Consider the following 57671-nt stretch of genomic DNA (forward strand, 5'->3'; position numbering starts at 1 on the left):
GCGCGAGCGTGTGGCTGGACAGCAGGACCGTTGTGCCCGCTGCCTTCGCCTCGCGGATGTGCTCGGCGAACACCGACTCCATCAGCGGGTCGAGTCCCGCGGTGGGCTCGTCGAGGACCAGCAGCTCCACATCGGACGCCAGGGCCGCGATGATGGCGACCTTCTGCCTGTTGCCTTTGGAGTAGGTGCGGCCCTTCTTGCCGGGGTCGAGGTCGAAACGCTCGCAGAGCTCGTCACGCCTGCGCCGGTCGAAGCCGCCCCGCAGGCGTGCGAACAGGTCGATCGCCTCACCCCCGGTGAGGTTCGGCCACAGGCTCACGTCGCCGGGCACGTAGGCGAGCCTGCGGTGTAGTGCGACCGCGTCGCGCCAGGGGTCGCCGCCGAGCACGGACACCCGGCCCGCGTCGGCCTTGAGCAGTCCGAGCAGGACCCGGATCGTCGTCGACTTCCCGGCGCCGTTGGGCCCGAGAAAGCCGTGCACCTCTCCGGTGTGCACGGTCATGGTGAGCTTGTCGAGCGCTCTGGTCTGGCCGAAGGTCTTGTCGAGTTCGTGTACCGATACGGCGGGTTGGGTCTCCGCGTTCGTCGGTCCAGGCATGGCACGTTCCTCGTCGGTCGGTGTGCACGGGTGGACGGTCACGGGTGCCGGCGCGATGCGCGCCGGGCGTGGACCGGTGGGTGGTCGGGTGAGGGGTCCGGGTGGCTCCGGGTGGCTCCGGATGGCTCCGGATGGCATTGTCGCGCGGGCCGCGACCGGGCTGCCCATCCGTCGTGTCCGGCAGCGGCCCGGGCGCGCTAGCCGGCGGCCGGAGGGTCGGTGTGGGCCGTGCGCGCGCCCGTGGCTGTGGACAGGCGAGCACGCCGGGACAGCGGCGTGCGATGCCGGGGCGTCGGTGGCAACGTCATACGCCCGAAGGTACAGGTATTTCACAAGTTTGTGAATAGCTAGTACGTAGTGAATGCCGTGGCCGGTACCTGCTGCCCGGTCAGCCCCCGCACAGGCCCGCGAGCAGGAACTCCCGCAGCCCGTCCAGGTCGGTGTCCATGGCGATGTCCACCGCCCGGGTCTGCGCCGTCCCGGCGGGATGCGGACCGCCACGGCGGCGGTCGATGATGGTGGCTCCCCGGGACGGCCCGAACGAGCAGTCCACGTCGAGGGGGTAGCTGACACCGTCGAGGATGCCGGGGCGCAGGGCTTCGGCGACGGCGACGGCGTCGTGCAGCACGATGCCGTCCCAGCCGAGCGCCGCGCGGTAATGCTCGAGGTAGTCGGGTACGAGCGCGCACAGTGCCGCTCCTCGCGGGCCGGACCCGCGCAGCGTGTCGAGCCAGCCGGTACCGACGGCGCAGCGGTAGGTGAGATCGAGGGGGACCAGCACGCACGGCACCGACTCGCCGACCAGCACCCTGCGGGCCGCTTCCGGGTCGCTCCAGATGTTGAACTCGGCCGCCGCCGTGCTGTTGCCCCCGTGCACGGCGCCTCCCATCACGACGAGGCGCTCGATCTTCGTGGCGAGCTCGGGGTAGGAGGCCAGCAGCAGCGCGATGTTGGTCAGCGGGCCGATGGGCACGATCGTCACGGGCTCGTCGGCCTCGTCGAGCAGGCGGGCCATCAGGTCGACCGCGCCCGCGGTGCGCGCCGCCCGGGTGCTGTTCGGCAGGGCGGCCGAACGTCCGGACAGCCCGTCCGAACCGTGTGCGTGGTGCGCCCTGTGCGGCTGCGGGTGCACCAGCGGGCGGTCCGCGCCGGCGGCGACCGGAACGTCCTCGCGCTCGCACAGTGCGAGCACCCGGCGCGCGTTGGCCGTGGTCGCCGGCAGTGCCACGTTGCCGAACACGGTGGTCACCGCGAGCAGCTCCGCACCCGGGTCGAGCGCGGCCAGCGTGATGGCGAAGGCGTCGTCGACGCCGGGATCGGTGTCGATGATGAGTCGGGTCACGCCTGCAGAGTCTGTCGCCAACCGCGCCGCTGCCGCGAGCGGGGGCGCGTCCCGATCGCCCTCGCCGGGGACCGGTGGCGGTTGGCCGCTGGCGTAGGCTGCACGGATATGACGGCGATGTGGAGCTCGCCCGCCATCGACCGGTTCCACGCGTGGCGGCGCACACGGAAGGACCCGCGCCAGGCGAGGTTTCTCACCCGGCAGTCGGTGCGGTGGGTGCTGCGCAACCGCGCGTACACGCCCTGGTACCTGGTCCGCTACATCCGGCTGCTGCGCTTCCGCCTCGCCAACCCGCACATCATCCTGCGCGGCATGGTCTTCCTCGGCAAGGACGTGGAGATCCACGCCAGGGCCGGTTACGGGCAGCTGGAGATCGGCCGCTGGGTACACATCGGCGACGGCAATGCCGTGCGGTGCCACGAGGGCTCCCTGCGGATCGGGGACAAGGTGGTCTTCGGCAGGCAGAACGTGGTCAACGGTTACCTCGACATCGAGATCGGCGAGGCCGCACTCATCGCCGACTGGGTATACATCTGCGACTTCGATCATGTGATCAGCGATATCCACGAACCGATCAAGGACCAGGGCATCGTCAAGGCCCCTGTCCGGATCGGACCGGAGACGTGGGTCGGCACCAAGGTCTCGGTGCTGCGCGAGACCCGGGTCGGCAGGGGGTGCGTGCTCGGCGCGCACGCGGTCGTGCGGGGGGACATCGAGGACTACGGCATCGCCGTGGGCTCGCCTGCTCGCGTGGTGCGCAACCGGGTCGACGACTACGAGGCCGACCGCGCTCGCCGAGAAGCCGTCGCCGACATGGCACGCAAGGCCAACGAGGCGCTCCAGCAGAGCCTGGGTGAGCCGGACCGTTGACCGGTGTACCGGTCGCGGCGGGCGCGTCAGAACCAGGTCCCGCGGCGTAGGTCGTCCTCGGTACTGACCAGGATCTGTTCCGAGCGGTCGATGAAGCGTTCCAGGTCGTGCGGCAGGAGTCGCCTGCGGCCGACGTAGTAGAGCACGGTTCCTGCGGGGACCTCCTCGTACCAGGAGGGGCTGACCTGCAGGTCGGTGCCGCGGCGAATGGCAAGCACCGTCGCGGCGTTCCACCGGCCGAGCGCCTGCTGGAACTCGCCGAACGTCCGGCCGGGCAGGCTGTCCGGCACGGTCACCGAGTAGGTGTTGCGGTCGCTGTGCCGCATCAGCTCGCCGTAGACCTGCGACATGCCGGGGTCGTGCAGTTCCTCGCTGAGCACGTCCACCGCGTACCACTGGATGCACGACGCGTTGCCCGCGATCCGCGCGATGGTCTGCGCGTGGTCCATCTCGTGCAGGCTCACCACGATGTGCACGTCCGGGTTGGCGTGACTGACCGCCACGGTGACCTTGAGCGCCTCGTTGTCGTCACGCGCATCGACCAGCACGGATCGCGCAGCCGGTACGGCCGCGCGGCGCAGGACCTCGTCGTCGGTGAGGTCGCCCCGGATGAAGTGCACGTCCTCGCGGTCGGGCAGCGGGTGCTGCTGTAGCCGGTCCGGCCAGTCACAGATCGCCACCTCGCGCGGTTCGTCGGCGATGAGCCGGTCCACCAGCCTCTCGGTGCGGCCCGCCGAGTAGCCGAGGATGATGATGTGCCCGGAGAGCTTGAGCTCGCCCCGCCCTTGCATGCGGATCCCTCTCGCCTTCGTGATCGTCGCGGCGATGCTGGTGAACAGCGTGGTGATGGTCACGATGCCGCCGACGATCACGTACACGCCCACCAGCTGCCCGAGTGGTGTGGACGGGTGGAAGTCCTGCTGGCCGGAGGATGCCGGTGTGACGGTCGTGGCGAACCACCACCAGTAGGCATCCCCGTCGGTGATACGCGCGCCCGCCGGTTCGGCCACGGCCATCAGCAACCAGCCCGTGACGAACACGAAGGCGAAGATCTCGAGCGGCAATGCCCAGCTCGCCTTGCGTTTGACGTGCCGGAAGGCGCGCGACAGGTACGGCAGCACGCCTCAAGGCTAACCCGGCAAGCCTGATGTACCGGAAGTTCGCGCACATCTCACCCGACGGCCGGTGCGAATCGGTGCGAACCGGTGCCGACCGGTGCCTGCCGGTGCCCGCCGGTCAGTCGGCCTTCGGCACGGCGGGGTAGGGCACGAAGGTGCTGGTGTTCTCGTCGACGGTGAGCTGCTTGCCGATCGTGGGGAAGGCGCGCTGCGGGCAGGCTTGCCGCTCGCACACCTTGCAGCCCATCCCGATCGGGGTGGCGGCGGTACCGTCGTCGAGGTCGAGCCCTGTCGAGTACACGAGCCTGCGCGCGTGCCGCAGCTCGCAGCCGAGACCGACGCTGAAGATCTTGCCGGGCGTGCCGTACCCACCGATGTTGCGGTAGACGGTGCGCGCGATCCAGAAGTAGCGCTTGCCGTCCGGCATCTCGGCAACCTGCGTCAGGATCTTGCCCGGCGAGGCGAACGCCTCGTAGACGGTCCACAGCGGGCACGACCCGCCGACGCGGGAGAAGTGGAACCCGGCAGCGGACTGCCGCTTCGACATGTTGCCCGCGCGGTCGACGCGCACGAACGAGAAGGGGATGCCGCGCTTCTTGGGACGCTGCAGGGTGGACAGGCGGTGGCAGACGGTTTCGAACCCGACGCCGAAGTGGTCACACAGCCGTTCGATGTCGTAGCGGTAGCTCTCCGCGCGGGAGTGGAACTCGGTATAGGGCAGAACCAGCGCGCCGGCGAAGTAGTTCGCAAGACCCACGCGAGCGAGTGAGCGGGCGGCCGAACCGGAGAACGCCCAGGAGTCGGCGAGCTCGTTGATCAGCTCGGCGTGCTCGAGGAGGGCGATCTGCGAGGCCATCCGGAACGCCTGCTGGCCGACACGCATGCTCGGGGCCATGCGGAGCACCCGGGTGTCCGGCTCGTACCGGTGCTGCTCGCCGCGGGACTCGTCGATGCCCTCGGAGGTCGAGTGCACGCCGTAGGACTCGGCGAGGGTGTCGCGCAGCGCGTTGCGCAGGTCGCCACCGCGCACCAGACCGAGCTCGACCGCGAGACGCTCGGCCCGCTCGTCCAGCTCGGCGACGTAGTTCTCCCGCTCGTAGAAGAAGTCGCGCACTTCCTCGTGGGGCAGCGGCGCCGCTGCGCTGCCGTGCTGACCCCGCCCGTCTTCGGTGACAAGGGCCGCGGTGTTCTCCACCGCGTCGCGGTACCGCCTGTGCAGCTTGACAAGGGACTCGGCCACCGACGGGAGGTTGGTCGCCAGGTCGTTGATCTCGCTGTCGGACACCGATGCGCCGACCGACTCGTCCAGCAGGGCCTCGCGCACGTCGGCGACGAGCCGCCCGGTGTCGTTGCTGGCGAAGAACTCCGCGTCCACCCCGAAGGCCTCGGTCAGCCGCAGGAGCACCGGCACGGTCAGCGGGCGCGCGTTGTGCTCGATCTGGTTGAGGTAGCTCGGTGAGATCTCCAACACTCTGGCCAGGTCGGCCTGGCTCATGCTGCGGTCCTCACGCAGGTGCCGGAGCTTCGCGCCGGCGAACGTTTTCTCCATGGACCCACTCCCTGGCCGCGGATTGTTCGGAGCCGGCCCGCGCGTCGCCGTGAATCAGCCGGACGCCGAGCCAATACCTTTGCATCCTTCGCAAGATGGTAGACCTGCTTTACAGAAATTTGCAAATTCACTCACTGGCGTTGTTTTCGCTGGGCATGCCAAGGTCTCTACAGACAGCGAGAAATCGCAACGTTTGCAAAGGCTCTGCCTGAGAGGGTCTCGCACCCGAGGGCGCGCGGACGGCCGCACGTTCGACGGTGCACGACCCGACTCGTGGATCAGACACAAGGACTCTGGAGAACGGATGACCGAGAAGAGCAAGACACCGGAGCAGGCCGCAGCGGAGCTCGCCGCCGACTGGGAGAACAACCCGCGGTGGAAGGGCATCACGCGCCCCTACAGCGCGGCTGACGTGGTCAAGCTGCGCGGCAGTGTGGTCGAGGAGAACACGTACGCACGCCGTGGCGCGGAGAAGCTCTGGGACCTGCTCAACAACGAGGACTACATTCACGCCCTCGGCGCCCTGACCGGGAACCAGGCGGTGCAGCAGGTGCGGGCCGGGCTCCAGGCGATCTACCTGTCCGGTTGGCAGGTCGCGGGCGATGCCAACCTGGCAGGCCAGACCTACCCGGACCAGAGCCTGTACCCGGCGAACTCGGTCCCGGCGGTGGTGCGCAGGATCAACAACGCCCTCGCCCGCGCCGACCAGATCACCTGGGCCGAGGGCGACACCAGCATCGACTGGTTCGCGCCGATCGTGGCCGACGCCGAGGCGGGCTTCGGCGGCCCGCTCAATGCCTTCGAGCTGATGAAGGGCATGATCTCCGCCGGTGCCGCGGGTGTGCACTGGGAGGACCAGCTCGCCTCCGAGAAGAAGTGCGGTCATCTCGGTGGCAAGGTGCTCGTCCCGACCAAGCAGCACGAGCGCACGCTCAACGCCGCGCGGCTCGCCGCGGACATCGCCGGCGTTCCCTCGCTGATCATCGCGCGGACCGATGCGCAGGCGGCTACCCTGCTGACCAGCGACATCGACGAGCGCGACCAGAAGCACGTGACCGGTGAGCGCACCTCGGAGGGCTTCTACCGGGTGCAGAACGGCCTGCAGCCGTGCATCGACCGCGGGCTGGCCTACGCGCCGTACTCCGACCTGCTGTGGATGGAGACGTCGGAGCCCGACCTCGATGTCGCGCGCCGGTTCGCCGAGGCGATCAAGGACAAGTACCCGGACCAGATGCTCGCCTACAACTGCTCCCCGTCGTTCAACTGGCGCAAGAACCTGGACGACTCGACCATCGCGAAGTTCCAGCGCGAGCTCGCCCACATGGGATACAAGTTCCAGTTCATCACGCTGGCGGGCTTCCACGCGCTGAACTACTCGATGTTCGACCTTGCCAAGGGCTACGCCACCGAGGACATGACGGCCTACGTCGACCTGCAGGAGCGCGAGTTCGCCGCCGAGGAGCGCGGCTACACGGCGACCAAGCATCAGCGTGAGGTCGGCACCGGCTGGTTCGACCAGGTGAGCACGGTGCTGAACCCGGAGAGCTCCACCACGGCGCTGACCGGGTCCACAGAGGAAGCGCAGTTCTGATCGAGTAACCCCGCGGCGCGTGGGTGGGTGTGGTCAGTGGCCACACCCACCCACGCGCCCGCACCGCACGTTGCCCAGCTGTTCAGGAGGAGAGCATGGCTACCAGCTTGAGCTACCGGACCACGGTGTCGGCACCGGTCTCGCAGGACGGGTCCCGGTTCGAGGAGATCCTGACCCCGGAAGCGCTCGAGTTCGTAGCGCGGCTGGACAACGAGTTCGCCGCCAGGCGCCGCGAGCTCCTCGACGAGCGCAGGCGCAGGCGCGAACGGCTGAACCTGGGTGAGGAGCGGCTGGATTTCCTGCCGGAGACGGCCCACATCCGTGCCGACGACAGCTGGCGGGTGGCCGGCGTGGCACCGGGACTGCGCGATCGGCGGGTGGAGATCACCGGCCCGACCGACCGCAAGATGACCGTCAACGCCCTGAACTCGGGGGCGCAGGTCTGGCTGGCCGACTTCGAGGACGCGAACTCGCCGACCTGGGAGAACATGCTCTCCGGGCAGGTCAACCTGTACGATGCGATCGGCGGCGACATCGACTTCAGCACGGAGGGGGGCAAGCGCTACCGCATCGGCGACGACCCCGCCACCATCGTGGTGCGGCCGCGTGGCTGGCACCTGGTGGAGAAGCACGTGCGCATCGACGGCCGCCCCATCTCGGCAAGCCTGTTCGACTTCGGGCTGTACTTCTTCCACAACGCCGAGCGCCTGCTGCGTTCCGGTAGCGGCCCGTACTTCTACCTGCCGAAGCTGGAGAACCACAAGGAAGCCCGGCTGTGGAACGACGTCTTCCTGCTCGCCCAGGACCTGCTCGGCATCGAGCGCGGCACGATCCGTGCCACGGTGCTCATCGAGACGATCACGGCGGCCTTCGAGATGGACGAGATCCTCTACGAGCTGCGCGAGCACGCTGCCGGGCTGAACGCCGGCCGGTGGGACTACATCTTCAGCGTCGTGAAGAACTTCAGCAGGCTGGGCGCGGACTTCGTGCTGCCCGACCGTGCCGATGTCACCATGACGGTTCCCTTCATGCGCTCCTACACCGAGCTGCTCGTGCGGACGTGCCACCGGCGCGGCGCGCACGCGATCGGTGGGATGGCGGCGTTCATCCCCAGCAAGGACGCCGGGACCAACGAGGCCGCGTTCGCGAAGGTGCGCGAGGACAAGGAGCGCGAGGCCGGTGACGGCTTCGACGGGTCCTGGGTGGCGCATCCCGGCCTCGTCCCGGTGTGCCGGGAGGTCTTCGACGCGCACCTCGGCCGGAGTCCACATCAGATCGACCGGACGCGGCAGGACGTGTCGGTCGACCGCGACGACCTGTTGAACGTGGCAGGTTCGGGCGGCGACGTCACAGAGGACGGCCTGCGTGCCAACATCAACGTCGCGCTGCGCTATGTCGACTCGTGGTTGCGCGGCACGGGAGCCGCGGCGATCCACGACCTGATGGAGGACGCGGCGACGGCCGAGATCGCACGGTGCCAGGTGTGGCAATGGATCCACAACGGAACCAAGCTCGCCGACGGCACGGTCATCGACAGGACGTTCGTCGGCGAGCTGCTCGACGAGGAGCTGGCGACGATCCGGGCGGCAGGTACCGGTGACGCGGACCGGCTGGCCGAGGCCAGGGAGATCTTTGTCGAAACCGCGCTCGGCGATACTCTGCCCAACTTCTTCACCACCAGCGCCTACGCGCGGTACCTGGCGGTGGCGCCTGCGGCGTGACCGCCGGTGCCCCGCGGGGTAGCGTCCGAGAAGGTTTCCTTCCCCTCGCGTCGGTTCTCACCCGCTGCCGGCGTGAGGGGAAGGGTTGCACTGTGGTTGTCCCGCGCCGCCGCGGGCGTCATGGCTACGGTGCTTGTCCCGCGCCGCCGCGGGCGTCATGGCTACGGTGGTTGTCCCGCGCCGCCGCGGGCGTCATGACGGCGGTAGTGTGGCCGCGCCGCCGGTGTCGAGGGAGAAGGCGTTGCCTGTGGCGATCTTCGGCCGCCCCAGTGACAGGGGGCCCGCGGGGCTGGTGCGCCGGTAGACCGTCGCGGTCCGGGCGGCGATCCGGTGCCAGTCGAAGTCCGCTGCCAGGCGCGCCTGGGCCGCCTCGGCCCGCCTCGCTGCGGCCTCGGCATCGGCGAGAAGGGTGCACACCCCTGCGATGAGCGCGTCGATGTCACCGGGGGAGAAGGCCAGCCCGGTCTCTCCGTCGATCACCACCTCGCCGAGACCACCCGCTGTGGATGCGACGAGGGGGAGCTTGGCGGCCGCGGCCTCGAGCGCCACGATGCCGAAAGGCTCGTACCGGCTCGGCAGTACCGCGGCGTCGGCTGCCGCGAGCAGCGCGCGCAGCTCGTGATCGGGCAGGTGCCCGACGAACTCGACCACGTGCTCGAGCCCGAGCTCGCTCGCTTGCTCGATCAGCGCGCCGTGCTGCCTTCCCGTGCCCGCGACGACGAGACGGGTTCCCGGGTGCTCGACGCGGATGCCGTGCAGCGCGGCAAGCAGGTCGTGCACGCCCTTCTCCCACTCCAGGCGTCCGAAGAACAGCAGAAGCGGCTCGCCTGCGGGGCTGTACCGCGCACGCGTGCGGCGAACGTCGGTCTCGGGCACCGTCCAGCCGCGTTCCTCGATGCCATTGTTGATCACGTGGATCCGCTCGGGGGTGAGGTCGAACAGGTGCGCGACCTCCGCGCGCATGGCCTCCGAGCAGGTGATGAGCGCGTCGGAACGGTTCGCCAGCCACCATTCGACGGAATGCACCTGCCGGTTGAGCGGATGGGACAGCCACCCGGAGTGCCGCCCGGCCTCGGTGGCGTGCACGGTGCCGACCAGCGGGACGCGGGCGCTCTCGGCCAGTGCGACGGCCGGGTGCGTGACCAGCCAGTCGTGCGCGTGCACCACATCCGGACGCCACGAGCGGAGCAGCTCGGCGCCTGCGCGGAGCATCGCGTGCCCCATGGCCAGCGTCCAGCTCACCAGATCCCGCTCGAACGTGACGTGCATCGGGTCCTCGGCGACCCGGACCACCCGAACTCCCTCACTGACGTACTCGGTGGTGGGGTGGGTCGCCGCGTCGGTGCCCGCCTCGTGCCGGCAGAGCACGACGACGTCGTGGCCTGAGTGGGCGAGATGCCTGGCGAGAGCATGGACATGGCGTGCCAGCCCGCCGACCACGACCGGCGGGTACTCCCAGGAGACCATGAGCACGCGCATCGTGGCCGATCCTCCCACCCGGCAGGCGTAGGCCCCGTGTGGCCCTGCCGGGGTCGGCCTGCTCAGCCCGTCACAGTGCCCGCGCGTCGAGCCGCCCGAACGGGTAGTCGCGGGCGTGGAAGCGGGCCGCGCGGTCGGCGGCGCTCGCTGCCTCACCCGAGCCAACCAGCTCGGCGAGCTCGTCGAACCGGGCGATGTGCGCGTGCGCGCGCTCGCGCGCGTAGCCGGCTGCCGAGTCCTTGGTAACCATGAACGCCCAGTCGCTCGCCAGCGCGAGCAGCGCCTCCCGCAGGAGCTGGTCGCGGGCCGCGTCCCGGTACTCGTCGCGGTGGCGGTCCACAGTAGCCAGCAGATCCCGCTGCAGCCGCGCGTTGGCGTCGACCATGTCGGCAACCTGGGCGCCGTCCCAGACTCGCCAGTCCTTGCCGGATCCCCAGGAGGACGCGGGAAGCTCGACCGGGCCACCGACGTGTCCCGCCTCCGCCGCGCCACGTAGCGACGTCACCCGCACGCCGGCTTCCGGGAGAGCGCGCAGCACGCCTTCCAGCCATCGTGGACCCTCGTGCCACCAGTGCCCGTAGAGCTCGGTGTCGTAGGCTGCGACCACCAGTGCCCGGCCGCCGTCCCGGTGACGCAGCGCGCGGAGCCGGGCGAGCACGGTGGTAACGAAGTCGTCGACGTCGTGGCGCAGCCGCCGGGCGGCCCGATCCGGGTCGTACGGCGCCTTGTCGTGCGGTGGCACGTTCTTGCCCGTGACTCTGGACGGTTTGATCCCGACGGCGTGCTCCCAGGTGTGAAAGTCGCGGTAATCCGCGTGCCCCGGATAGCCCGACTTCGGCGACCACACCCGGTAGGTGACGTCGAGATCCCTGCCGAAGCAGACGACGCCGGAGTCCGCGACGGTCCGCGCTCTCGCCGTGTCGCCGCGCAGCGCGGGACCGTCCACAAGGAACCGCTCGACACCGGCCGCGGCGTAGTCGCGTTCCATCCCCGGTGTGTACCCGCATTCGGGAGCCCAGACGCCGCTCGGTCGGGTCCCGGTACGCAGCGCCGCGTCCGCGAGACCTTCGCGCAGGGCGAAGGAGCGCACACGCCGGTCCAGCAGCGGCTGGAAGGGGTGGGTCAGCGGACCCCCGAGCAACTCGAGCACGCCCGAGTCGGCGAGCCCTCGCAGGATCGGCGAGAACCCGTGCCGCCAGCGGGACTCGAACTCCGCGACCGTGGCCGAGGCGGTGGTGTACTCGTCGGCGGCGAGACGGCGGAGCAGCGGGTCGCTGCCCCGCCACAGGTCGGCAGCGTGCTGGGCCCGCAGCTGCCAGTGACCGAGCCAGTCGTGGAAGCCGCGCAACGCGTACGGGTCGTCCAGCTGAGCGGCGAGCACCGGCGTGACGCCGAGGGTGAGCACGTCCTGCTTGCCTTCCTCGGCGAACCTGCGCAGCAGGTCCATCACCGGCATGTACGAGTGCGCCCACGCCTGGTAGAGCCATTCCTCCCCGACCGGCCATGCCCCGTGCCGGGGCAGCCATGGCAGGTGGCTGTGCAGCACGAGGCAGAACGTGCCCTCCTCGGACCGCGCTGTCACGGGCGCACCGCGGCCGCGACGAGATCGAGGCTGGCGGCGAGGTCGTGTTCACCGATGTCGAAGCCGTCCGCGGTGACGGCCGCGATGTCGGCGAGCAGGTCGGCCGGCCACTGGGCCTGGCCGGGTAGGCTGCCCATCACCACGTCCAGCTGCGCGGAGATGATCCCCCCGTACCGCTCGTCCAGCGCGCGCACCTGCGCGCCGTGGTGCAGGCCGTGGAGCAGCTCGATACCGAACCCGGCATCGGCGAGCAACGCGGCCAGCTCCCCAGGGGCCAGCTCCCTGGTGTGGAACGGGTTGAGCGGCACATCGGAGGCCGGGGTGAAGGTCAACCGGTTGGGCGTCGTCACAAGCAGCGTGCCGCCTGGGCGGAGCACGCGGTGGCACTCGGCGAGGAACCCGTGCTGGTCGGCCAAGTGCTCGATCACCTGGAAGGTGGCGACCACGTCGATCGTGGCGGTGCCGACCGGAAGGGAGGCCAGGTCCCCGAGCAGCACGTCGACCTCCGCGTAACGGCCGGCGGCATGCGTGACCGTGGCAGCGTCGTAGTCCATGGCGACGACACGGCGGGCACGGCTCGCGATGAGGCCCGCACCGTAGCCTTCGCCGCACCCGGCCTCCAGCACCGTGGCGTCCGCGCAGTAGGGCAGCAGGGCCTGGTACGCCGCCTCGTGGCGGCGGAACCAGTAGTTCTCCTCGGTGATGCCGGGCACGGTGCGCTCGCCGGTCAGGTGCAGTGCCTCGGCGCGACCGTGCGGCACCGCTGGCTGGGACGTCACGGTACGAACCCTAACGGGACAGGGTTCGCGACGTGCATCCCGTCCGGGGCGCACCCACCGCCTCGGACGGATCGCGACTGCCACGAGGCGCCCGGTAGTGCGGGTCGATGACGCCGCCGACGTGCCGGAGGCGATGCGGTCGTGGGCCGCATCCCCCACGGCGGCGGGTGAGACCGGGGGGATTTTCCCGATGTGCGTGCCGGGCACACGCGGCACGGTCGCTGGAAGGCAGCCATCTCTCGGGCACCGCGAAGGAGAGCACGATGACACGCGACCAGTTCCCCCAGACCGGCAGGGATACTCCGTACCCGCCGAACGACCCCGACACCGAGCGGCCGGACGGCCCGATACCCCTACCGGAGGGACCCGACCGGCCGCCGCCACCGGACCCCCCGCCACCGGTATTCGGTCGGACCGGGCGGCCGGAGCAGGCCAGCACCGACCCCTTCCTGACGATCGACGGAATCGACGGTGAAGCGGTCGACACCGCACATGCGAGCACGTCGGCATCCGATGCCTTCACTCACGCGATATCCGAGAACGTCGCCGACGAGATCGACACGGTGGAGGACGAGCACTCGCTGATCAACTTCGACATGGATGGCTGACGCGCACCTTCCCTACGCCGGGATCCACAACGGTCCGATCCGCTACACGCCGTTCCCGGCCGCAGGTCGAGAAGGCGGCCCGGGGCCGTTCGTGGACTGCCCCAACGGGGACTCGTGCGGTAGGGGGAACGTCCCGATGCGCGAGCCGGATGCGGGTTCGCACGGTTAGGTCATGCCCGAAACGATCGGCCCACAAGCGTAAGGAGAACCGCCATGGCCACCGATGCCAGGAACCAGCCGAGCAGCTCGCACGCCGGCCCCCGGCAGGAACATTCCGGCCGCCGCTGGGAAGCGGGACGCGCCGCAGCGCTGGTCGTGCTGCTGCTCGTCACAGCCCTGGTCGCTCTCGGCGCGCAGGCGAGCGCGTACCGGGTACCCGATGACCGGGAGGGAACCGCGGGATCCCCGTCGGCCAGGGGAACGGGACATCTCGCGTACGCGCAGAAGGGCCGCCAGTGGCATGCTGTCGTCAACGGCAGGGACGGCGGTACCGATCCCGGCAGCGACACCGTATACCGGGAAGATATCGCCCCCGGCGGGATGACAGGGGACACGAGCGACATCACCGACCCGTCGACGGTCCTGCCCGAGCCGCCGGATGACGTCCCGCAGCCCGACCCGGACGCAGGCGACGACGACCCCGGTAGCTACTCGGGTGGGTTCGGTGGCGAGACGGTCATCACCGCTGCCCGCCGCGGGAACCTACCCGAGACGGCGCCACTGGACTCGTTCAACATCGTCTACGGACTCGCGATCGCGTGGAACTCCGCCCGAGCCGATGTGCAGCAGCGGGCCGCGCGCCTCGTCGAGCAGCAGTCGGGCGGCAAGCTCTACGATGTGGACATCGACCTCGCCACCGCCGGCGTGTCGAGCTCGCTGGACCTGACGGTCAGCCCGGCGTCGAAGACGGTCTCGCTGTTCTACTTCGTGCCGGGACATCGTGTCACCGCGAAGGCGGACGTCGATCACGTCAGCAACCCGGATGTCACGGTCGACTTCGATCTGGGACTCGTCGTCAGCCTCAGCACGGAGGGCCCGCAGGACGAGCGGCTGCGCCTCGAGTCGGCCGAGGCGCGCGTGATGCATCCCGACGTCAGCGCCAGCGGCGACTGGGACTACAAGGTCGGCAGGTTCATCAACGACGTCACCCGGTGGGTGAAGACGTGGGGTCAGGCACGCAGCATCGAAGCGATCGTGACCTCGCGGTTGACCGGGCACTCCGAGGACGTGGGGTCGTCGTTCGGCGCTCCGATCGCCGCGGCCAACGACGCCATCCGCGAGGTGGTCTCCGACCGCGGTAGCGCCGTGGCCGGCATGACCCCGTACTACGACCACGAGCAGCACCGGTTGGTGCTGCGGCTGGACGCGCCGACACTCGCGCCGGACCGGCGGGCACGGGTGGGGTGAGGCCTCCACGGCGCCGTGCCCGGATCGATCGGTCCGAAGGTATCCCGGTCACAGGCGCGAGGGGTAGTCTGACGTCACCGATTACCGGCAGGTCCACTCCCGCGCCTGTGAGGATCCTCCGTATGTTCGAGCAGGGCCGCGACTGTCCGCACGGGGCCGGGGCCGGGGCCGTCGTCGTCGGCGTTGACGGTTCCGGGCGCACGCACCGGCTCGGTCAGATCGCCGCGGCCACGGCACGGCCGGTGACCCGTGTGGGAGACCTCGCCGAGCCGGCGGCCGACCTGGCGGCGCGCCTGGACGAGGTACGCGCGGAAGGCGGGGTCGTGATGGTCGACGACGCCGACCGGCAGCCGTCCGCTGTCCTGCAGGCGCTCGCCCGCGCATCACGGCGGGGCGTCTCGATGATGCTCTCCCGGCGTCCCACGATCGCCACCCCCGAACTGGCCGAACTGGACGAGGCGGTGGCCGCGGGGGGAACGGTGCAGACCCTGGAGCCGCTCGACAACGAGGGGGTTGCCGCCGTCGTCTCGGCCGTCACCGGCACGCCGACCGCGCCGGAGCAGGTCTTCGAGCTTCGCGAGGAGACCGGGGGGCGACCCGCTGTGGTGGCTGCTGTGGCGTCGGTGCCTGGGGGCACCGTCGCGCCCGCGCTGGTCGCCCGGGTTCAGCAGCGCCTGGCGATGCTCGAGCGGCAGGAGGCATATCTCGCACGGGTCCTGTCACTGCGGCTCGATCTGATCGACGACGTGCTCGGCCGGGTGGCCGGGATCGACCAGGCGGGACTCGCCGCGGCGATGCGCGCGCTGCGCGACTCCGGCCTGCTCGTGTCCGGGAGCGACAGGATGATCCCCGCGGTCGCGCGGGCCGTCCTTGCGGAACTGCCACCCGCCGGGCGCCGCTCACTGCACGACGCGGTGGCCAGGGTGCTCATCGCGACCGACCCCGAACCGATCGCCGCGGCCGAGCAGCTCCGCGCGGGGCGCGTACGCAGCCCGGTCGCCGCCGGCGTGTATGCCGCCGCCGCGGAGAGGTCACGCTTCGCGGACCCGCTCGCAGCGACCGGCTGGTACGACCTCGCGATCGAGTCCGGGGCCGACCCGGCGGCCGTGGCTGTGGGACGGGCGGAGGCCACTGCCCTGCTCGGCAGGCCGGTGGACACAGACTGGGTGGCACTGCCGCAGGACGATGCCGAGCGAGCCGCTCTGGTGACCGGTGCGGTGGCCGCGCATCGTGGATGGCCCGGTCGCGCGGCCGAGTCGCTCATCGACGGGGGTCCCTGCGGCCGGGTGATGGCCGTTCCGGCGCTGGTAGCCACCGGGCGGATCGGGCAGGCACGGGCCGCGGCCGCGAACCACGCGCCGTCGAGTCACCAGCGACTGGCGGAGGCGGCGCTGGCCGCGCGCGACCCCTGCGCGGCGTTGCCGGCGTTCATCGAGGCTGCCGAGACGGCCGAGCACGCGCAACCCGCTGTGGTGCTGCCGGACACCCCGCACGCGCTCGGTGCGCTGGTAGCCGTCACCGCAGGCGACGCAGCCACCGCCGAGTACCTTCTCGAGCGCGCCCTCGAGACCGGTGTCGGCGGGCCGGTCGCGGTCGACAGGCACCGTGCCCTGCTGGCGTGGGTGCGTATGCGCACCGGCCGGTACGACACGGCCGACGCCGAGCTGCACCGGCTGGCCGGTACGCGGCCTGCCGGCCGGGAACGGTTGCTCGTAGCGGCGTTGTCGGCGGGCATCGCGCGCCGGTCGGGCGACATGGCGCGGCTGCGCGAGGCGTGGGCCGCCGCCGAACCGGTCCTGGCACGCATGACCGTCGATGTCTTCCACACCGAGGTTCTCGAGGAGCTGCTCGTCGCCGCGACCCGGCTGCGGGAACACCACAGGGTGAGCCCGGTGCTCCGGATACTCGACGACATCCTCGACCGGTTGGATCGGCCGGGGCCCTGGGTGGCCGCGGTCGGATGGGTTCGCGTGACCGTGGCCGTCTCCGGCGAGGACGCGGACTCGGTCGCGGCCGCGGCCCGCCAGGTCGGCTCGACGGCAGCGGAGGGCCCGCGGCAACAGGCGCAGCGTGCGGCTGCCGAGGAGTGGGAGCGGGTCCTCACCGGCGCGATCGATCCGCAGCGGGTGCTGGCGACGGCGGACGGGCTCGCAGTGGCGCAGCTGCCGTGGGAAGCCTCGAGACTGGCGGGTCAGGCGGGGATCCGCGCGGCGGACCCGGCCACGGCGCGCAGGCTACTCGAACGTGCCCGGGAGCTGGCCGATTCGGGTGTGCCGGTAGCGCGGGGTGCGCGGGAGGAACAGCGCGGCGGGCTGTCCGGGCGCGAGATCGACGTCGCGCGGCTGGTTCTCGCCGGGCGTACGCACCGCGAGGTCGGAGCGCAGCTGTACCTGTCGCCGAAGACGGTCGAACATCACGTCGCGCGGATCCGGACCAAGCTCGGTGCCACCAGCCGGGTCGAGCTCGTTTCCGCGCTTCGCCGGATCCTGGCCGACGAGGAGCACTAGCCCCCAACGATTCCCCGTCAGGCAGGGGGATCGCCCCGATGTGGGCGGATGGTCCCGCGGCGCAGGATTGCCCTCAACGCCTCGGCATCAGGGCTCGGGGCCGACGTGAGGAGCAATCATGGCCACCACGGACGCGGGTATCACACCGGAGATGATCGAGAAGATCGAGGCCTTGTACCACAAGATATTCGGCAGCGAGGAGGCGACGGAGAACTTCCTCGCCGATCCGGAGGGTGCGTTCGCCGCGCACGACGTCGACCCCGCCGTGTTCGGTGGTGTCGACGTGGACCAGCTCGTGCACAGCTGCGCCTACCCGAGTGGCGGGGGCTCGGGTGCCGGCGGGGGCTCGGGTCCCGGGTACGGCGGTGGCGGTGGTGCAGGCGGCGCAGGCGGGTACGTACCGAGCGCGCAGTCGGTCCAGCAGGTCTCCCATGTGACGCAGAGCTATTACGCGGACCACTCCACGACGTACACCGACAACTCGACCGACGTCGACAACTCGGTGGATGTCGGCGTGGATGGCGATGTGTACGGCGACGTCGGCGTGGAGAACAACAACCTCAACCAGCTGGGTGACGACAACGTCGGCAATGCCGGCGACGGAGACGTCAATGTCGCAGGCGGTGAAGGCTCCCAGATCATCGACGGGGACAACTACGGCCAGGCCAGCACCGCAGACGGCACGGTGCAGGCAGGCGACGACGTCAACGCCCCGATCAACACCGGAGTCAACACCGGCATCATGGCCGACGGCGATGTCGACAACGCGGTCGTCGGCGACGGCAACACGGTCAACCAGGTCGACGGCGACGCCGGCGGCGCGGTCTTCGGGGACAACAGCGGCCTCGTCGGCGGGATCGACATCGACAGCGGCGGCGGTGCGGGCGGTAACGCGAGCGGCACCGGTGGCGACGCGTCCGGCGGATTCGGTGGCGAGGGTGGCGACGCGGGCGACACCACGAGCGGCGGCACGGGCGACGGCGGCACCAGCGGCACCGCCGTCGGCGGCATCGGCGGGTCCGGCGGCGACGCAGGCGCCACCGGCGGCACAGGCACCGGTGGCGACGCATCCGGTGGCGCGGGCGGCGAGGTGAACCTGAACCTCAATTTCGGTGGTGGCAGCCAGACGAGCGTTCAGGAATCCACTGTGGAGGACTCAGCGCTCGCGGGTGACGGTGACGCCGCGAACGTCTCGGACAACGACATCGACGAGGGTTCGGCTGCCGCGGCGGGCGGGGATGCTACCGGTGGCTTCGAGTCCACCGACGTCCAGACGTCCGAGGTGCATGCGAGCGACTCTGTCGTGGCGACCGGGCACGGGCCCGGCACCCTGGATCAGGGCGCGGAGCCGGGCCCTGACGAGATGCCGTCCATGTGAGAGCGGGGCACGGAGGGTTCCCCGTCGCGGGACGGGGAACCTCCATCGTCTTGCGGTCACGTGGCTCGCCGGTGCAGCGTGCCGTGCACGCGAGGAACCGCGACGGCAGTAGCAGCGGCGGCGATGACGGCGGCGGCGCGATTCCAGTGGGTTGCGCGGAAATTACGGAATCAGGGAATCGTTCCGCTGCGTCCGGTAATGAGGCACGATGATGACCGTGGCATCCGGTACCGCCGGCAACGATGCGGTGGCCAGGGCGGCTGCCCTGGTCGATCTCGGGCTGCGCGCGTGCGAGGCCTTCGAGCGGCCGGACCTGGCCGCGCGGCTGGAAAGGGTGCAGAGCGGGCTGGCCGACCCGGCCGTGCACGTCGTGGTGGTCGGCGAGTTCAAGCAGGGCAAAAGCTCCCTGGTCAACGCCCTGGTGGGTGCCAACGCGTGCCCGGTGGACGACGACGTCGCCACAGCCGTACCCACTTACGTGCGGCACGGTGAGCAGCCGAGTGCCGAGCTCATCGTCGAGGGCAGCCCGCCCCTCCGGCAACCTGTCGCTCTGCAGGAGCTGCGCAGGCGTGTCATCGAGCGTGACCCGGCCGGCGCCGCTTCCGGGGCCGACGAGGAGCTGGCGCTCGCGGGTGCCGAGGTGCGGCTGCCGCGCACGCTCCTCTCCTCCGGGCTGGTGCTGGTGGACACGCCCGGCGTCGGCGGGTTGGGGTCGGCGCACGCCGCTGCGAGTCTCGCGGCGGCCTCCATGGCCAGCGCGCTGATCTTCGTCACCGATGCCTCGCAGGAGCTCACCCGCAGCGAGCTGGACTTCCTCCACAAGGCACGAGACATGTGCGGCACGGTGGCCTGCGCGCTCACCAAGATCGATTTCTACCCGCACTGGCGCCGGATCAGGGACCTGGATGTCGAGCACCTCCGCGAGCACGGCGACGTGCCGTGCTTCCCGGTGTCGTCGCGGTTGCGTTCGGCCGCAGCGGAAGCGGGCGACACGGAGCTGAACACCGAGTCCGGCTACCCGGCCCTGGTGAGCTTCCTGACCGAGCACGTCGGTGCGTCGGCGGCGCACCGCGTGGCCGCCGACGCCGCCGCCGACGTCGCTGCCGTATGCACGCAGCTCGAAGCGCGGTTCGAGGCGGAGAGGGCGGCCCTGGCCGACCCGGCTGAGGCCCAGCGTGTGGTCTCCGAGCTGACGGCGGTCAAGGAGCGGATCGCGACCCTGAAGTCCACAGCGGCGAAGTGGAACCAGACCCTCAGCGACGGCGTCACCGACCTCAACTCGGATGTCGAACACGACCTGCGGCGCCGCATCCGCACCGTCATCGCCGAAGCCGACGACGTGATCGAGGAGTCCGATCCCGCCGACACGTGGACGGAGATGGAGGCCTGGCTGCGCTGTCGGGTCTCGCACGAGCTTCTCGCCAACTACGCCCTGCTGCGCGACCGCTCCACGGCGCTCGGCGAGGAGGTCGGCGAGCATTTCCGGGAGGCATCCGGTGATGTCCTCGACCGGATCGCGGTCCCTGACCCGGAGCTGCAGCTGGCCGGCGCGCGGGTGGAGCACAAGATCGAGCTGGCGAAGATGAAGGTCGGCAAGCAGGCGATGGTGGCGCTCAAGAGCGCCTACAGCGGCGCCATCATGTTCGTCATGCTCGGCACGCTGACCGGTGTCACGCTCGGCCCCATCGCGCTGGGGATCGGCCTGGTGATGGGGGGCAAGGGACTGCGGGAAGAGAAGAAGCGACAGCGCGCCAACCGGCAGAAACAGGCGCAGAACGCGGTACGCCGGTACTGCGACGAGGTCAGCTTCGTGATGGGAAAGGACTCGAAGGACACGCTGCGCACGATCCAGCGGCAGCTGCGCGACCACTACACGGGACTCGCCGAGGAGCTCGACAGGTCCAACGCGCAGGCACTGCAGCGCGCGTCCGATGCCGCGTCGCACACCCGGGACGAGCGGGACAGGCGGCTGGCGGACATCGATGCCGAGCTGGGCAGGCTGCGGCAGCTCCGCGAGCGTGCCATGGAGGTGGTCGGGTGATCGCGCCACCGCACGGGGAGACGCCGGGCCGGGGAGCACCGGCGACCCTGCTCGACGACGCCCGGGGCGCGCTGGACGCCGCGGTGCCGGTCTATGCGGGCACCGGGGATGCCGCCCGGCTGGCCGAGATCCGGCGCAGGCTGGACGAGCCGTTACGGGTCGCTGTCGCGGGCCGGGTCAAGGCAGGCAAGTCCACATTGCTCAACGCGCTCGCCGCGGAGCGGCTCGCGCCGACGGACGCGGGCGAGTGCACCCGGATCGTTACGTGGTACCGCGACGGCCACACCTACCGGGTGGTGGCGCACCCGGTCGACGGTGAGCCGCAGCAGTTGCGTTTCGACCGCGACGGTGGGGCGATCGAGGTGCACCTGGACGGTCTGGCCGCCGAGTCGGTAGCCAGCCTCGAGGTGACGTGGCCGTCCCAGGCACTGCGCGCTGCCACGCTGATCGACACGCCCGGCATCGGCTCGCTGTCCGAGCAGTCGGCTCGCCGCACCTGGGACCTGCTCACACCCACCGAGGACGAGACCCCGGCGGATGCGGTGCTGTACCTGTTGCGCCACCTGCACAGCAGCGACCTGGAGTTTCTCCGGGCGTTCCACGACACCGAGGTCAGCCAACCGAACCCGGTCAACGCCATCGGTATCCTCTCGCGTGCCGACGAGCTGGGCGTTGGCAGGCTCGACGCGATGGACTCGGCCCGCACGATCGCCGACCGGATGGCCACCGAGCAGAACGTGCGCCGCGTGGTGCAGACCGTGTTGCCCATCGCCGGTCTGCTTGCCGAGACGGCGGCGACCGTGACCGAGACCGAGGTCGCACAGCTGCGGCGGGTCGCCGCGGTACCGGTGCGGGAGGCGGACGAGCTGTTGCTGTCGGCCGACCGGTTCGCGCAGCGCATGCCCGAGCTCGGGCTGACATCGATCGAGCGGGAGTGGCTGCTGGACCGGTTCGGGCTGTTCGGCCTGCGGCTGGCGACCACGCTGTTGCGCCACCAGGCGGTCTCGACCGCCACCGAGCTCGCCGGACAGCTGGCTGAGCGTAGCGGCATCGGGCAGCTTCGCGAGGTGCTCACGTCGCTGTTCTTCGAGCGCAGGGACGTACTCAAGAGCCGCTCGGCGTTGCTGGCCCTGGACGCGCTGCTCCGCGTGCGGCCCAGGCCGGGCAGTGAGCGCGTCTCCGTGGAAGTGGAACGGGTCCTCGCCTCGGCCCACCCGTTCCAGGAGCTGCGGGTGCTCTCGGCGGTACGGGCGGGATGGGTCACCGGGCGCGGCGATGTGCTCGGCGAGCTGGAGCGGATCATCGGCGGGGAAGGCGGCGCCCTCCACCAGCGTCTCGAATGCCCGCCGGAGGCGGGGACGCAGGACCTGGCCACTGCCGCGTCCGAGGCACTGCAGCGCTGGCAGCGCCGCGCAGAGAACCCGATGACCCCCCACGAGCTCGCCGTCGCGGCGCGCGTCGCGGTCAGGACCTGCGAGGGGATGCTCGCCGAGCTGGGGTGGGGCCGATGAGCGCCGGGTGCGAACGGTCAGATACCGGCGTCGCCCTCCGCGCCGGCGTCCCCGCCCGCGCTCGAACCGTTCTCCGGCGTGTCGTCGAACGGGGTGACCACCGGGTCGTCGGCCGGGCCGGCGTCGTCGACGGCCGCGTCGCCGACCGTGGCGCTGCCCGAGGGCGTGCCCGGTTCGACGGTGTCACCGCTGGTGGTCTCCGCGTTCGTGGTCGCTCCCGACGCGGGATCGCCTGCGCCGAAGTCGAGGTCGTCGCTTCCGGTCCCGTCTTTTCCGGTTCCGAACGCGATGTCGGCGACCGGCCCGGCCGCCGGCGCGTCAGCGCCCTGCTCGGGTGCAGGCACGCTGGCCAGCAGGTCGAGCCCGTGTTCGGGAGCCGGCCGGGTGCCTGCGGCGTCGCCTGCGCCGGGCGCGGCGTGCGCGGTGACGAACGGCGCCAGGTGCTCGGCCACCTCGACAGGCGCGGTCTCGGCATAGCTGACGATCGCCTCGCTGAGCACGTCGTCCGGCAGATCGGAGTAGCCGGAATCGCGCAGCAGCGCCGCCACGTCGCGTTCCGCGGGATCCGCGTCGATCAGCTCGTCGAAAACGTCCCGGAGTGGGCGCACCGGTTCCATACATCCACTGTAGGTGCCCGTCCGGGGCTCCGCCTCGGGGAAATCCCCCTTCGCCGTCTCAGGAGTTGTGGCTGATGTACGTGCTTGGTGTTGATTTGGGGACGACGTTCACCGCGGCTGCGACGTGGCGGGACGGTCATGCGGAGGTGGCCTCGCTGGGGAGCCGGGCGGCTGTGATCCCGACGGTGGTGTTGTTGCGTGCGGACGAGACGGTGTTGACGGGGGAAGCGGCCAACCGCCGGGGTCTGTCGGAGCCGCAGCGGGTGGCCCGGGAGTTCAAGCGCAGGTTCGGGGACACGACGCCGGTGCTGCTGGGTGGGGTGCCGTATTCGGTCGAGGCGTTGATGGCGAAGCTGATGCGTTCGGTGGTCGAGGATGTGGCGGCGCGGGAGGGAGAGTGGCCGGAGCGTGTGTGCGTGTCGCATCCGGCGAACTGGGGGCCGTACAAGCGGGAGTTGCTGGATCAGATGGTGCGCCTGACCGGGGTGGGGGTGCCGGTGACGTTCACGGCGGAGCCGGTCGCGGCTGCGGTGTTCTACGCGCGGCAGCAGCGCGTGGAGCCTGGTGCGGTTGTGGCGGTCTATGACCTGGGTGGGGGCACGTTCGACGCGACGGTGCTGCGCAAAGGTGCGACGGGGTTCGAGATCCTGGGTGATCCGGAGGGTATCGAGCGGCTGGGTGGGATCGATTTCGATGCGGCGGTCTTCCACCACGTCGGACAGGCGTTGGGGGGCAAGGTGGAGGAGTTGGACGAGGAGGATCCGAGTGCGGTGGCCGCGGTGGCGCGGTTGAGGGAGGAGTGTGTGGCGGCCAAGGAGGCGTTGTCGTCGGATACGGACACCTCGGTCTCGGTGTTGTTGCCGAACATCTCTACGGAGGTGCGGCTCACGCGTGCCGAGTTGGAGGCGATGGTGCGGCCGACGCTGCTGAGCACGATCGAGGCGCTGCGCCGGGCGTTGGACAAGGCCGGGGTCGCTGCCGGGGATCTGCACTCGGTGCTGCTGGTCGGCGGGTCGTCGCGGATGCCGTTGGTGGCACAGCTGGTTGGTGCCGAGTTGGGTCGTCCGGTCGCGGTGGATGCTCACCCCAAGCACGCGGTCGCGCTGGGCGCGGCATGGCTGGCCGGTGACCAACGTCCCGACGCCCCGGTGCAGGGGGCGCCGGTGGGTGCGATACAGCGGGCGCCCGAGGAGGAGCCCACCGCGGAGCCCGGGTCGGGTGCGGCGGCCGGGACCGGGCCACCGACCGCCGGGGACCAGGCAGCCGTGCCGGCAGGCGAGCAGCCTCCCCCTGAGCCGCCCGCGCCGCCAGCGCCACCGGACGGCGGGCGGCGCAGGGGATCGGTACGTGGGCCGCTACTGGCGCTGGCGGGCGTCGCGGTCCTGCTGCTGACTGGCTGGGGCGTGTGGTGGGGGATCAACCAGGGCACGGAGGAGGGGGACGACCGGAACGCGGACAGTGGGGCCGTCGTGGCGGCGACCACCGAACCCGAGCTCCCCCCGGACGAGCGATGCACCGACACGGTCATGGCCAACGAGCGGTGGGTGTGCCTGACCGGAGCGGCCTTCCAGGGCGACGAGCTGGTGATCGACTACGACGCGGAGTGGGCGAGCAGCGTGCCCGACATCAGCACCGGGTTCCACCTGCACATCTGGGGTAGTGACGGTACCGATCCGCCCGGCTCGATCATGGGCACGCATGCCGGTGCGGATCGCGGCGACTGGGTGATCAAGGACGGGCAACCCGCCGTCCTCTCCGCCGCCGAGGTCGCCGAGGTCGTCGGAGACCGCGAGAAGGTATGCGCCCGCATCGCCGACGCGGACCACGCGCTGGTGCCGGATGACGACGGCGCGTTCGTGACCGGCAATTGCGTGCCGATCGAGCGGTGATGAAACGCGGGAGGTCCTGATGCCGGAGCGTGCCCGGTGCGAGGTCCGGGCACGATAGTGGGACAATAATTTGTACGATGGTCCAGATAGGTGGGCCTTCCAGGTGAATGCAGTCACCTCGGCGGGAACTCGCGGGGGAGTTGGGCTTAATCTACTGCGAAGTAGTTCAGTGCAGGACCGCATCGTGCCCGCGTCCCGGTGGGCAGCGGGTGGCCCGGCTGACCCGGAACAGTCGTAGATCGCCGCTCGCGACGCCGCTCGCGACGGACACCCGCACAACGGCAAACGGCAATATTGCCCGAGCACCAGTATCGGAGGTCGAAGAGGACCCATGACCAACATCGTTGTCCTGGTCAAGCAGGTGCCTGACACCTACTCGGAGCGCAAGCTGACCGAGACTGACCACACGCTGGATCGCGAGTCCGCAGACGCGGTACTCGACGAGATCAACGAGCGCGCCGTCGAGGAAGCCCTGAAGATCAAGGAAGCGGGCGAGGGCGAGGTCACCGTCCTGTGCGTGGGCCCGGACCGGGCGACGGACGCGATCCGCAAGGCCCTGTCCATGGGGGCGGACAAGGCCGTGCACGTCTCGGACGAGGCCTTGCACGGATCGGACCTGGTCGCGACATCCAGGGTGATCGCAGCGGCGATCGGCAAGCTGGACAGTGTCGATCTCGTCATCGCGGGTAACGAGGCCTCGGACGGCCGCGGCGGCGCCGTTCCTGCCGTCGTCGCCGAGCTGCTCGGGCTGCCGCAGCTGACGCACGCCCATCACCTCGCGGTGGAGGGCTCCACGGTGAAGGTCGACCGGGAGACCGCCGACGAGGGCATCACGCACCTGGAGGCGAACCTGCCCGCGCTGGTGAGTGTCACCGAGAAGATCAACGAGCCGCGCTACCCCTCCTTCAAGGGCATCATGGCGGCGAAGAAGAAGCCCGTCGAGACCTACACGGTCGCCGACCTCGGCATCGACGCGGGCGAGGTGGGTCTGACCAACGCCTGGTCCGCGGTACAGAGTGCGTCGCCGAAGCCGCCGCGTCAGGCCGGTGAGCGTGTCGAGGACGACGGCGAGGGCGGCACCAAGATCGCCGAGTACCTGGTCGGCCAGAAGCTCGTCTGAGAAACGCTCACCGTCAATACGCTTTCGGAGGAACCAACCCATGGCTGAAGTCCTGGTACTCGTCGATCAGGTGGACGGCGAGGTCAAGAAATCCACCTACGAGCTGCTCACCGCGGCCCGGACGCTGGGCGAGCCCGCGGCGGTCGTGGTGGGCGCACCCGGCACCGCGGGCAAGGTGAAGGAGTCGCTCGCCGCCTACGGCGCGGCCAAGGTCTACGTGGCCGAGTCCGATGACGCCACCACCTACCTGGCCACGCCGAAGGTCGACGCGCTGGCCACGCTCGCCGAGCAGGTTTCCCCTGCTGCGGTGCTGGTCTCGGCGACGTCCGAGGGCAAGGAAGTCTCCGGCAGGCTCGCCGCCCGGCTCGGCTCCGGCCTGCTCGGTGACGCCGTCGGCGTCAACGCCGACGGGACCGTCGAGCAGTCCGTCTTCGGCGGCGCGTTCAACGTGACGTCGAAGTCCGCGAAGGGCACCCCGGTCATCTCGGTGCGCCCGGGCAGCATCGACGCGGAGCAGGCATCCGGCGCCGCCGCGGAGGAAGCCGTCGAGCTGCCTGCCGTCGACCCGGCGAAGTCCGCGAAGATCAGCGGTTTCGAGCCGGTCGTCGGTGGCGACCGGCCCGACCTCACCGAGGCCTCGGTGGTCGTCTCCGGTGGTCGCGGTGTCGGGAGTGCGGACAAGTTCGACGTCGTCGAGCAGCTGGCCGACGCGCTCGGCGCGGCTGTCGGTGCCTCCCGTGCCGCGGTCGACTCCGGCTACTACCCGGCCCAGTTCCAGGTCGGCCAGACCGGTAAGACCGTCTCCCCGCAGCTCTACGTCGCTCTCGGGATCTCCGGCGCGATCCAGCACCGGGCGGGGATGCAGACGTCCAAGACGATCGTGGCCGTCAACAAGGACTCCGAAGCGCCGATCTTCGAGATCGCCGACTTCGGTGTCGTCGGCGACCTGTTCAACGTCGCGCCCCAGCTCACCGAAGCGGTGAACCAGCGCAAGGGCTGAGCACGCCGGGTATCCCTGTACCTGTCCCGGGGCGGTGTTCCCATGCGGAGCACCGCCCCGACGTGCGTTCGGGCCCGGCATGTCCACCAACCGGCGGCGAGCACTGTTCATCCACCGTGCACGGAGCTGTCATGCGGGAGCACTCCCGGCGCGGGCCCCTGGCGCGGTACACCTGGGGCATGGTTCGCTCGGAGCGGCTGGCAGAGACCGGTGGGCATGGCGCGTCGGCACTCGAGGTACCGATGGGTACCGCAGGCTACACGGTGCGTGTCGCCACGGCGGCCGGTGAGGTGGCCGCCGCGCAGCGGTTGCGGTACCGCGTGTTCGCCGAGGAGATGGGCGCCGAGCTCCCCGGCGCCGTCGCCGGTCGCGACCTCGACGAGTTCGACCGGTACTGCGATCACGTCGTGGTGCGACACGAGGCCACCGGCCGGACCGTCGGGTGCTACCGCGTGCTTCCTCCGGACGGGGCACGCGTGGCAGGCAGGCTCTACGCCGACGAGGAGTTCGACCTGACCTCGCTGGCCGGCCTGCGCCCGTACCTCGTGGAGGCAGGCCGCTCGTGCGTGGATCCCGGGCACCGCACCGGCACGGTGATCGGTCTGGCCTGGGCGGGTATCGCCCGCTACATGCTGACGCTCGGCCACCGGTACCTCGCGGGCTGTGCCTCGGTACCGCTGGCCGACGGCGGTGGTACGGCGGCAGGCGTGTGGGAGACCGCGCGACACCGGCACTACCCGCCCGAAACGTTGCGGGTGCGGCCACGGCAGCCGTGGACCGGCGCGGCACCGTGCCGGTCCACCCGGCCCGCCATCCCCCCGTTGCTGCACGGCTACCTGCGGCTCGGCGCATACGTGTGCGGTCCGCCGAGCTACGACCGCCGGTTCGACGTTGCGGACTTCTTCGTGCTGCTCGATCTGCAGCGGATGAACAGGCGGTACCTGAACCACTTCGCGGGACTCTGAGCCGTGCACGCCTGGATGCCGCGTTCCCCCTGCGGGGCGGGCTGCGTCGATCACCGGGTCCGGCGGGTAGCGCCCGTCGTGGCGGGAGCCCGGCTCGCGCACGCCTGCGCTGTGCTGCTGCTCGCCGTGCTCTGCGCACCCGCGTCGGCCCTGCTCGACCGGCACGCCTGGCTCGGCTTCCACCGCCGGTTCTGCACCGCCATGGCCAGGGCGCTCGGCGTGCGGATCGAGGTGCACGGTGAGACCGGCTTGCCTGAGCGGGGCGCCCTCGTTGCGACCAACCATGTCTCGTGGCTCGACGTGCTCGCGGTCAACGCGGTCCTGCCGACGCGCGGTGTCGCCAAGTCCGAGATCGCGGGTTGGTGGGTGATCGGCAGGCTCGTCGCAGGCGCGGGCACCATCTTCGTGGACCGTTCCGCGCTGTCGACCCTGCCGCGCACCGTGGCGGAGATGACAGCGGCCCTGCGGGAGGGCTGGCCGGTCAGCGTATTCGCCGAAGGCACGACACGGTGCGGGCGGCGGCCGGGTCGCTTCGTGACAGCGCCGTTCCAGGCGGCGATCGACAGCGGCGCCGCGGTGCGCCCGCTCGCGCTGCGCTACCGGGTGACAGGCACCGCCGAGACAACCTATCCCGCGATGGTCGGTGACGACTCCGTGGTGTCCTCGGCGCGGCGTATCGCCCGGCTCGCAGGCCTGGTCGTCGAGGTGCGCCTCGGTGAGGAGATCGCAGCAGGGCGCGTGGCCGATCGCCGGCAGCTCGCAGCGCATGCCGAGGCTGCGGTGCGCGGCGCGTGCGGACCAGGCCATGGCGGGAGACGACCAGCTGTCGCCGCGCGTGTAGGAGCGCTCTGCCGGGTGGATCGACCGCCCGGGTGGGGACAGCCGGCACGGTCGATTGGCGCCTCCGGCTATCCTGGAGAGGCGATGACCTATCTCGACCATGCGGCGACCACACCGATGGTGCCGGAAGCCGTCACGGCACTGACCGAGGCCCTGCCCCGCGTCGGCAACGCGTCCTCGCTGCATTCCTCCGGCCGCAGGGCCAGGCGGGTCGTCGAGGAGTCGCGGGAGAGCATCGCGGAGTGCCTCGGCGCGCAGCCGTCCGAGGTGATCCTCACCGGTGGCGGAACGGAGAGCGACAACCTCGCCGTCAAGGGCCTCTACTGGGGCCGCAACGCGCAGGACCCTGCGCGGGTGCGGGTGCTCGCCTCCGAGGTGGAGCATCACGCGGTGCTGGACTCCGTGCAGTGGCTCGCCGAGCACGCCGGTGCCGACGTCACCTGGCTCGGCGTGGATGCCTACGGGCGCGTCTCGCCGGAGACGGTGCGCCACGCGATCGAGGAGAACCCGGACGACGTGTCGTTCGTCACCGTGATGTGGGCGAACAACGAGGTGGGCACCGTCAACCCGATCGGTGAGATCGCGGCGGTCTGCGCCGAGTTCGACATCCCGTTGCACACCGATGCGGTGCAGGCCGTCGGCGAGCTCGACGTCGACTTCGCGGCCAGTGGCGCGGCCGCGCTGACGCTGAGCGGGCACAAGATCGGCGGTCCCTTCGGCATCGGGGCGTTGCTGCTCGGGCGGGACAGCCCGTGCGTTCCGTTGCTGCACGGCGGTGGCCAGGAGCGGGAGGTGCGCTCCGGCACCCTCGACGTGCCGAGCGCGGCAGCGCTGGCTGCCGCCGTGCACGCCGGTACGTCGCGCAGGGAGGAGCACGTGCGCGAGGTGCGCGCGTTACGGGACCGGCTCATCGCAGGCGTGCGCGAGCAGGTGCCCGATGCGGTGCTCAACGGCGCTCCCGTGGACCCATCCGACGGGACGGCTCCCGCACGGCTACCCGGAAACGTGCACCTCACCTTCCCGGGTTGCGAGGGCGACAGCTTGCTCATGCTGCTCGACGCGCGCGGTATCGAGTGCTCGACAGGGTCGGCGTGCACGGCCGGGGTCGCCCAGCCCTCACACGTGCTGCTCGCCATGGGTGCGGACGCGCTGTCGGCACGCGGGTCGCTTCGGTTCTCCCTCGGGCGTACCTCCACCGGTGCCGACGTCGACGCCGTGGTGGCCGAGATCGCCGGCGTGGTGCAGCGGGCACGCAGGGCGGGCGTAGCCGGCGCCCGTACCCTGGAAGGCGACGTTGGGCAGGGTGACGCTCCGGTACACGGCACGCGGCGCGAGGACGTGAGGGTGCGAACATGACGGCAGGACGACGGCAGACGGTGCTCGCCGCGATGAGCGGAGGTGTCGACTCCGCCGTCGCGGCCGCGCGTGCGGTCGATCAGGGCCACGAGGTGGTGGGAGTGCACCTCGCGCTTTCCGCCAAGCCGGGCACACTGCGCAGCGGTGCGCGCGGCTGCTGCACGGTCGAGGACGCAGGCGACGCGCGGCGGGTGGCCGACCTGCTGGGGATCCCGTTCTACGTGTGGGACTTCTCCGAGCGTTTCGCCGAGGACGTGATCGACACGTTCGTCAACGAGTACGCGGCGGGCCGGACCCCGAACCCCTGTGTCACCTGCAACGAGAAGATCAAGTTCGCGGCGCTGCTCGACAAGGCGATGGCGCTCGGCTTCGACGCGGTGTCCACGGGGCACTACGCCCGCCTGTCGTTCGTCGACGGTGTCCCGGAGCTGCGCCGCAGTGCCGACCTCGACAAGGACCAGTCCTACGTGCTGGCATCGCTCACCCCGGATCAGCTGCGTCACTCGATGTTCCCTCTCGGGGACTCGCGCAAGTCCGAGGTGCGGGCCGAGGCGGACCGGCGCGGGCTCGTCGTGGCGGCCAAGCCGGACAGTCACGACATCTGCTTCATCCCGAACGGGGACACGCAGGGGTTCCTGGAGTCGCGGATCGGTGCGAACCCCGGAACGCTCGTGGACGACCGCACCGGGGGCGTGCTCGGCGAGCACTCCGGTGTGCACCAGTTCACCGTCGGCCAGCGCAAGGGCCTCGGTATCGAAGCACCGGCACCGGACGGCAGGCCCCGGTACGTTCTGGACATCGAGCCCGTCTCGGCTACCGTGACCGTCGGCTCGGCAGACCGCCTCGGCGTCACCGAGATCGACGCCGACGGTGCGGTGTGGCCGAGTGAGCGGGAGCTGGTTGGGCCGACGGAGTGCGTCGTACAGGTGCGCGCGCACGGTGGGACCGCACCGGCAGTCGCGGAGTCGGCAGCAGGCAGGATCCGGGTACGCCTCGACACGGAGCTGCACGGTGTAGCACCCGGTCAGACGCTGGTGCTTTACCAGCCCGAGCAGCACGGCGACCTGGTGCTCGGCAGCGGGAAGATCGCCGAGACCAGGGCCTAGTACCCGGCGTCCGGGGCGTCCCCCTCGGCGCCGCGCCGATCCCGGCGCGCAGGACCAACCAGACACGACCCACGCTGGAGCGGCCGAACATGCAGGACTTCCCGTGGCCGGTCGGGGCCGCAACCGCGCTCGGCCCCATGCCCGGCTCCGATATCACCACCTCCGCGGAGCTCGTGCTCGGTGAGCTACCCGAGTTCCCGCACGTTCCCGACCTGCCCGAGCGCGGTGTGGGCGCCGACCCGATCGGCCGGACGGCGGCGCTGCTCACCGATCTCGCCGTCGAGGTGGCGCCGACGGGCTACCGCGTCGCCGCGCGCCCCGGCCGTCACCACAAGCGTGGCGTCGACCTGGTGCACAGGGACATGGACGGTCTCGAGCACGCCGCCGAGCGGGACGGCACGCGTGACGGGCTGCTGAAGACCCAGGTGGCGGGCCCGTGGACGCTGACGGCGAGTATCGAGCTCGCCCGCGGGCACCGCGTGCTGACCGACCACGGCGCGCTGCGCGACTTCACGGGTGCGCTGGTCGACGGTGTGGGAAAACACGTCACGGAGCTGGCGCAGCGTACTGGCAGGCGTGTGGTCGTGCAGCTGGACGAGCCATTGCTGCCGGAGGTTCTGGCGGGGTCGCTTTCCACTCCATCGGGGTACGGGACCGTTCCGTCGGTGCCGGAACCGGAGGTGAAGGCCGTACTGGCGCCGGTCGTCGAGCAGCTGGAGCATGCCACCGGTTCACCCGTCGTGTTGCGATGCGGCGTACCGCGGCCACCGGTGGGCGTGCTACGCGGGACGGGAGCGCAGGTGCTGTCCCTGGACGCGACACAGCTGGCCGGGGCGCCGGGGCGGCTGCTCGACGAGATCGGCGAGGCGTGGGAGGAGGGCACCGTGCTCCTGCTCGGTCTGGTACCGGACACTGCCCCCGCCGAGCGGGTCGACCTGCGGGGTCTGGCCGAGCCTGCGCTGTGGCTGGTCGACCGCCTCGGCTTCAACCGCTCGATCCTGGCCGAGCGCGCCGTGCCCACGCCGGTGCGGGGGCTCGCCGACGCCGACGAGTCATGGGTGCGTCGCGCGCTCTCGTTGACAAGGGACCTGGGTAAGGCCTTCGTCGAGCCACCTCAGGGGTGGTGACCGTCGCGGTGAGCCGTGCCGGGTCCGGCCTGCGACCCGACTTGCGCACACCGGCCCCGGTGCCGCCTGCGAGCGCGTACCGTCATCGATGATGCGATGGTTCCGACGTAGGCAGCGAAGCACACCCACCGACCCCGCCGACACGGAGGTCGTCGACCCGCGTACCCCGTGGCCGCAGCCGGACGGGCCGGAGGCCCCGGACGTCGCTGCGCGCGAGTTCTGGCGCCACTGGGCCGAGCTGCTCCCCGAGATCAGCGCCGCGCTCGGCGAGGGCAAGGTTCAGCGTGTCGAACACAGGTTGTGTGAGCTGGTCGCGGCGCTGCACCCGGACCTGCAGTTCTCCATCGAGCGCGGAGTCCACGCCGTCTACGCCCTCGTGCTGTCCAGCCGCGAGGATCCGGCGGTGCGACCCTACACCGACGCGTGGATCGCGGCGGCCCCGCAGCCCGACGCGATGTGGGAGTACCACGACTCGGTGCCTGCCGTCCCCGACCCGAGCGAGGTCACGATCAACGTCGGCGAGGTCCGCGTGGCGCTCGCCGACGTCCGCGTCGCCGCGCACGTCGATGCCGACGCCGTGGACGTCTCGGTACACCATCCCCTGCTCGGCGAGCTCGACGGGAGCCGGCGCGAGACGATGACGTTCCTGCCGCTGGAGGCGACGCTCGGTGAGCGCCTCGCGGCGCGGTGGTTGCGCAGGGTGGAAGTGGCCGTCTCCGAGCCGGCGAACGCCATGACGCTGCTCGAGTTCCGCACGCTCGTGACCGGACTCGGCGACACCGGTGGGCCACACGGAGACGGTGTCGGTGTGGCGGACTAACCTCGGTTGATGTGAGCGTGCAACAGCAGCGAGACGGGCGGGGCGGGACCGGGTCGGTCCCGGAGGACGTGCGGCGGCGCCACACGGAGCTGGCCGAGGAGATCGATCATCACCGGTTCCGGTACTACGTGCACGACGCGCCGGCGATCAGCGACGGTGAGTTCGACGCGTTGTTCGCCGAGCTGGAGGAGCTCGAACAGCAGTACCCGGATCTGGTCACGGCGGACTCACCGACCCAGAACGTCGGCGGGACGTTCTCCACCGAGTTCACCGCCTATGACCATCTGGAACGCATGCTCAGCCTGGACAACGCGTTCGACCTCGAGGAGCTGACGGCCTGGGTGGAGCGGTTGCACCGGGAGCTGGGCGACGAGGCGGGGTCCGCGCTGAGGTACCTGTGCGAGCTCAAGATCGACGGGCTCGCGGTGAACCTGCTGTACGAGCGGGGCAGGCTGGTGCGTGCCCTGACGCGCGGGGACGGCCGTACCGGTGAGGACGTCACGTTGAACATCCGCACGCTTGACGACGTTCCGGACTCGCTCACCGCGCGGGACGGGTTCGACGTTCCCGAGCAGGTCGAGGTCCGGGGTGAGGTCTTCTTCCGGGTCGAGGAGTTCTCCGAGCTCAACGCCGGGCTCGTCGCCGAGGGCAAGGCACCGTTCGCCAACCCGCGCAACGCTGCCGCGGGCTCGTTGCGCCAGAAGGATCCCCGGGTGACAAGCCGCCGCCCGCTGCGGATGATCTGTCACGGGCTGGGCAGGCGTGTCGGTTTCGAGCCACGGAACCAGTCGGAGGCTTACCAGGCGCTGGCGGCTTGGGGGCTTCCGGTGTCGACACATTCCACGGTGGTGCGGTCGCTCGAGGAGCTCACCGAGCACATCCGGTACTGGGACGAGCACCGGCACGACGCCGAGCACGAGATCGACGGCGTGGTCGTCAAGGTGGACGACGTGTCGCTACAGCGCAGGCTGGGCACGACAGCACGCGCCCCCCGGTGGGCGATCGCCTACAAGTACCCCCCGGAGGAAGCGACGACGACACTGCACGACATCGATGTCAACGTGGGCCGGACCGGGCGGGTGACGCCGTTCGCGGTGATGGAGCCGGTGACGGTCGCGGGCTCGACGGTGTCCATGGCGACGCTGCACAACGCGGGTGAGGTCCGGCGCAAGGGCGTGCTGATCGGCGACCGGGTGGTCATCCGCAAAGCGGGAGACGTCATCCCGGAGGTACTCGGCCCCATCGTCGACGTGCGCACCGGGGGCGAGCGCGAGTTCGTGATGCCGACCGAGTGTCCGGAATGCGGCACGAGACTGCGCCACGAGAAGGAGGGTGACGCGGACATCCGGTGCCCGAACTCGAGGTCGTGCCCGGCACAGCTGCGGGAACGGCTGTTCCATGTCGCCGGGCGGGGAGCGTTCGACATCGAGGTACTGGGATATGAGTCGGCCACCGCTCTGCTGGAGTCGGGTGTGGTCACCGACGAGGGCGACCTGTTCATGCTCGACGAGGACAAGCTGTCCGAGGTGGAGCTGTTCCGCACCAAGTCGGGGGAGCTGTCGGCCAACGGCAAGAAGCTGCTGGCGAACCTCGAGTCGGCCAAGGACTGTCCTCTCTGGAAGGTTCTCGTTGCCTTGTCGATCCGGCACGTCGGCCCGACAGCGGCGCAGGCGCTCGCGCGCGAGTTCTCCTCCATGGAGGCTATCGAGGAGGCGAGCGAGGAAGCCCTCTCCGAGATCGACGGTGTCGGTCCGGCGATCGCCACGGCGGTGCGCGAGTGGTTCTCCGTGGACTGGCACCGCGAGGTCGTCCGGAAGTGGCGGGAAGCGGGCGTACGCATGTCGGAAGAACGCGACGAGTCGATCGAGCGCAACCTGGAAGGGCTGTCGATCGTGGTGACCGGATCGCTGGACTCGTTCACCCGGGAGGAGGCCAAGGAGGCCATCATGGTCCGTGGCGGCAAGGCAGCGGGCTCGGTGTCGAAGAAGACGGCCTTCCTTGTGGCAGGGGACGCGCCGGGGTCCAAGCACGACAAGGCCGTCCAGCTCGGGGTTCCGGTACTGGACGAGGACGGGTTTCGGGTACTGCTCGAGCGCGGACCGGAGGCCGCGCGGTCCGCGGTGGGTGCTGGTGACGATGAGTGACGTCGGCGTCCGCCCGGTACGGCCCGGGGAGCTCGCCAGGGTCGGTGAGATCACCGTGGCCGCCTATCGCGCCTCCGGTCTCCTGCACGGCGACAGTGACTACGAACACCAGCTTCGGGACGCGGCGCGGCGGGCCGAGCTGGCGGAGTTGCTCGCCGCGGTGGACGGCGACGACGTGGTGCTCGGCTCGGTGACCGTCGCGCGGTACGGCAGCTGGTTCGCACAGGTGGCCGTGCCGGGTGAGCTGGAGTTCCGCATGCTGGCAATCGACCCACAGCACCGCGGGCGCGGTATCGGCGAGCTACTGACGCAGGCCGTGTGCGACCGTGCCGCCGACCTTGGTTGTCACCGTGTGGTGATGTGTGTCGACCGCAGTAACGCGCCTGCCCTACGGCTGTACGAGCGCATGGGGTTCCGGCGGCTACCCGAGCGCGACTGGGCCCCGGTACCCGCCGTGCAGCTGCTCGCCCTCGGCCGTGAGGTGCCTCGCTGACCCACCCCGAGCGCCGGTCCGGCCGCTAGCCTTCGAGTACCACGGCCACGATGCCGGCGAGATGTGCGAGGCGGGCGACCTCGGCGGCGCGGAACATGGGGCCGCCGGGCCGGCCGACCAGGAGTGCGCGGTCCGGTTTGCCGAGGGGGGTGGCGGCCAACTCGGTACCCAGCTCCCGCCAGGTCGGGGGAACCCACTGCTCCTCGGCGTCGAGGATCGTGGCGCGTTCCAACGGCAACCACGGCAGGCCCTGGAGCGGGGTCTCGGGAGCCGCGGTGGACGCGGCCAGCCGCTCGACACCCCCGTTCTGCCACAGGACCAGCGCCCATCCGGAGCGAACGATCCGGGGGACCCCCTCGGCGAGGATCTCCAGACCGGTCCGGGGCGAGGCCGCGATCTCCTCGACCAGCTCCAGCTCCCGGTGGGTGTCGAGCACCCCCGCGTACGGTCGCACCGCGTCGACCTCGACGCCGTCGACGCTCTCCGCGGCCGTGATGAGTGCGTCGGGAAGGCTGCCGGCGGGCAGCTCCACGACCATGTCGTCGACGGCGATTCCCGATGAGCGTTCAACCACGTCGACACTGAGGATGTCCGCGCCGACCATACCGAGCGCCGAGGCCACCGATCCCAGGCTTCCAGGGCTATCCGGGATCTGCACCCGGATCAGGAAGGACAACGCGAACCTCTTCTCCTCTGCTTACCCCAGCCTTGCCGTGGGGCGATGGGCTGGTAGGACATTGTCTCAGACGTACGCTCCCGTCGGGATCCGCCATCTCCGGTAATGCGGTCGTGCGCTCGCCGGTGCGCGTCACGTAGAGTTATGCCCCGGCTCGCCTGCGGTTACCTCGCGGGGTGCGCGGTGCGCGCCGGGACGTCCCGCTCGCGATGCGCGCGACGTATCCGGATGACCGGGCACTAGACTGCGAGGCGCTCCGGGTTGGCGAACGCACCGACCGGTGAGCACGACACCCGACCGACAGTACGTAGACCCCCGGGGGTTGCCCTCGTGTCCCAGATTTCCCGTGACGAGCTCGCCCATCTGGCCAAGCTCGCCAGGCTCGGCGTGAGCGAGGCCGAGCTGGACACCTTCGTCGGCCAGCTCGACGTGATCCTCGACTCGGTGGCCAAGGTCGGCGAGGTGGCCGGCGACGATATCCCGCCGATGTCGCACGCGGCGAACCTGACGAACGTCTTCCGATCCGACGAGATCCGTCCAGGCCTGAGCCAGCAGGAGGCCCTTTCCGGCGCGCCGGCATCGGAGGACGGGCGGTTCTGTGTGCCGCGGATCCTCGGGGAGGAACAGTGATGGACCCGACCACGCGTACGGCGGCCGAGCTGGCCGCCGGCATCCACTCCGGCGAGCTCAGCTCGGTTGAGGTCACCCGCTCCCACCTGGAACGCATCGCCAAGGTCGACTCGGAGATCAACGCGTTCCTGCACGTCGAGACCGAGGGCGCGCTGGCGACCGCGGAGAAGGTGGACGCCGATATCGCGGCAGGCCGCCGGCCGGCCTCCCCGCTGGCAGGCGTGCCCCTCGGGCTCAAGGACGTGCTCACCACCAAGGGCATCCCTACGACCTGCGGGTCGCGCACGTTGGAGGGGTGGATCCCCCCGTACGACGCGACGGTGACGCGCAAGCTTCGCGAGGCCGACGTGGTGGTGCTCGGCAAGACCAACATGGACGAGTTCGCGATGGGGTCCTCCACGGAGAACTCGGCCTACGGCCCGACAAGGAACCCGTGGGACACCACGCGTGTGCCCGGTGGCTCCAGTGGCGGTTCTGCCGCCGCACTCGCGGCGTTCCAGGCTCCGGTGACGGTCGGAACCGACACGGGAGGCTCGGTCCGTCAGCCGGGTGCGTTGACCGGGACGGTCGGGGTGAAGCCGACCTACGGTGGCGTCTCCCGGTACGGCCTCGTGGCGTTCTCCTCCTCCCTCGACCAGGCGGGACCGTGCGCGCGGACCGTGCTCGACGCCGCGCTGCTGCACGAGGTGATCGGCGGGCACGACCCGATGGACTCGACCTCGCTGAACGCTCCTGTCCCTCCCGTGGTCGAGGCCGCTCGCCGGGGCGCTTCCGGAGACCTCAGAGGTCTTCGCGTGGGTGTGGTCACCGAGCTCGGTGGGGAGGGCTACCAGCCGGGCGTGCTGCGGTCGTTCGCCGCTGCCGTCGACACGCTGCGCGAGCTGGGAGCCGAGGTCGCCGAGGTCTCGTGCCCGAACTTCGAGTACGCGCTGTCGGCGTACTACCTGATCGCGCCGAGCGAGTGCTCGTCCAATCTCGCCCGCTTCGACGCGATGCGCTACGGGCTGCGCGTCGCCGACGACGGCACCAACGGCGCCGACGATGTGATGTCGCTGAGCAGGGAGGCGGGCTTCGGCGCCGAGGTGAAGCGGCGCATCATCATCGGCACGTACGCGCTGTCCGCCGGTTACTACGACGCGTACTACGGTTCGGCCCAGAAGGTGCGTTCGCTCGTCACAAGGGACTTCGACGCCGCGTACGACCAGGTGGACGTGCTGGTGTCACCGACGGCGCCGACGACGGCGTTCCGGGTCGGGGAGCGAGTGGACGATCCGATGTCGATGTATCGCGCTGACCTGTGCACGATTCCTACGAACCTCGCCGGCACCGCCGCCATGAGCGTGCCGAGCGGACTGTCCGACGAGGACGGACTTCCCGTCGGACTGCAGATAATGGCGCCAGCGCTCGCCGACGACCGGATGTACGAGGTGGGTGCGGCGTACGAGCGCGCACGCGACGCGGCTGCGGGCGGCGCGCTGGCCGACCGGATCCCGGAGCTGTGAGGCAGTCGTGACGACGAAGACGGAGACGATGGACTACGACGAGGTTCTCGAGCGATTCGACCCGGTGCTTGGCCTCGAGGTACATGTCGAGCTGTCCACGCGGACGAAGATGTTCTGCGGCTGCCCGAACGCCTTCGGCGGGGAGCCCAACACACACGTGTGCCCCACCTGTCTCGGGCTGCCGGGTGCGCTGCCTGTGGTCAACGGCAGTGCGGTGGAGTCGGCGATCCGGATCGGTCTGGGACTCAACTGCGAGATCGCCGGGTGGTGCCGGTTCGCGCGGAAGAACTACTTCTACCCGGACATGCCCAAGAACTTCCAGACGTCGCAGTACGACGAGCCGATCGCCTTCGACGGGTACCTCGATGTCGAGCTCGGCGACGGAGAGACCGTCCGGGTCGGTATCGAGCGTGCGCACATGGAGGAGGACACCGGCAAGTCGCTGCACGTCGGTGGTGCGACCGGCCGCATTCACGGTGCCGACTACTCGCTGCTGGACTACAACCGGGCGGGTGTGCCGCTGATCGAGATCGTGACGAAGCCGATCACCGGTGCCGGCAGGCGTGCCCCTGAGGTGGCGCGCGCCTACGTGACGGCGCTGCGGGACTTGCTGCGCGCGATGGGCGTCTCGGATGTCCGGATGGACCAGGGGTCGTTGCGCTGCGATGCGAACGTCTCGCTGTCGCCGAAGGGAGACGAGGCTTTCGGTACCCGCTCCGAGACCAAGAACGTGAACTCGTTGCGCAGCGTGGAGCGTGCGGTGCGCTACGAGATGACCCGGCAGGCGACCCTGCTGTCCCGTGGTGAGCGGGTGGTTCAGGAGACCAGGCACTTCCAGGAGGCCGACGGCACGACATCGGCGGGCCGGCCCAAGGAGACGTCCGAGGACTACCGTTACTTCCCCGAGCCCGACCTGGTGCCGATCGCGCCGAGCAGCGCCTGGGTCGAGGAGCTGCGGAGCACGCTTCCCGAGCTTCCCTGGGAGCGGAGACGGCGCATCCAGCAGGAATGGCAGCTGACCGACGAGGAGTTGCGGGACCTGGTCAACACCGGCGCGGCAGACGTGGTCGCTGCCACCGTGGACGCGGGGGCGCCGGTCGACGACGCGCGCAGCTGGTGGGTGCAGTTCCTGACCGAGCAGGCCAACTCGCGTGGCGTCGACCTCGCCGACCTTCCCGTCACCCCTGCCCAGGTGGCTCGCGTGATCGCTCTGATCAGCGAGGGCACCTTGACCAACAAGCTGGGGCGGGAGGTCGTTCTCGGCGTGCTCGCGGGCGAAGGTGACCCGGACGAGGTGATCGCCTCCCGCGGGCTCGAGGTGGTCTCCGACGACTCGGCGCTGACCGCGGCGATCGATGAGGCGCTTGCCGCACAACCGGATGTCGTGGAGAAGATCCGGGGCGGCAAGGTCCAGGCCGCGGGCGCGATCGTCGGCGCGGTCATGAAGGCGACCCAGGGCCAGGCCGATGCCAAGCGGGTACGCGAGCTGATCCTGCAACGCTGCGGCGCCGAGTAACGCCCCAGGGGCCCACCACTCGGGGGTCGGCGCGGTCAGTCGGCGCCGCCGGAGCCTGCCTCCGGGCGCAGCAGCAGGACGACCCGGTCGTCGCTGGACACGGGGTCGCCGCCTGCCTTGTTCACGGTCCCGGCCACGGCGACTTCCTTGCTGATCACGTCCACGTCGGCGATCCGGCCGTAGCCGTTCCCGTCCTGCCGAGTGTCACTGACCTGCGGCTCCGCGGTGATGACGCCGTCCTCGTCGATCGGCATGGACTGGATGCTGCCCGTATTCGATGTGGTCACCATGAGCAGGTCCGACCAGTCGGCGCACCCGGCCACGCCCGGCCGGTCCTCCCATGTCCACGCGGGCGCGGACAGGTCCTCGCCGGGTTCGATCCGGTACAGCCTGTCGACACTGCCCCCCTGGTCGGTGACCCAGGAGCGGGTCCCGTCCTGCGAGGCGCACAGCCCGCCCGGAGAGTGCAGCCCGCCCGCGATGACCGGCGAGTCCGGTTCCGGGTTGCCCTCGGCCGCGTCCCCCGAGCGGTCGATACGGAGTACCTTGCCGGCCAGCGAGTCGGGATCCTCGGCCGCGTCGGGATCCCCTCCGTCGCCGGTGGCGACGAGCAGCGTCCCGTCTCCGCCGTGGCCGAGCGCGCCCGCGTTGCCGGAATCGCCCTTGGGAATGCCCGTCAGCACCGGTGTCGCGTCGCCGTCCTCGGCGAACCGCACGACGCGGTTGTCCTCCTCCGTGCTGATGTATGCGTAGACGAGCCGGTCCTCGTGGTAGGTGGGCGACAGCGCCAGCCCGGTCAGCCCGCCGTCGCCGGTGGCATCGACCTCGAGGGAGGCGAACTCGCGCGGGTCGGCGCCCTCGACGGCAGCGTGCACGGTGCCCGACTCCCGCTCGCCCGCGAGCGCGCCGATCTCCGTGCCGTGCGGCGGCAGCGCGGCGACCGCACCGACAGGGCCGAGGCAGGTCGCGATGACGGCGGGGTCGTGGTCGGTGCACCCGTCGGGTGGCGGAATGGGCTCCCGCGTCCGTTCCGGAGCGTCCGGTTCCCGCTCACCCCCCACTTCCGGGAGGTCCGGTTGCGGCCCGCGCTCCGGTGTGAGCTCGGCCGTCGGTTGCCAGTCGCCACTCGCGCTCGTCGAGTCGTCGAACGTGGCGCAGGACGCCAGCACCAGCGAGCCCGACGCGGTGAGCGCGATCAGCAGCGTTCGCGTGCTTGGACGGCCGGTGAGGGTGCGCACAAGGGCAGAGGATAGGCGCATCGGCGTGAACGTCACGTAATACGGCTCCGGTCGTGACCGGCGCAGACGGGCACGGCTCAGTGCGAGGGTGAGTGGTGGTCGTCACCGACCCTGCGCCTGCGCATGATCCGGCGCCGCTCACGGGCCGTCATGCCGCCGAAGACCCCGTGATCCAGCCTGTTGTCCAGTGCGAAGTCCAGGCACTCGGACCGAACCGGGCAGCTCGCGCAGATGGCTTTCGCCTGAGCCACCTGTGCGGAGTCCGGCACGTCCTCGGTGATCGGGAAGAACACCTCGGGGTCGGAGTCCCTGCAGGCGGCACGCTGCCGCCAGTCGTATACTGCTCGTTCCATGTCGTGCCGCCTCCTTCCGTCAGGCACGTGCGTAGCTCGGGTGCTGTCCACCCGGTGATGACGGTGAGCCGACGGGTCGCTCGCGGTCCGGCAACCACGCTGGACCGGGACGCGTCGCACTCGGGTCCGATTCGGTGACTGCGTGCGTTCACGGCATGTCACCGCAGGCACCGGTCCCGCACAACACATGAGCCCCGGCCGGTATTCCATACGAGCGCGAGCTCGTGCGATCGCCCGATTCCGGGCCGGCGGGCCGGGCGGCCTCCGGTTGCGGGAGTGGCTCAGTGCTCCCCGGTCTCGCGCCGTTCCGTCGGGTCGTCGATACGGCCACCGCTGACGCTGGACAGCACGGGAAGGTGCCGGGTGCGAACCGCGGGCAGTGCTACCTCGGTGCCGTCCCCGAGCACGGCACGGACCTTGGACTTGCCGGTCAGGGTCAGGCCGCTGAGGTCGTCCCAGGCCAGCGAGCGGGTCCGGAACACGGTCCGTACCACCAGTCCCGAGGTGTCCACGACGGTCTCGGTGCGCAGCAGCCACACGATGAACCCGACCGGCACCGCGTAGAGCACCGACAGCACGGGAAGCGCGAGGGCCATCGGGGTGACGCAGAGGATGACCAGCAGCGGCACCAGGACGGCGGTCTTGGGCACACGGATGAGGGCGCGTGGCTGCCGCTGGGCCGCCGTCCCCGGAGCGGCTGACGATGCCGCTGACGACGCCGCTGGGACCGCCGCTGGGGACGTCTCGTCGTTGTCGGTCACGGTGGTCATGGTCTCGCGTGCGACCGTGGGTGTCATGTCCGGGGTGGCCACTCGCCCGGTTGCCGGTGCCGGGGCACGCTGGTGCGCGCGCCCGTCATGCCCAGTATCTGGGAAGTCGGTCCCGCCAAGTTGACACCCTGACCGGTCTGCGACTAACGTGCGTGCCATGCAGCAGCTAGTTGAGCTCGTAGTAATTTCCTTGCGCGTCAGCATGGCGTGAGGGCGACTACAAGCCATCCACTGCTGACGCGCAACCCTCGTTCGACCGTTCGGTCGGCGGGGGTTTTTTCGTGCGGTGAGCGAGTGTACTCCAGGGGTGGTGCCATGATGCGGGCAATGAACCGGGAGCACGCGCGGCACCGAACCGTGACGGCACCGACAATGGGTTACACCGGCGTACACCCCGACTCGCGAATGAGCGCACTATGACCGTTCCCGACCCAGCGACCGACGAGGCAGAACCGATGACAAGCGCCACATCGAGAGCGAGCTCGCAGCCACGGCCGACGCATCCGGCGCCGCACGGCAAGCTCGATTCGCGTCCGAAGCCGGCACCTCCCGCGGGGACCCCCGTCCGGGTGACAGGTGCGCAGGCGCTCGTACGGTCCCTCGAGTCTCTCGGTGCCGAGGTCGTCTTCGGCATTCCCGGCGGGACGATCCTGCCCGCCTACGACCCGTTGCTGGACTCCACCAAGGTCCGGCACGTGCTCGTCCGGCACGAGCAGGGCGCTGGTCACGCCGCGACCGGCTACGCGCAGGCCACCGGCAAGGTGGGCGTGTGCATGGCGACGTCCGGACCCGGTGCGACCAACCTGGTCACACCCATCGCCGACGCGCATATGGACTCCGTGCCGATGGTGGCCATCACCGGCCAGCAGACGCGCGCACTGATCGGGTCGGACGCGTTCCAGGAAGCCGACATCTGCGGTATCACGATGCCGATCACCAAGCACAACTTCCTGGTCACCGAGCCTGCCGACATCCCGCAGGCGATCGCGGAGGCGTTCCATCTCGCGCGCACGGGCAGGCCGGGACCGGTGCTGGTCGACATCCCGAAGGACGTGCTGCAGGAGACGACGTCCTACGCGTGGCCCCCCGAGATGCACCTGCCGGGTTACCGGCCCACATTGCGCCCGCACGGCAAGCAGGTCCGCGAGGCCGCCAAGCTGATGACGACCTCCCGTCGCCCCGTCCTCTACGTCGGCGGTGGCGTCATCAAGTCCGAGGCTTCCGCCGAGCTCGCCGAGCTGGCCGAGCTGACCGGCATCCCTGTGGTCACCACGTTGATGGCGCGCGGGGCCTTCCCCGACTCGCATCCCCAGCACCTCGGTATGCCGGGGATGCACGGCACCGTCGCGGCCGTGGCCGCCATGCAGCGTTCCGATCTGCTGATCTCGCTCGGCGCGCGGTTCGACGACCGGGTCACCGGGCAGCTGTCCACCTTCGCGCAGGACGCCACCGTTGTGCACGCCGACATCGACCCGGCGGAGATCTCCAAGAACCGTAAGGCCGACGTGCCGATCGTCGGCGACTGCCGCGAGATCATCTCGGAGCTGATCAGCGAGGTGCGGGCCGAGATCGACGAGTCCGGCCGCCCCGACTTCGACGCCTGGTGGACCCAGGTGGGCTCGTGGCGGGACACGTACCCACCCGGCTACGAATGGCCGTCGGACGGGACGCTGTCCCCGCAGTACGTGATCGAGCGGCTGGGTAAGCTGGCCGGGCCGGACGCGATCTACACCGCGGGAGTCGGCCAGCACCAGATGTGGGCCGCGCAGTTCATCGGTTACGAGCGCCCGAACACGTGGATCAACTCCGGTGGGCTCGGCACGATGGGCTTCGCCGTCCCGGCGGCGATGGGGGCGCAGTTCGCGTTCCCCGACCGGCCGGTCTGGGCCATCGACGGTGACGGGTGTTTCCAGATGACCTGTCAGGAGCTGGCGACCTGTGCCATCGAGGGAGCGCCCATCAAGGTTGCGCTGATCAACAACGGCAACCTCGGCATGGTGCGTCAGTGGCAGAACCTCTTTTATGCCGAGCGCTACTCCAACACCGATCTCGGTACGCACATGCACCGGATCCCGGACTTCACGCTGCTGGCGGAGTCGATGGGGTGCGCGGGCCTGCGGTGCGACACGCAGGAAGGAGTCGACACGGTCATCCAGCGTGCGATGGAGATCAACGACCGCCCCGTCGTCATCGATTTCCTCGTCGGCAAGGATGCCCAGGTGTGGCCGATGGTCGCCGCGGGAACCGGTAACGACGAGATCATGGCCGCGCGTGGCATCCGCCCGCTGTTCGACGACGACGAGGTCTGACGGGAGCCGAGTACATGAGTACACACACTCTCAGCGTGCTGGTGGAGAACAAGCCGGGTGTGCTCGCGCGCGTGGCCGGCCTGTTCTCCCGGCGTGGGTTCAACATCGACTCGCTGGCGGTCGGGCCGACCGAGAACCCGGAGATCTCCAGGATGACGATCGTCGTCGCCGTGGAGGAGCTCCCGCTGGAGCAGGTGACCAAGCAGCTCAACAAGCTGGTGAACGTCATCAAGATCGTCGAGCTCGAGGAGCCGAGCTCGGTGCAGCGGGAGCTGCTGCTGGCCAAGATCCGCGCCGACGCGACGGTGCGCAGCCAGGTCCTGGAGATCGTGGACCTGTTCCGCGCGAAGGTGGTCGACGTGTCCCCTGAAGCGGTCACCATCGAGGCGACGGGGCCGGTGGACAAGATCAATGCGCTGCTGCGCATGCTGGAGCCGTACGGTATCCGCGAGCTGGTGCAGTCCGGGATGGTCGCGGTCGGCAGGGGACCGCGTTCGATCACCGGTACGTCCACCCGCTGAACGACCCGAAGCTCCGGTCCGGGTGCCACCGGAACGCAGCAGTGCACCGGCGGCCGCTACCCCTTCGGGGGCACGTCCTCCGGGCGGGACCAGGAACGACCGCTGGACGAGACGACAGAACGCACGAACGAAAGGAAGTTGGCAGCCCTCATGTCAGTCGAAATGTTCTACGATGACGACGCCGACCTCGGCCTGATCCAGGCGCGCAAGGTGGCGATCATCGGGTATGGAAGCCAGGGGCACGCGCACGCGCTGAGCCTGCGCGACTCCGGGGTCGATGTACGCGTCGGGCTGCCGGAGTCGTCGAAGTCCCGGACCAAGGCTGCCGACGAGGGGCTCCGGGTGGTCACGCCCGCCGAGGCCGCGCAGGAAGCGGACCTCATCATGATCCTCGCGCCGGACACCGCGCAGCGCAGCATCTACGCCAACGACATCGCGCCGCACCTGCGTTCGGGTGACGCGCTGTACTTCGGGCACGGCTTCAACATCCGGTACGGCCTGATCCAGCCGCCCGCCGACGTCGACGTGGCGATGGTCGCGCCGAAGGGGCCAGGGCACCTGGTGCGCCGCCAGTTCGTCGACGGCAGGGGCGTGCCCTGCCTCATCGCTGTGGAGCAGGACCCCAGCGGCAGCGCGCAGGCGCTCGCGCTGTCCTACGCCAAGGGGATCGGCGGTGCGCGGGCCGGGGTCATCAGGACCACCTTCGCCGAGGAGACCGAGACCGACCTCTTCGGTGAGCAGGCCGTGCTGTGCGGCGGCACCAGCGCGCTGATCCAGAACGCGTTCGAGGTACTGACCGAGGCAGGCTACGCCCCGGAGATCGCCTACTTCGAGGTGCTGCACGAGCTCAAGCTGATCGTGGACCTGATGTACGAGGGGGGCATCGCCGGCCAGCGCTACTCGGTCTCCGACACCGCTACCTACGGCGACCTCACGCGCGGACCGCGGGTGATCACCCCGGCGGTCAAGGAGGAGATGCGCAAGGTCCTCGCCGAGGTGCAGGACGGCTCGTTCGCCAGGGAGTGGGTCGCAGAGGACGAGGCGGGTCGCCCGAACTACACGAAGCTGGAGCAGGAAGGCGCGAGTCACCCGATCGAGGAGGTCGGCAGCAGGCTGCGCAAGCTCATGGCCTGGGTGCGCTGAACAGGCGCCAGGCATGCCGGTGCGTGGTGCGCGCTCAGCAGGGCGTACGCGCGAAGGCGCACGTCACGGTACGCGCGCACCGCGCACCGGAGGGCTCGCTAGGGTGGTGCCATGAGTCAGGAGCAGCAAGCCGCCGGTGACGGCATCGAGGAGCCGTTCGACGACAAGGCACACATCCGCGACGAGATCGACCTCAGCAACGCCGAGTGGCAGCGTCCACTCCCGGAGGGTGTCGACCCGGACGAGCTGGAAGACGCGGTCGAGATCGCGTTCGTGCCGCACACCGATGGGGTCACCTACGTGGCGATGCGACAGGCCTCCGAGCCGGACGGCACGATCCTGGTGTTCACTCCCAGTGAGTGGGAAGCCTTCGTGCTCGGGGCCAAGGACGGGGAGTTCGACGAGCCCTGGTAGCAGGCGCAGCGCCTGACGCTCTGAGCGGCTCGTCATCGCTGGTCAGCGTGTTGCCAGTAGGGTGATCGGGGGCATATCCCGTGGTGTGTTCACCCACATCGCGGTGTCGGCCCTCGATGGATCGGTGGCTCGCCGATAGACTCTTGCCGGTTGGCGTTCCGTCGACGTAACCCAACACCGCGCGGTAGGCATGGTGGGCGCGCCTGCGCCGCAGTCATCCACTGCACGGGCTGTCGCCCGCTGACACCGCCCGCGCGATCTCCTTAGTCCCAACAGACCGGAGGCACTTTGTGACCGCTTCAAGCCGTCCCGTTGTCCTGCTCGCCGAGAAGCTCGCACCGTCCGTCATGGATGCGTTCGGCGATGAGGTCGAGATCCGTCACGTGGACGGAACCGACCGCGCCGCGTTGCTGGAAGCTGTTGCCGACGCAGACGCGCTTGTTGTCCGCTCGGCCACCCAGGTCGACGCCGAGGTGCTGACCGCGGGGAAGAAGCTGACCGTCGTCGGCCGCGCCGGCGTGGGGCTCGACAACGTCGAGGTCCCCGCGGCCACCGAGCGTGGCGTGCTTGTCGTCAACGCGCCGACCTCGAACATCGTCTCCGCGGCCGAGCACGCGGTTGCGCTCCTGCTGTCGGTGGTGCGCAGGGTCCCTGCCGCCGACCAGAGCCTGCGCGGTGGTGAGTGGAAGCGCAGCTCCTACACCGGCGTCGAGCTCAACGGCAAGACCGTCGGCGTCGTCGGCCTCGGCAAGATCGGCCAGCTCTTCGCGCAGCGTGTCGCGGCGTTCGGCACCACGCTGATCGCCTACGACCCCTACGCCACGGCAGCACGTGCCGCCCAGCTCGGGGTCGAGCTGGTCAGCCTCGACGAGCTGCTGCAGCGTTCGGACATCATCTCGATCCACCTGCCCAAGACGCCGGAGACAGCCGGTCTGATCGATGCCGACGCCCTTGCCAAGGTCAAGCAGGGCGCGATCGTCATCAACGCCGCCCGTGGCGGGCTCGTCGACGAGCAGGCGCTGGCCGATGCCGTCAAGGAAGGCCGTGTCGGCGGTGCAGGCGTGGATGTGTTCGTGACGGAGCCGACGACCGAGAGCCCGCTGTTCGGTCTGCCGAACGTCGTGGTGACCCCGCATCTGGGCGCCTCGACCAGTGAGGCTCAGGACAGGGCGGGTACCGACGTCGCCCACTCGGTGCGGCTCGCACTGCGCGGTGACTTCGTGCCGGACGCGGTCAATGTCGCGGGTGGTGGCGCGGTCAGCGACGAGGTGCGACCGTACCTGCCACTGACCCAGAAGCTGGGTATCGTGCTTTCGGCCTTCAGCGACAAGGCGCCGACCTCGGTGCAGGTCGTTGTCAGCGGGGAGCTGTCCAGCGAGGACGTCGACGTGCTGCCGCTGGCCGCGCTGCGTGGCGTGTTCGACGGCGTGGTCGAGGACCAGGTCACCTTCGTCAACGCCCCCCGGTTGGCCGAGGAGCTCGGTGTCCAGTTCGAGGTCACCACACAGAGCGAGAGCGAGATCTACCGCAGTGAGGTCACGGTGCGCGCGGTGCACGCGGACGGGACCACGCTGTCGGTGTCGGGTGCGATCACCGGGCTCGACGAGGTGGAGAAGCTCGTCGAGGTCAACGGCAGGCACTTCGACATCCGTGCCGAGGGCCACATGCTGCTGCTGGAGTACCCGGACCGGCCCGGCGTGCTCGGCAGGATCGGCACGCTGCTCGGCGAGGCCGGGGTGAACATCGAGACCGCCCAGGTCAGCCAGACCGCCGAAGGCACGAGTGCCGTGCTGCTGATGCGCGTGGACCGGACCGTGGATACCAGCGTGCTCGAGCCGATCGGTGCCGCGGTCGGTGCGCGTACGGTGCGCTCCGTCACGTTCGACTGACCGGCGACGGGCCCAGCGAACCGGGCCAGCGAACCGGCCCGGCGAACCGGCCCGGCGAACCGGCCCGGCGAACCGGCCGGAATGCCGGAACGGCGTAGTCGGATCGACGTTCGGCGCGCCAGGCCGGTGCCGTGCCACGGGCCCGGCACCGGCCTGGCAGCCACCTGCGCCCACGAGCGGGTGAGGCACGGTGAGCCGAATCAGACACAAGGGTGGTCTGCTTACGCGTATCCTTTCTACGCAGGGTAGCCTGCTGTGTCTGGGGAGCCTGTGACACAGCGGAATCCTGACTAGACGGAGGTGTTGGATGCGGCTCGCGGTGATCCCGGGTGACGGGATCGGTCCCGAGGTCGTGACAGAGGCGCTCAAGGTGCTTGCCGAGGTCACACCGGCAGCGTCGGACCTGGACATCACCAACTACGATCTCGGTGCCGCTCGATGGCACTCGACGGGCGAGCTGTTGCCCGAGTCGGTCATCGGTGAGCTCCGTCAGCACGACGCGATCCTGCTCGGCGCGGTCGGCGACCCCTCGGTGCCGAGCGGCATCCTGGAACGCGGCCTGCTGCTCCGGCTGCGTTTCGAGCTGGATCACCACGTCAACCTCCGTCCGGCGCGCCTGTACCCGGGCGTGCAGGGTCCACTGGCCACCCAGAGCGAGATCGACATGGTCGTCGTGCGGGAGGGAACCGAGGGCCCGTACGCGGGCAACGGTGGGATCCTCCGCAAGGACACCGAGCACGAGATCGCCACAGAGGTGAGCTTGAACACCGCGTTCGGGATCAAGCGGGTCGTCGCCGACGCGTTCGCCCGCGCCCAGCAGCGGCCGCGTAAGCACGTCACGCTGGTGCACAAGACCAACGTGCTGGAACACGCGGGTTCGTTGTGGTCACGGGTGGTCGAGGAGGCCTCGATGCGGCACCCCGACGTCACCGTGGACTACCTGCATGTGGATGCGGCGACGATCCACCTGGTCACCGACCCGTCCAGGTTCGACGTCGTGGTCACCGACAACCTCTTCGGCGACATCATCACCGATATCGCCGCGGCGGTCACCGGCGGGATCGGCCTGGCAGCCAGCGGCAACCTGGACGTCACGCGGGCGAACCCGAGCATGTTCGAGCCGGTGCACGGCAGCGCCCCGGACATCGCGGGCCAGGGCGCGGCCGATCCGACCGCGACGGTGCTGTCCTTGTCGCTGCTGCTCGACCACCTCGGACACACCGAGGCTGCGCGCCGCATCGAGGCGTCCGTCGCCTTCGACCTTGCGACTCGCGACCACTCCTCGCCCGGTGCGACGCAGGCGATCGGGGACCGGCTGGCCGCGCTGGTCTCGTCCAACACCCGGCACGAGGTGTGATCCGCAACCGCGTTTGGCTGCACGGGTCCCGTGTGGCATGATGCCGGTATGGCTCGTACGATCGCCATTATTATTCCTCAGCGCGCCGAGTAGGTGCTCCCGAAGCAGGAGACCCCGGCGCGCAGACCTCTCGCATTCGCGAGGGGTCCTTTTTATTGGTCGAGCGCCATGCCCACATTGATGCCCACATTGATCCCGCCCCCGGGTCCGCCCCGAGTTGCGAGTACATACACAGGAGTAACGCGTGAACCGTTCCGAACCCGCAGATACGCCGCTCGGCGATGGCTTCCACGTCTACGACACGACGCTGCGTGACGGGGCGCAGCGGGAAGGCATCGCGTACTCGGTCGCCGACAAGCTCACCGTGGCCCGGTTGCTCGACGAGCTCGGGGTGGGGTTCGTCGAAGGCGGCTGGCCCGGCGCGTTACCCAAGGACACCGAGTTCTTCCAGCGCGCGACGTCCGGAGAGCTGCCCCTCAAGCACGCCGCTCTCGTGGCATTCGGGTCCACGAGGAAGGCCGGCGCCACGGCTGACAGGGACAAGCAGGTGCGGGCGCTGCTCGACTCCCGCGCGCCGGTGGTGACGCTGGTCGCGAAGTCGGACAGGCGGCACATCGAACGCGCGCTGGGTGTGGATGTCGACACGGCGTGCGCGATGGTGCGGGACACCGTCTCGTTCCTGGTGGGCGAGGGGCGACGCGTCTTTCTCGACGCGGAGCACTTCTTCGACGGTTACGCCTACGACCCCGACACCGCGTTGCGTGTGCTCACCGCGGCAGGCGAGGGCGGTGCCGATGTGGTTGTGCTGTGCGACACCAACGGTGGCCAGCTCCCGCTGCAGCTGGCAGCGACCGTCGAGGAGGTGGGTGCGCGCACCGGGCTGCGCCTGGGTATCCATTGCCAGGACGACACCTCGTGTGCGGTGGCCAACACCATCGCCGCCGTGCAGTCCGGGGCCACGCACGTGCAGTGCACCGCGAACGGTTACGGCGAGCGGGCGGGCAACGCGGACCTGTTCGCGGTACTTGGCAACCTGGTGACCAAACTGGAGATGGACGTCCTGCCGCCCGGCGGGGCCGCGGAGCTGACGCGCGTCTCGCACGCGCTCGCGGAGATGGCCAACATCGCGCCGGACGCGCATCAGGCATATGTCGGAGCGTCGGCGTTCGCGCACAAGGCGGGACTGCACGCGAGCGCGATCAAGGTGGACCCGCTGCTGTACAACCACATCGACCCGCCGGTGGTCGGCAACGATATGCGGGTGCTGGTCACGGAGATGGCAGGCAGGGCGAGCCTGGAGCTCAAGGGGCGCGAGCTCGGCGTGGACCTCACCGAGCGTCCCGAAGCGTTGACCTCGGCAGTGGACAGGGTGAAGACACTGGAGTCGCAGGGCTGGTCGTTCGAGGCCGCCGATGCCTCCCTCGAGCTGATGCTGCGGCGCGTGATCGACAGCGAGGGCGAGCCGGTCTCCGGCGAGGGGTTCCTTCCCGAGGGGCCGTTCGAGCTCGAGTCGTACCGCGTCGTCCTCGATCACCGCCCGGACGGGGAAGTGATCTCCGAGGCCACCGTGAAGGTCCAGGTCTCCGGCGAGCGGGTGATCGCCACCGCGGAGGGCAACGGGCCCGTGCACGCGCTGGACGCGGCACTGCGCAAGGCGCTGTCGCCGTACCTGGAGTGGCTGGACAGTGTCGACCTGACCGACTACAAGGTCCGGATCCTCACCCCGGGCGCCGAGACCCCCTCGATGCAGGGGCATCCCGGTACCGACGCCGTGACGAGGGTGCTCATCGAGAGCACGGACGGCGAGAAGGAATGGACCACGGTGGGCGTGCACGAGAACATCGTCGAGGCGAGCTGGATGGCGCTGTGTGACGCGCTCGTGCACAAGAGCATGCGCGTGTCCCCGGGCAGCGACGGACATCGAGGGACGTGACCGGTCACAACCTGCGTCGATTAGGCTCGCGACTATGCGACTAGCTCGAATCGCCCACCCGGACGGTGTCGCGTTCGCCTCACTCGACGGCGACGTCGACGGGGGCAGCGCCACCGTGCACGAGATCGCCGAGCACCCGTTCGGCACCCCCAACCACACCGGCCGTAGCTGGCCGTACGACGAGGTGCGGCTGCTCGCACCGATCCTGCCCACGAAGATCATCGCGGTGGGCAAGAACTACGCCGAGCATGCCGCCGAGTTCGACAGCGAGGTGCCCGAGACGCCGGTGATCTTCATGAAGCCGAACACCAGCGTGACCGGCCCCGGCGCTCCGATCAAGCTTCCGGCGAGCTCCACGCGGGTCGACTTCGAAGGCGAGCTCGCCGTCGTGATCGGACAACCGATCCGCAACGTACCGGCGAGTAAGGCGCCCGCGGCGATACGCGGCTACACGATCGCCAACGATGTCACCGCACGCGACCAGCAGCGCGCCGACGGGCAGTGGACCCGGGCGAAGGGCTACGACTCGTTCTGCCCGCTCGGGCCGTGGATCGAGACCGATGTCGACCCGGCCGACCTGGAGATCCGGACCGACGTGGACGGCGAGGTCAAGCAGGACTCGCACACCGCAAAGATGGTGCACACCGTGCCGGAGCTGGTGCAGTTCGTCTCGCACGTGATGACCCTGCTACCGGGCGACGTGATCCTCACCGGCACACCGGAGGGCGTCGGACCCATCACCGAGGGTCAGTCCGTCTCGATCACGGTCGACGGCATCGGTACCCTGACCAACCCGGTACAAGCGGCGTGACCCGTCCCGCTCGGCCGACCCACTTCGTGTCCGGCGTCCCGGCATGCCGTGTCGGGCGTCCGGGCACCCTGAGTTGGGCGGTGACGGGTGCTCGAGGGCCGAGACAGGGTGTCACAGCGCCCGACACGCCGGGGCCATTAGGCTGAAGGGGCTATGACAGAGACCATGACCGTACGCGCTCGTTTCTGCCCGTCACCGACCGGTGCCCCGCACGTCGGGTTGATCCGCACGGCCCTGTTCAACTGGGCCTTCGCCCGCCACAACGGCGGCACTCTCGTCTTCCGGGTCGAGGACACCGACGCGTCCAGGGACTCCGAGGAGTCGTACCGGGCGCTGCTCGACGCGCTCAACTGGCTGGGCATCGACTGGGACGAGGGTCCGGATGTCGGCGGCGCGTACGGTCCGTACCGGCAGAGCGAGCGCGGCGAGATCTACGCCGACATCGCCAGGCGCCTGCTGGATGCCGGTGAGCTCTACGAGTCGTTCTCCACCACCGAGGAGGTCGCCGAGCGCAGGCGGGCTGCCGGCCAGGACCCGCAGCTCGGCTACGACAACGCCGACCGTGACATCACCGAGGAGCGCAAGGCCGAGCTCCGCGCGCAGGGGCGGAGCCCGGTACTGCGGCTCCGGATGCCCGGCCGGGACCTGACCTGGCACGACCTGGTGCGCGGGGAGATCACCTTCCAGGCGGGCACGGTCCCCGACCCTGTGCTGGTGCGCGGCAACGGCGACCCGCTCTACACCCTGACCAACCCGGTCGACGACGCACTCATGCGGATCACGCACGTGCTGCGCGGTGAGGACCTGCTGCCGTCCACACCGAGGCAGATCGCGCTCTACGAGGCGCTCTGCAGGATCGGGGTGATCGAGGATGTGCCCGCGTTCGGCCACCTGCCGTACGTGATGGGCGAGGGCAACAAGAAGCTGTCCAAACGGGATCCGCAGTCGAACGTGTTCCACCACCGTGAGCGCGGCTTCATCCCGGAGGGCCTGCTCAACTACCTCGCCCTTCTCGGCTGGTCCATCGCCGATGATCGGGACGTGTTCACCGTCTCGGAGCTGGTCGGCGCCTTCGAGATCGGTCAGGTCAGTGCCAACCCGGCCCGATTCGACGTCAAGAAGGCCGAGTCCATCAACGGCACGCACGTCCGTGCGCTGGACACCGAGGACTTCACCGAGCGGGTCGTTCCCTACCTGACCGCGGCGGGAGTGCTACCGGGGGAGCCGTCGCACGACCAGCTGGCGACGCTGCGGGCCATCGCACCGATGGTCCAGGAGCGAGTCGCGGTCCTGTCCGAGGCGGCGCCGCTCGTCGACTTCCTGTTCGTCGACGAGCAGGACTTCGCTCCGGAGGAAGCGGCGGTGACCAAGGCGCTCAATCCAGATGTGGGCCCGGCCCTCGACGCGGCGGTATCGGCACTGGAGGCGTTGGACAGCTGGGACGCCGAGTCGATCGAGAGCGCGCTCAAGGGTGTTCTCGTCGAGGAGCTCGGCTGGAAACCACGAAAGGCGTTCACACCTATCCGCGTCGCTGTGACCGGACGAACAGTCTCGCCGCCGCTGTTCGAGTCGATGGAGATTCTGGGCCGTGAACGCGCGCTGCGCAGGGTCGACAAGGCTCGCGAGCTGACCGTCGCCGCCGACGCTTGACCGAACCAGTAGCCGACGTCACCTCGTTGGCCGAATCGGCGAAGGGCCTGGGCCCACTAGTCTCTGCGGGTGGAGTTCGCGAGTCCCTTTTCATCTGAAACGTACGAAGCCGTCCCCCGAGTCGAGATACCGGACGATCTCGGTCTGCGCGCGGTCTGCCTGGATATCGACGACACGCTTGTCGACTTCAGCGCGGCCGGCAGGCGCGCGCTCGCCGCGATGATCGGCAGGGACGACATGTGGCCCGTGTGGGAGCGGCTGACGGAGCTGCATGTGGCACGTGTCGTGGCCGACCGGCTCGACTACGCGTCCATGCATCGCCAGCGCACGAAGAGCTTCCTCGACGAGCTGGGCGTGGCCGTGTCCGACGAGGACGCGGCGCGGTTCGAGCGCAGGCGCGCCGCCCTTGTGCAGTGCCACTGGGACGTGTACGGCGACGTGCTGCCGTGCCTGGAATGGCTCCGGGCCGCCGGTATCGCGCTGGCCGCTGTGACGAACGCCTCCGGGGCCCACCAGCGCAAGAAGCTCGACACGCTCGGCCTGTCCCGTTACTTCGGTCACGTGGCCATCGCAGGGGAGGTCGGCGCGGCCAAGCCGGATCCGTTGATCTTCCATTCGGCGTGTGCCGCACTGGGCTGCGATCCGGCAGAGGCCGTGCACGTGGGCGACAAGCTGGAGGCCGATGCGGCCGGGGCGGTTCGTGCCGGACTCGGGGGTGTCTGGCTGGATCGCCATGGCCGCTGCGAATCGGACCGAGACACGGACGTGCAGGTCATCTCGGGGCTGGACGAGCTTCCCAGCGTGCTCGTCGCGGACCTCGGGCGGGCGGGGGTGCCCGTTCCGCGGTGAGGGCCACCCCCGGTGCACGCCGTGATCACCCGTGGTCTACTATTTCCCAGTGGCACCAACGGGATGCCGTTGGGGTATGGTGTAATCGGCAGCACGACTGATTCTGGTTCAGTTAGTCTAGGTTCGAATCCTGGTACCCCAGCTGAGGCGCTGCGGAACGTACCTGCTAGGTTATACCGAGTGCGCGTCAGCCCCCGTCGTCTAGCGGCCTAGGACGCCGGCCTCTCACGCCGGTAGCGTGGGTTCGAATCCCATCGGGGGTACGTACAGTATGCGGCCGCAAGCCGCCGGTCATCGAGACCGGCGGCTTGCGGCTTTTTTGGCATACCTTCCCTGGCGTGCGGCGGGTACGTAGTCGATCCCTGTGGTGCGGCCGAAGCTGCGGGTGGCCCCGGCACACCACGACCGGTTCCGGTGGCGATGTACACGTACCAGCAGGCGAAGCACGCTGGACGCTGGTCCGACCGGCCGGTATGTTCGATGCGGCCGCTCGCTCGTGGGCGCGTCGAGTAGTGCCGGTGTGTGCCAGCGACAAGGAGATGACATGCGCGTGTTTCACGGTCTGGATGAGTTGACGCAGGCAGTGGGCGAGCACCTGGGGTACAGCGAGTGGCACACGATCTCACAGGAGAGGGTGAACCGGTTCGCCGACGCGACCGGCGACCACCAGTGGATCCATGTCGACCCCGAACGGGCCGCGCACGGCCCGTTCGGCGGGACGATCGCGCACGGCTACCTGACCCTGTCGTTGCTGCCCATGCTCAGCCAGGAGATCTATCGCGTCGAGGGGCTGAGCATGGGCGTGAACTACGGCAGCAACAAGGTGCGCTTCCCCGCGGCTGTGCCCGTCGGGTCCCGGGTCAGGGCAGGCGCCGAACTGGTGGACATCGCTGCGGGGCAGAACGGTACGCAGGCCACCGTCCGCGTGACCGTGGAGCTGGAGGGCAGCGACAAGCCGGCCTGCGTGGCCGAGGTGGTGTCGTTACTCGTCCCGTGACGCGGCAGGCGCCCACCGGTCACATGCTCTCGATGTGCCCTTGCATGCGCCGCATGCCGGACAGCCAGCGGTCCGTGTCGGCGGCACGCTTGGCGTAGTAGTCCGCGACCTCGGCGTGCGGTAGGACCAGGAACCGGTCGTCGTGCAGCGCGTCCCAGAGACATTCCGCGACGCGCTCGGGCTCGATCGCCGAGCCTCCCAGCACCGCGTGGCCCGGCGTACCCTCCTCGGGCAGCATCCCGGTACGTACGCCTTGCGGGCAGATGCACTGCACCGTGACGCCGCGGTGCCCGTAGGTCGCCGACAACCATTCGGCGAAGGCCACGGCCGCGTGCTTGCTGGCCGAGTACGGCGCCGAGCCGAGCATGGTGAGCAGCCCGGCCGCCGATGCGGTGGATACGAACCGCCCGCTGCCGCGCTCCAGCCACCGGGGGAGCAGGTGCCGGGTGGCGCGGACGTGTGCCATCACGTTGACCTCCCAGGAGCGTGCCCATGCCTCCTCGGGCGCGTCCGGTCCACCCTCCTCGGCGACGCCCGCGTTGGCGCAGTACACGTCGATGTCGCCGAGCCGCAGGCGCGCCTCGGCGATCAGCTCCTGCACCCCGCTGTCGCCTGCGGCATCCCCGGCGACGGCGTACCCGCCGATCTGCTGTGCCACCGAGCCTGCTGCGACGGCGTCGATGTCGTTGACGACGACGCGCGCACCGCCTGCGGCGAGGCGTTCGGCCAGTGCCTTGCCGATGCCTCCTCCGCCACCGGTGACGACGGCTCCTGCCCCTGCGATCGGGCTCATCGGGATCCTCCTGTGGGTGTGCTGTCGTCGCTCGCCGCACCGTGGCTGTGTCACCAGGTGTCGATGTACGGCCTACGCCCCCCGGCCTGCTGCCGGTCCGGGGTGAGCAGGCTCGTGATCCAGCGGCGGGACTCCGCGGGATCGATGACGTCGTCGATCTCGAATGCCGAGGCGACACGGGTCGCCTGCCCGTGCTCGTAGGCGGAGTCGACCATGGCGTCGAAGGCCTTCTTCCGCTCCGCGGGGTCGGTGATGGCGTCGAGCTCGTCGCGGTAGCCGAGGTGGACCGCACCCTCCAGCCCCATCGCGCCCAGCTCGCCGGTCGGCCATGCGACCACGAACCGCGGGCAGCGGAATCCGCCTCCTGTCATCGCCTGTGCCCCGAGCCCGTACCCCTTGCGTAACACGATCGCCCCTGTGGGTACCGACATGCTCCCCGCAGTGACGAACATGCGGCTCAGATGCCGTACGGCCGCTGTGCGTTCCGAGTCCGGCCCAACCATGAACCCTGGAGTGTCTACAAGTGATAGCACCGGAAGGCCGAACCCGTCGCACAGTTGCATGAAGCGAGCGGCCTTGTCGGCGGCGTCGGAGTCGATGGCGCCACCGAGGTGCGCGGGGTCGTTGGCCAGCAGCCCCATCGGGCGTCCCTGCACGCGGGCAAGGCCGGTGACCACGCTCGCGCCGAAGTCCCGGCGGAGCTCCAGCACGGAGCCGGTGTCGGCGAGCGTCGTGATCAGATCGCGGATGTCGTACACGCGC

Annotated in this window: 47 protein-coding genes, 2 tRNA genes and 1 pseudogene (2 of these 50 cut by a window edge); 36 read left to right on the forward strand and 14 right to left on the reverse strand. The window is 70.1% G+C overall.

Translation table 11 applies throughout. The annotated features are described in order from the left end of the window. On the reverse strand, positions 1–598 hold the 5' portion of the coding sequence (locus tag CHB84_RS03040; RefSeq protein ID WP_089299931.1) for an ABC transporter ATP-binding protein. Its footprint begins 338 nt before the window's first position; the window shows 598 of its 936 coding nt (coding positions 1–598); the start codon lies at positions 596–598; its stop codon lies beyond the left edge, outside the window. A gap of 388 nt (positions 599–986) precedes the next feature. Beyond that, a complete protein-coding gene (locus CHB84_RS03045) occupies positions 987–1940 on the reverse strand; it encodes a nucleoside hydrolase (RefSeq protein WP_089299932.1) in 954 nt (317 codons plus the stop codon). Between the two features lie 108 nt (positions 1941–2048). On the opposite strand from CHB84_RS03045, the gene CHB84_RS03050 reads away from it, so the two are divergent. Next, entirely contained in the window at positions 2049–2810 is a 762-nt protein-coding gene (locus CHB84_RS03050; protein WP_089299933.1) for an acyltransferase, read from the forward strand. A gap of 26 nt (positions 2811–2836) precedes the next feature. On the opposite strand, the gene CHB84_RS03055 is transcribed toward CHB84_RS03050, so the two are convergent. Both CHB84_RS03055 and CHB84_RS03060 read right to left on the reverse strand, forming a co-directional pair. Further along, positions 2837–3931, reverse strand: coding sequence for an NAD-binding protein (locus tag CHB84_RS03055; RefSeq protein WP_089299934.1), 1095 nt, complete (start codon positions 3929–3931; stop codon positions 2837–2839). A 115-nt stretch (positions 3932–4046) separates the two neighbouring features. After that, positions 4047–5477 (reverse strand): short-chain fatty acyl-CoA regulator family protein, encoded by a 1431-nt coding sequence (locus CHB84_RS03060; protein WP_089299935.1) that lies wholly within the window; start codon positions 5475–5477, stop codon positions 4047–4049. 304 nt (positions 5478–5781) lie between these two features. Here CHB84_RS03060 and aceA point away from each other — a divergent pair, with 304 nt between their 5' ends. Both aceA and aceB read left to right on the forward strand, forming a co-directional pair. Beyond that, positions 5782–7068, forward strand: coding sequence for an isocitrate lyase (gene aceA / locus CHB84_RS03065; RefSeq protein WP_089299936.1), 1287 nt, complete (start codon positions 5782–5784; stop codon positions 7066–7068). A 95-nt stretch (positions 7069–7163) separates the two neighbouring features. After that, positions 7164–8789 carry a malate synthase A gene (gene aceB, locus CHB84_RS03070; protein WP_089299937.1) on the forward strand — a complete coding sequence of 542 codons (1626 nt, stop codon included), beginning with the start codon at positions 7164–7166 and terminating at the stop codon, positions 8787–8789. 192 nt (positions 8790–8981) lie between these two features. Here aceB and CHB84_RS03075 read toward each other — a convergent pair whose 3' ends face one another. The 3 genes from CHB84_RS03075 to CHB84_RS23395 all read right to left on the reverse strand — a co-directional run bounded on the left by CHB84_RS03075 (position 8982) and on the right by CHB84_RS23395 (position 12629). Continuing rightward, positions 8982–10268 (reverse strand): glycosyltransferase family 4 protein, encoded by a 1287-nt coding sequence (locus CHB84_RS03075; RefSeq protein ID WP_089299938.1) that lies wholly within the window; start codon positions 10266–10268, stop codon positions 8982–8984. A 70-nt stretch (positions 10269–10338) separates the two neighbouring features. Further along, positions 10339–11850 carry a 1,4-alpha-glucan branching protein domain-containing protein gene (locus CHB84_RS03080; protein WP_089299939.1) on the reverse strand — a complete coding sequence of 504 codons (1512 nt, stop codon included), beginning with the start codon at positions 11848–11850 and terminating at the stop codon, positions 10339–10341. Continuing rightward, positions 11847–12629 carry a class I SAM-dependent methyltransferase gene (locus tag CHB84_RS23395; protein ID WP_141134557.1) on the reverse strand — a complete coding sequence of 261 codons (783 nt, stop codon included), beginning with the start codon at positions 12627–12629 and terminating at the stop codon, positions 11847–11849. The genes CHB84_RS03080 and CHB84_RS23395 overlap by 4 nt, the downstream gene beginning before the upstream one ends. 263 nt (positions 12630–12892) lie before the next feature. Between CHB84_RS23395 and CHB84_RS23400 the strand changes: the two genes are divergently transcribed. From CHB84_RS23400 to CHB84_RS03110, 6 genes are all read left to right on the forward strand, one after another. After that, positions 12893–13237 carry an Hcp family type VI secretion system effector gene (locus CHB84_RS23400; RefSeq protein WP_141134558.1) on the forward strand — a complete coding sequence of 115 codons (345 nt, stop codon included), beginning with the start codon at positions 12893–12895 and terminating at the stop codon, positions 13235–13237. Positions 13238–13450: 213 nt separating this feature from the next. Then, positions 13451–14644, forward strand: a complete 1194-nt coding sequence (locus CHB84_RS03090; protein WP_089299941.1) for a hypothetical protein — start codon at positions 13451–13453, stop codon at positions 14642–14644. A gap of 122 nt (positions 14645–14766) precedes the next feature. Next, a complete protein-coding gene (locus CHB84_RS03095) occupies positions 14767–17151 on the forward strand; it encodes a helix-turn-helix domain-containing protein (RefSeq protein WP_089299942.1) in 2385 nt (794 codons plus the stop codon). A gap of 118 nt (positions 17152–17269) precedes the next feature. Further along, positions 17270–18529 (forward strand): hypothetical protein, encoded by a 1260-nt coding sequence (locus tag CHB84_RS03100; RefSeq protein ID WP_089299943.1) that lies wholly within the window; start codon positions 17270–17272, stop codon positions 18527–18529. Between the two features lie 217 nt (positions 18530–18746). Next, positions 18747–20570 (forward strand): dynamin family protein, encoded by a 1824-nt coding sequence (locus tag CHB84_RS03105; protein WP_217898453.1) that lies wholly within the window; start codon positions 18747–18749, stop codon positions 20568–20570. Then, entirely contained in the window at positions 20567–22081 is a 1515-nt protein-coding gene (locus tag CHB84_RS03110) for a dynamin family protein (protein WP_089299945.1), read from the forward strand. The genes CHB84_RS03105 and CHB84_RS03110 overlap by 4 nt, the downstream gene beginning before the upstream one ends. Positions 22082–22098: 17 nt before the next feature. Here the strand turns inward: CHB84_RS03110 and CHB84_RS03115 are convergent, their stop codons facing one another. Continuing rightward, positions 22099–22698: a hypothetical protein gene (locus CHB84_RS03115; RefSeq protein WP_089299946.1), complete on the reverse strand. Its 600-nt coding sequence runs from the start codon at positions 22696–22698 to the stop codon at positions 22099–22101. A 74-nt stretch (positions 22699–22772) separates the two neighbouring features. On the opposite strand from CHB84_RS03115, the gene CHB84_RS03120 reads away from it, so the two are divergent. The 11 genes and pseudogenes from CHB84_RS03120 (at position 22773) to CHB84_RS03165 (ending at position 35558) form a co-directional block, all read left to right on the forward strand. Next, on the forward strand, positions 22773–24587 hold the full coding sequence (locus tag CHB84_RS03120; protein WP_176439760.1) for an Hsp70 family protein: 1815 nt from the start codon (positions 22773–22775) through the stop codon (positions 24585–24587). A 331-nt stretch (positions 24588–24918) separates the two neighbouring features. Continuing rightward, positions 24919–25707: an electron transfer flavoprotein subunit beta/FixA family protein gene (locus CHB84_RS03125; protein WP_089299947.1), complete on the forward strand. Its 789-nt coding sequence runs from the start codon at positions 24919–24921 to the stop codon at positions 25705–25707. Between the two features lie 40 nt (positions 25708–25747). After that, positions 25748–26707: an electron transfer flavoprotein subunit alpha/FixB family protein gene (locus tag CHB84_RS03130; RefSeq protein ID WP_089299948.1), complete on the forward strand. Its 960-nt coding sequence runs from the start codon at positions 25748–25750 to the stop codon at positions 26705–26707. A 179-nt stretch (positions 26708–26886) separates the two neighbouring features. Beyond that, complete coding sequence (locus CHB84_RS03135; RefSeq protein WP_089300099.1) at positions 26887–27672, forward strand: GNAT family N-acetyltransferase; 786 nt, start codon at positions 26887–26889, stop codon at positions 27670–27672. A 201-nt stretch (positions 27673–27873) separates the two neighbouring features. Further along, positions 27874–28254, forward strand: a pseudogene (locus CHB84_RS23405) (lysophospholipid acyltransferase family protein); the annotation flags it as partial. Positions 28255–28596: 342 nt separating this feature from the next. After that, a complete protein-coding gene (locus CHB84_RS22720; RefSeq protein ID WP_176439769.1) occupies positions 28597–29868 on the forward strand; it encodes a cysteine desulfurase family protein in 1272 nt (423 codons plus the stop codon). Further along, positions 29865–30974 (forward strand): tRNA 2-thiouridine(34) synthase MnmA, encoded by a 1110-nt coding sequence (mnmA, locus tag CHB84_RS03145; protein ID WP_089299950.1) that lies wholly within the window; start codon positions 29865–29867, stop codon positions 30972–30974. Before CHB84_RS22720 ends, mnmA begins: the two co-directional genes overlap by 4 nt. Before the next feature lie 89 nt (positions 30975–31063). Next, complete coding sequence (locus CHB84_RS03150; RefSeq protein WP_089299951.1) at positions 31064–32101, forward strand: uroporphyrinogen decarboxylase/cobalamine-independent methonine synthase family protein; 1038 nt, start codon at positions 31064–31066, stop codon at positions 32099–32101. A 91-nt stretch (positions 32102–32192) separates the two neighbouring features. Then, positions 32193–32921, forward strand: a complete 729-nt coding sequence (locus CHB84_RS03155; RefSeq protein WP_089299952.1) for a hypothetical protein — start codon at positions 32193–32195, stop codon at positions 32919–32921. An 11-nt stretch (positions 32922–32932) separates the two neighbouring features. Next, the gene (ligA, locus tag CHB84_RS03160) at positions 32933–35065 is read left to right on the forward strand and encodes an NAD-dependent DNA ligase LigA (RefSeq protein WP_089299953.1); all 2133 of its coding nucleotides are present in this window, start codon (positions 32933–32935) and stop codon (positions 35063–35065) included. Further along, on the forward strand, positions 35058–35558 hold the full coding sequence (locus CHB84_RS03165) for a GNAT family N-acetyltransferase (protein ID WP_089299954.1): 501 nt from the start codon (positions 35058–35060) through the stop codon (positions 35556–35558). Before ligA ends, CHB84_RS03165 begins: the two co-directional genes overlap by 8 nt. Positions 35559–35583: 25 nt before the next feature. Here CHB84_RS03165 and CHB84_RS03170 read toward each other — a convergent pair whose 3' ends face one another. Further along, positions 35584–36234 (reverse strand): ACT domain-containing protein, encoded by a 651-nt coding sequence (locus CHB84_RS03170; RefSeq protein WP_089299955.1) that lies wholly within the window; start codon positions 36232–36234, stop codon positions 35584–35586. Between the two features lie 330 nt (positions 36235–36564). On the opposite strand from CHB84_RS03170, the gene gatC reads away from it, so the two are divergent. From gatC to gatB, 3 genes are read left to right on the forward strand one after another with little or no spacing between them, the layout of a single operon-like run. Then, positions 36565–36864: an Asp-tRNA(Asn)/Glu-tRNA(Gln) amidotransferase subunit GatC gene (gene gatC, locus CHB84_RS03175; RefSeq protein ID WP_089299956.1), complete on the forward strand. Its 300-nt coding sequence runs from the start codon at positions 36565–36567 to the stop codon at positions 36862–36864. After that, positions 36864–38366 carry an Asp-tRNA(Asn)/Glu-tRNA(Gln) amidotransferase subunit GatA gene (gene gatA, locus CHB84_RS03180; protein WP_089299957.1) on the forward strand — a complete coding sequence of 501 codons (1503 nt, stop codon included), beginning with the start codon at positions 36864–36866 and terminating at the stop codon, positions 38364–38366. The genes gatC and gatA overlap by 1 nt, the downstream gene beginning before the upstream one ends. Before the next feature lie 7 nt (positions 38367–38373). Then, the gene (gatB, locus tag CHB84_RS03185) at positions 38374–39882 is read left to right on the forward strand and encodes an Asp-tRNA(Asn)/Glu-tRNA(Gln) amidotransferase subunit GatB (protein WP_281251727.1); all 1509 of its coding nucleotides are present in this window, start codon (positions 38374–38376) and stop codon (positions 39880–39882) included. Between the two features lie 35 nt (positions 39883–39917). On the opposite strand, the gene CHB84_RS03190 is transcribed toward gatB, so the two are convergent. From CHB84_RS03190 to CHB84_RS03200, 3 genes are all read right to left on the reverse strand, one after another. After that, a complete protein-coding gene (locus CHB84_RS03190; protein ID WP_089300101.1) occupies positions 39918–41141 on the reverse strand; it encodes a PQQ-dependent sugar dehydrogenase in 1224 nt (407 codons plus the stop codon). Positions 41142–41197: 56 nt separating this feature from the next. Then, positions 41198–41473 (reverse strand): WhiB family transcriptional regulator, encoded by a 276-nt coding sequence (locus CHB84_RS03195; RefSeq protein WP_089299958.1) that lies wholly within the window; start codon positions 41471–41473, stop codon positions 41198–41200. A gap of 281 nt (positions 41474–41754) precedes the next feature. Continuing rightward, entirely contained in the window at positions 41755–42234 is a 480-nt protein-coding gene (locus tag CHB84_RS03200; protein WP_176439761.1) for a PH domain-containing protein, read from the reverse strand. A gap of 464 nt (positions 42235–42698) precedes the next feature. Here CHB84_RS03200 and CHB84_RS03205 point away from each other — a divergent pair, with 464 nt between their 5' ends. The 13 genes from CHB84_RS03205 to CHB84_RS03265 all read left to right on the forward strand — a co-directional run bounded on the left by CHB84_RS03205 (position 42699) and on the right by CHB84_RS03265 (position 56116). Continuing rightward, on the forward strand, positions 42699–44552 hold the full coding sequence (locus CHB84_RS03205; protein ID WP_089300102.1) for an acetolactate synthase large subunit: 1854 nt from the start codon (positions 42699–42701) through the stop codon (positions 44550–44552). A 14-nt stretch (positions 44553–44566) separates the two neighbouring features. Continuing rightward, entirely contained in the window at positions 44567–45073 is a 507-nt protein-coding gene (gene ilvN, locus CHB84_RS03210; RefSeq protein ID WP_089299960.1) for an acetolactate synthase small subunit, read from the forward strand. 150 nt (positions 45074–45223) lie between these two features. Then, positions 45224–46216: a ketol-acid reductoisomerase gene (gene ilvC / locus CHB84_RS03215; protein ID WP_089299961.1), complete on the forward strand. Its 993-nt coding sequence runs from the start codon at positions 45224–45226 to the stop codon at positions 46214–46216. Between the two features lie 111 nt (positions 46217–46327). Then, positions 46328–46630 carry a DUF397 domain-containing protein gene (locus CHB84_RS03220; RefSeq protein ID WP_089299962.1) on the forward strand — a complete coding sequence of 101 codons (303 nt, stop codon included), beginning with the start codon at positions 46328–46330 and terminating at the stop codon, positions 46628–46630. A gap of 290 nt (positions 46631–46920) precedes the next feature. Further along, complete coding sequence (gene serA / locus CHB84_RS03225; protein ID WP_089299963.1) at positions 46921–48519, forward strand: phosphoglycerate dehydrogenase; 1599 nt, start codon at positions 46921–46923, stop codon at positions 48517–48519. A gap of 307 nt (positions 48520–48826) precedes the next feature. Beyond that, on the forward strand, positions 48827–49876 hold the full coding sequence (locus CHB84_RS03230; protein WP_089299964.1) for a 3-isopropylmalate dehydrogenase: 1050 nt from the start codon (positions 48827–48829) through the stop codon (positions 49874–49876). 244 nt (positions 49877–50120) lie between these two features. Then, on the forward strand, positions 50121–51809 hold the full coding sequence (gene cimA / locus CHB84_RS03235; RefSeq protein WP_089299965.1) for a citramalate synthase: 1689 nt from the start codon (positions 50121–50123) through the stop codon (positions 51807–51809). Between the two features lie 34 nt (positions 51810–51843). Further along, entirely contained in the window at positions 51844–52620 is a 777-nt protein-coding gene (locus tag CHB84_RS03240; protein ID WP_089299966.1) for a fumarylacetoacetate hydrolase family protein, read from the forward strand. 153 nt (positions 52621–52773) lie between these two features. Beyond that, on the forward strand, positions 52774–54270 hold the full coding sequence (gltX, locus tag CHB84_RS03245; RefSeq protein ID WP_089299967.1) for a glutamate--tRNA ligase: 1497 nt from the start codon (positions 52774–52776) through the stop codon (positions 54268–54270). A 126-nt stretch (positions 54271–54396) separates the two neighbouring features. Beyond that, the gene (locus CHB84_RS03250; RefSeq protein ID WP_425432271.1) at positions 54397–55119 is read left to right on the forward strand and encodes an HAD family hydrolase; all 723 of its coding nucleotides are present in this window, start codon (positions 54397–54399) and stop codon (positions 55117–55119) included. Positions 55120–55189: 70 nt separating this feature from the next. Then, positions 55190–55261 (forward strand) — tRNA-Gln (locus tag CHB84_RS03255). Positions 55262–55309: 48 nt separating this feature from the next. Next, positions 55310–55382, forward strand: a tRNA-Glu gene (locus CHB84_RS03260). Between the two features lie 281 nt (positions 55383–55663). Then, entirely contained in the window at positions 55664–56116 is a 453-nt protein-coding gene (locus CHB84_RS03265; protein ID WP_089299968.1) for a MaoC family dehydratase, read from the forward strand. A 19-nt stretch (positions 56117–56135) separates the two neighbouring features. Here CHB84_RS03265 and CHB84_RS03270 read toward each other — a convergent pair whose 3' ends face one another. Further along, positions 56136–56909 carry an SDR family oxidoreductase gene (locus CHB84_RS03270; protein WP_089299969.1) on the reverse strand — a complete coding sequence of 258 codons (774 nt, stop codon included), beginning with the start codon at positions 56907–56909 and terminating at the stop codon, positions 56136–56138. Positions 56910–56959: 50 nt separating this feature from the next. Then, on the reverse strand, positions 56960–57671 hold the end of the coding sequence (locus tag CHB84_RS03275; RefSeq protein ID WP_245818521.1) for a carboxyl transferase domain-containing protein. The gene runs 2543 nt beyond the window's last position; only the last 712 of its 3255 coding nucleotides appear in the window; its start codon lies beyond the right edge, outside the window; it ends in the stop codon at positions 56960–56962.

It is taken from the genome of Haloechinothrix alba, from assembly GCF_900188115.1.
Lineage (GTDB): Bacteria > Actinomycetota > Actinomycetes > Mycobacteriales > Pseudonocardiaceae > Haloechinothrix > Haloechinothrix alba.

What these genes read in the sequence shown, in the direction of transcription:
- CHB84_RS23400 (WP_141134558.1), top strand. Translation starts at nt 12,893, where the DNA reads ATGACACGCGACCAGTTCCCCCAGACCGGCAGGGATACTCCGTACCCG.
- CHB84_RS03075 (WP_089299938.1), bottom strand. Translation starts at nt 10,268, where the DNA reads ATGCGCGTGCTCATGGTCTCCTGGGAGTACCCGCCGGTCGTGGTCGGC.
- CHB84_RS03240 (WP_089299966.1), top strand. Translation starts at nt 51,844, where the DNA reads ATGCGACTAGCTCGAATCGCCCACCCGGACGGTGTCGCGTTCGCCTCA.
- CHB84_RS03220 (WP_089299962.1), top strand. Translation starts at nt 46,328, where the DNA reads ATGAGTCAGGAGCAGCAAGCCGCCGGTGACGGCATCGAGGAGCCGTTC.
- CHB84_RS03155 (WP_089299952.1), top strand. Translation starts at nt 32,193, where the DNA reads ATGCGATGGTTCCGACGTAGGCAGCGAAGCACACCCACCGACCCCGCC.
- ilvC (WP_089299961.1), top strand. Translation starts at nt 45,224, where the DNA reads ATGTCAGTCGAAATGTTCTACGATGACGACGCCGACCTCGGCCTGATC.
- gltX (WP_089299967.1), top strand. Translation starts at nt 52,774, where the DNA reads ATGACAGAGACCATGACCGTACGCGCTCGTTTCTGCCCGTCACCGACC.
- CHB84_RS03115 (WP_089299946.1), bottom strand. Translation starts at nt 22,698, where the DNA reads ATGGAACCGGTGCGCCCACTCCGGGACGTTTTCGACGAGCTGATCGAC.
- CHB84_RS03150 (WP_089299951.1), top strand. Translation starts at nt 31,064, where the DNA reads ATGCAGGACTTCCCGTGGCCGGTCGGGGCCGCAACCGCGCTCGGCCCC.
- CHB84_RS03265 (WP_089299968.1), top strand. Translation starts at nt 55,664, where the DNA reads ATGCGCGTGTTTCACGGTCTGGATGAGTTGACGCAGGCAGTGGGCGAG.
- CHB84_RS03125 (WP_089299947.1), top strand. Translation starts at nt 24,919, where the DNA reads ATGACCAACATCGTTGTCCTGGTCAAGCAGGTGCCTGACACCTACTCG.
- aceA (WP_089299936.1), top strand. Translation starts at nt 5,782, where the DNA reads ATGACCGAGAAGAGCAAGACACCGGAGCAGGCCGCAGCGGAGCTCGCC.
- CHB84_RS03230 (WP_089299964.1), top strand. Translation starts at nt 48,827, where the DNA reads ATGCGGCTCGCGGTGATCCCGGGTGACGGGATCGGTCCCGAGGTCGTG.
- ilvN (WP_089299960.1), top strand. Translation starts at nt 44,567, where the DNA reads ATGAGTACACACACTCTCAGCGTGCTGGTGGAGAACAAGCCGGGTGTG.
- CHB84_RS22720 (WP_176439769.1), top strand. Translation starts at nt 28,597, where the DNA reads ATGACCTATCTCGACCATGCGGCGACCACACCGATGGTGCCGGAAGCC.
- mnmA (WP_089299950.1), top strand. Translation starts at nt 29,865, where the DNA reads ATGACGGCAGGACGACGGCAGACGGTGCTCGCCGCGATGAGCGGAGGT.
- CHB84_RS03195 (WP_089299958.1), bottom strand. Translation starts at nt 41,473, where the DNA reads ATGGAACGAGCAGTATACGACTGGCGGCAGCGTGCCGCCTGCAGGGAC.
- CHB84_RS03060 (WP_089299935.1), bottom strand. Translation starts at nt 5,477, where the DNA reads ATGGAGAAAACGTTCGCCGGCGCGAAGCTCCGGCACCTGCGTGAGGAC.
- CHB84_RS03165 (WP_089299954.1), top strand. Translation starts at nt 35,058, where the DNA reads ATGAGTGACGTCGGCGTCCGCCCGGTACGGCCCGGGGAGCTCGCCAGG.
- CHB84_RS03135 (WP_089300099.1), top strand. Translation starts at nt 26,887, where the DNA reads ATGGTTCGCTCGGAGCGGCTGGCAGAGACCGGTGGGCATGGCGCGTCG.
- CHB84_RS03090 (WP_089299941.1), top strand. Translation starts at nt 13,451, where the DNA reads ATGGCCACCGATGCCAGGAACCAGCCGAGCAGCTCGCACGCCGGCCCC.
- aceB (WP_089299937.1), top strand. Translation starts at nt 7,164, where the DNA reads ATGGCTACCAGCTTGAGCTACCGGACCACGGTGTCGGCACCGGTCTCG.
- gatA (WP_089299957.1), top strand. Translation starts at nt 36,864, where the DNA reads ATGGACCCGACCACGCGTACGGCGGCCGAGCTGGCCGCCGGCATCCAC.
- CHB84_RS03190 (WP_089300101.1), bottom strand. Translation starts at nt 41,141, where the DNA reads ATGCGCCTATCCTCTGCCCTTGTGCGCACCCTCACCGGCCGTCCAAGC.
- CHB84_RS03120 (WP_176439760.1), top strand. Translation starts at nt 22,773, where the DNA reads ATGTACGTGCTTGGTGTTGATTTGGGGACGACGTTCACCGCGGCTGCG.
- CHB84_RS03050 (WP_089299933.1), top strand. Translation starts at nt 2,049, where the DNA reads ATGACGGCGATGTGGAGCTCGCCCGCCATCGACCGGTTCCACGCGTGG.
- CHB84_RS03100 (WP_089299943.1), top strand. Translation starts at nt 17,270, where the DNA reads ATGGCCACCACGGACGCGGGTATCACACCGGAGATGATCGAGAAGATC.
- CHB84_RS03205 (WP_089300102.1), top strand. Translation starts at nt 42,699, where the DNA reads ATGACAAGCGCCACATCGAGAGCGAGCTCGCAGCCACGGCCGACGCAT.
- CHB84_RS03270 (WP_089299969.1), bottom strand. Translation starts at nt 56,909, where the DNA reads ATGAGCCCGATCGCAGGGGCAGGAGCCGTCGTCACCGGTGGCGGAGGA.
- CHB84_RS03095 (WP_089299942.1), top strand. Translation starts at nt 14,767, where the DNA reads ATGTTCGAGCAGGGCCGCGACTGTCCGCACGGGGCCGGGGCCGGGGCC.
- CHB84_RS03130 (WP_089299948.1), top strand. Translation starts at nt 25,748, where the DNA reads ATGGCTGAAGTCCTGGTACTCGTCGATCAGGTGGACGGCGAGGTCAAG.